The following is a 56,746-nucleotide window of genomic DNA, read 5'->3' on the forward strand; positions in this document are numbered from 1 at the left end:
GGCCGGGTTCAGCCCGGAGCTGGTGGCCTCGGTCGACGACGATCGCATCGTCACCACCGAGCCGCTGGCGGGCACCCGCGCCTTCGGGCTCGGTGTCGAGGCCGACGACGCGGCCCGCGCGGACCTGCTCGCCGATCCGAAGGAGATCGTGGAGCACGCGATCTCGGTGCAGACCTCGTTCGCCGAGATCACCGAGGTGGCCGCGCCCGGCACGCCCGCTGTGTCCGACTTCATGGCGGTGCGCGAGCGCGGCAGCGTGCAGCACCTGGCCTCGACCGTGCGCGGCACCCTCGCCGCCGACCGGACCAGCTGGGACGCGCTCGAGGTGCTGTTCCCCTCGGTGACCGCCTCCGGCATCCCCAAGCGCGAGGGCGTCGACTCCGTCTTCCGCAACGACCACGACCCGCGCGGCCTGTACTCCGGTGCGGTGGTGTGCGTCTCGCCGACCGGCGCGCTCGAGGCGACCCTGGTACTGCGCGCGATCTATCAGACCGGCGAGGGCGCCTGGCTGCGCGCCGGTGCGGGCATCGTCGGGCAGTCGCGGCCCGAGCGTGAGTTCGAGGAGACCTGCGAGAAGCTCGGCAGCGTCGCGCCCTACGTCGTCAAGGCTTGAGCCTGTCCGCGAATTCTGCCGATCGTCGGGTGCGCGGGACATGGGCATCGGGCCGACGGTGGTGGCCGTCGGCCCGATGCCGGGCGTACCCGTGTTCACGCGAGATCAGTGCGCGGGGTCAGGCGACATCGGCGCGTAGGGCTTTCTTGTCGATCTTGCCGACGGCGGTGATCGGCAGCGAATCCGCCTGGCGCACCAGGTCGGGCAGCTTGTAGGTGGCCAGCCCGCGCTCGGTGAGGAAGGTCTTGATCTCGCCCAGGCTGGGCAGTTCGCCGGTGACGACCAGGACCACGCAGGCCTTCTCGCCGAGCGAGGCGTCCGGCAGGCCGACCGCCGCCGCGTGCCGGATGGCGGGATGGGCGAGCAGGTGCTCCTCCAGCTCGTCGCACGAGATGTTCTCGCCGCCGCGGTTGATCACGTCCTTGATCCGGCCGCTGACCACCAGGTGCCCACTGGGCAGCTGCCGCACCAGGTCACCGCTGCGGTAGTAGCCGTCGGGGGTGAAGGCGCGCGCGTTGTGTTCGGGCGCGCGGTAGTACCCGCGCAGCGTGTACGGGCCGCGGGTGAGCAGTTCGCCCTCCTCGCCGGGCGCGACGTCGTTGCCATTGGCGTCGACGACGCGCAGTTCGTCGGCGGGGGAGAGCGGGCGGCCCTGAGTGGTGTAGACCAGCTCGTCGTTATCGTCGAGGCGGGTGTAGTTGAGCAGGCCCTCGGCCATGCCGAACACCTGTTGGAGACGGCAGTGCAGGGCCGGCTCGACGTCGCGGGCGTTGACCTCGGCCAGACGCGCGCCGCCGACCTGCAACAGCCGCAGCGAGCTCAGGTCGGCGTCCTCCCAGTCGACCGCCGCGCTCCACAATTGGGCCAGCGGCGGGACGACCGCGGTGACGGTGACGCCGTGCTTCTCGATCGCGGCGAAGGCCGCCTCCGGGCTCGGGTCGACAGTGAAGGCGATCGCGCCGCCGGTCGCCACCACGCCGAGGATGCCGGGGCAGGCCAGCGGGAAGTTGTGCGCGGCGGGCAGGGTCGCGAGGTAGACGTCGTCGGCGGTGAGTTCGCAGATCCGGGCGCTGGCGGTCGCGTTGTAGGCGTAGTCGTCGTGGGTGCGGGCAATCAGTTTGGGCAGGCCGGTGGTGCCGCCGGAGACCAGCATCAGCGCGATCTCGGACGGGTCGATCACCGGCAGTGATGCGCCGTCGGCCGCGATCGAATCCAGCGCGGTGAACTCACCCGGATCACCGGCGACGAGGACGTGGCGCAGGCTCGGGACGGCCTGGCGCACGGTGGCGGCGAGCTCGCGGTAGTCGAAATCGCCCAGGGTGTCGGGGATCAGGTAGGCCACGGCGCCGGAAAGCGCGGCCAGGTGCTCGATCTCGGCGCGGCGATGCGCGGGCAGGGTCAGCACGGGGATGATGCCCGCTCGCAGCAGTCCGAACAGGGCGGTGGCGAACTCGGGAATGTTGGGCAGCTGCACGACCACCCGGTCGCCGGGTTCGATGCCGAGCGCGAGCAGGCCGTGCGCCATCCGGTCGGCGGCGGCATCGAGGTCGGCGTAGGTGCGCACGCCCGTGTCGGCGAGGATCGCGGGCCGGTCCGGCTGGGTGCGGGCGGAGTCGCGCAGGAGGTCGCCGAGGGTGCGTCCGGCCCAGTAGCCGTCGGCGCGGTACTGCTGTGCGGCGGCCTCGGGGAAGGGGACGTAGCCCTGGCGATGGTCTGCTGCGGCTGATGTCGACGTCACGTTCTGCCTCGCTGCTCTGGCCGGTGGTCCGGTGGTTCGGCGCCCGCGTCGCAGGCTACCCTTGCATAGGTTAGGCAACCCTATCTCAATGGAGTAGGCTGCCGCCGAGCAGTACCGGAATCCGTCCGGCCACGGACGGCGAGCAAGGAGTGAACCGGCAGATGGATACCGCACCCGCAGGCGTCGTGATCGACCGCGCCGAGATCCGCGCCGCGATCGCCCGCCAGCTCGAGCTCACGCCCGACGATGTCGCCGACGCCACCGACCTCATCCAGCTCGGCCTGGACTCGATCCGCACCATGAAGCTCGCCGGCGGCTGGCGCAAACGCGGCATCGCGGTGAACTTCGCGCTGCTGGCGGCCCATCCGACGGTCGACGCCTGGTACGCCTTACTCAACGGCGCGCATCCGGGCGAACTCGATGCCGCCGCTCCGAATCCGTCCGCGGAGGATGCGTCGCCGGCCGGCTCCGCCGAGGGCTCGGCCGCCGCACCGAGCGCGGTAGCGCGTGGCCCGCTCGTGCGCGACCGCCTCGAATCCACGACGGCGGATGGCGCGCGGCCCGTCGGCGACCCGGTCGGGGCCCCCGACTTCGAGTCGGCGGCAAGCGAATCGGAGATCGTCCCCGACGACGGGACGCCGTTCGCGCTGGCCCCCATGCAGCACGCCTACTGGATCGGCCGGTCCGACGCCCAGGAACTCGGCGGCGTCGCCGCGCACCTCTACGTCGAATTCGACGGCGCGGATGTCGATCCCGAGCGGCTCGCGCGGGCCGTCGACCAGCTGCTGGTGCGCCACCCCATGCTGCGCACCCGGTTCCTGCCCGACGGCACCCAGCAGACCCTCGACCGTCCCGGTCGCCCCGTCTACAGCGTCACCGACCTGCGTGCGTCCTCCGCCGAGGACGCCGAGCGGCGGCTCGGGGACCTGCGGACCGCGCGCACCCATCAGCGGATGGCGGTGCAGGACGGCCAGGTGATCGATATCGCGCTGACCCGCCTGCCCGAGGGCCGCACCCGCCTGCACCTCGATGTCGACATGCTCGCCGCCGACGCGATGAGCTACCGCATCCTCGTCACCGACCTGGCCCGGCTCTACCACGGCGAACAGCTGCCGCCGCAGCACTACACCTTCCGGCAGTACCTGGCCGAGCACCCGGCGGGCACCGGTGACGAGCACGCCCGCGACCGCGCCTGGTGGCAGGATCGTCTGCCCGAGCTGCCCGGCGCGCCGGAACTGCCGCAGTCCCAGCACATTTCCGACCCCAGCCGGACCGTCCGCCTGCACCGCTGGCTGTCGCCGCAGGCCAAGGCCCAGGTGTTCGACGCCGCCCACGCGCGCGGCATCACCCCGGCGATGGCGCTGGCCTCGGTGTTCGCCGAGACCATCGGCGGGTGGTCGGCGCAGCGCCGGTTCCTGCTGAATCTGCCGCTGTTCCACCGTGAGCCGGTGCACCCGCAGGTCGACGGCGTCGTCGGCGACTTCACCTCCTCGGTGCTGCTCGAGGTCGACGTCACCGAGCCGGCCACCGTCGCCGACCGGGCCCGCGCCCTGCAGCAGCGGCTGCACGAGGCGGGCGCGCACTCGGCCTACTCGGGCCTGGAAGTGCTGCGCGATCTGGGCAGGCACCGCGGCGAACCAGTGCTGGCCCCCATCGTCTACACCAGCGCGCTCAACCTGGGCGAACTGTTCGCCGACGCCGTCACCGACACCTTCGGCGAGCCGGTCTGGATCATCTCGCAGGGCCCGCAGGTGCTGCTGGACGCCCAGATCACCGAGGTCCGCGGCGGCCTCCTGCTGAACTGGGACATCCGCGAATCCGCCTTCCCCGTGGGCATGGTCGAGTCCATGTTCGCCCGCTACATCGAGGCCATCGAACGTCTCGGCGGGCAGACCTCCGCGCCTGCCGACGCGCCGGTGAGTGCCGAGTCGGTCGCCGGTGCCACCGAGCCCGTGGCGGACTCCGCGACGCCGGAGGCGGCCGACCCCGGTGGCCGGGGACGGTCTGCCGCCGCGATCGGCGGTGCCGGGTGGCAGGCCGAGGCAGGCGTGCGAATCCCGGTGGAGCAGGCCGCGACTCGGGCCCGCGTGAATGCCACGGCCGGTCCGGTCAGCGGGGGACTGCTGCACACGGGCTTCTTCGCCAACGCCGCCACCAACCCGTCCGCGCCGGCGGTGCTCTGGGAGCCCGCCGGGCAGCTGACCTACGGCGAACTGGCCGCCGACGCGCTGGCGGTCGCCGGTGCGTTGCGCGAAGCCGGTGTGGCGCCGGGTGATTCGGTCGCGGTGCAGCTGCCGAAGGGGCCGGATCAGATCGTCGCGGTGCTCGGTGTGCTGGCGGCCGGCGCGGTGTACGTGCCGATCGGCTTCGATCAGCCCGCCGCCCGGCGCGCGGAGATCCTGCGCACCGCCGACGCGGTCGCGGTGCTGACCGTCGGCGGCGCGCGGATCCCCGACGTGCGAGCGATCGATCTGGCAGAGGCCCGCACGCACGCGGAACCGTTGGCGCGCCCCGTCTTCGGTGATCCGGAGAACATCGCCTACGTGCTGTTCACCTCCGGCTCCACCGGCAAGCCCAAGGGTGTCGAGGTGCCGCATCGCGCCGCGATGAACACCATCGACGACCTCAACGAGCGCTTCGGCCTCGGCGCCGCCGATCGGGCACTGGCCCTCTCGGCGCTGGAGTTCGACCTGTCCGTCTACGACATCTTCGGCCTGCTCGCCGTCGGCGGCGCGGTCGTCGCGGTGGACGACACCCAGCGCGCGGACCCGGTCGCGTGGGTGGACCTGATCGGCCGCCACCGGGTGTCGATGCTCAACTGCGTTCCGAGCCTGCTCGACATGCTGCTCACCGCCGCGGCGGGTGCGGCACTGCCGTCGCTGCGCACGGTGATCCTCGGCGGCGACTGGGTCGACGTGGCCCTGCCCGCGCGCCTGGCCGCGGTGGCGCCGGAGTGCCGGTTCGCCGGTCTCGGCGGCGCCACCGAGACCGCGATCCACTCGACCATCTGCGAGGTCGTCGACGCGCGGGTGCCCGCCGAGTGGAGCGCGGTGCCCTACGGCACCCCGCTGCGCAATGTGCGCTGCCGCGTCGTCGGGCCCGCGGGCAACGACTGCCCCGACTGGGTCACCGGTGAGCTGTGGATCGGTGGCGACGGCGTCGCGGCCGGCTACCGCGCCGATCCGGAACGCACCGCCGACCGGTTCGTCACCCACGAGGGCGTGCGCTGGTACCGCACCGGCGACCTGGCCCGCTACCTGCCCGACGGCGGCCTGGAGTTCCTCGGTCGCGCCGATCACCAGGTCAAGATCCGGGGTTACCGGGTGGAGCTCGGCGAGGTGGAGAGTGCCCTGCGCGCGGTTCCCGGCATCCGGCACGCGGTCGCGGCCGTGGTCGGCGCCGCGGCCCCGAAGCTGGTCGCCGCGGTCGTCGCGACCCCGGACACCGCCCTCGACGTCGATGCCGTGCTGGCGGCGACCGCCGAGCTGGTGCCCGCCTATATGGTTCCGACCCGGCTGGAACTGCTCGCCGAACTCCCGCTCACCTCGAACGCCAAGCCGGACCGCAAGGCGGTGCGCGCGGTGCTCGAGCGCAGCGAGACCGTGGTCGAATTCGTCGCGCCGCGGACCGATCTGGAGCGCGCGCTCGCGTCGGTGGTCGGCGAGGTGCTCGCGACCGAGCGGATCGGCGTGACCGACGACTTCTTCGCCCTCGGCGGCGACTCGGTGCTCGCCACCACCGCCGTGGCCCGCATCCGCGAGTGGCTCGACGCTCCCGACACCGTCGTCGCCGACCTGTTCACCGCGCGCAGTATCGCCGGGCTGGCGGCGCGCATGCTCGAACGGGAAGCCGCGGCGGGCGCCACCGGCAGGCTCGAGGCGGTCGCCGCGATGTACCTCGAGGTCGCCGCGATGACCGACGAGGAAATCCTCGCGCAGTCCTGATGACCAGAGCCGGTGCGAACCACGCACCGGCTCTTGTCGATTCGCGCTTTGCGCAGGTCGCAGTAGACTTTCGCCGGTGAGCAAGTGGACTACCGCGAACCTGCCCGACCAGACCGGCCGCACCATCGTCGTCACCGGAGCCAACAGTGGCTTAGGCGCCGCCACCGCGCGGGCGCTCGCCGGCGCGGGCGCCCAGGTGATCCTGGCGTGCCGAGATACGGGCAAGGCGGAGCGGGTCGCGGCGAGTCTGCCGGGCGAGACCGAGGTCCGCCCGCTCGACCTGGCGAACCTGAACTCGGTGCGGGCCTTCGCCGACTCGATCGAGCGAGTCGACGTGCTCATCAACAACGCGGGCGTGATGGCGCTGCCGCTGCGCCGCACCGCCGACGGCTTCGAGATGCAGTTCGGCACCAACCACCTCGGCCACTTCGCGCTCACCAACCTGCTGCTCGACCGGGTCACCGACCGGGTGGTCACGGTGTCCAGCGGCGCGCATCGCATCGGCCGGATCGATCTCGACGACCCCAACTGGGAGCGCCGCCGCTACGACCGCTGGATGGCCTACGGCCAGTCCAAGCTGGCCAATCTGATGTTCGCCTACGAATTGCAGCGCAGGCTGGCCGGGGAGGGCGCCGCCGTGGTGTCGGTCGCCGCGCACCCCGGCTACGCCGCCACCGAACTCATGTCGCACACCGAGACCATCCAGGACGCGGTCATGTGGCTGGGCAACCGCACCCTGGCGCAGAGCGCCGAGCAGGGCGCGCTGCCGACGCTGTTCGCCGCCACCGCCGACATCGTGCCCGGCGCGTTCTACGGCCCCGACGGCCTGCTCGGCCTGCGCGGTTACCCGGCCCGCTGCGGCAGCAGCGCCGCGTCGAAGGACCGCGCGGTCGCGGCCGAACTGTGGGAGCTCTCCGAGAAGCTCTGCGGCCTGATCTGAGATGCGGTGACCGGCATCACCTTCGGTGATGTCACATCCCGGGTGGCTCCCTCGTCCTCTCTGTAGAACCCCACAGAACGACGAAGGAGCCATCATGGAACCGCGCTTCAACCTCTTCGGTAACCCCGTCGCCGCCGGCTTCGCCAAGCGCCTGACCATGGCGAGCAAGGTGATCGACGATTCGACGCTGGACAAGGTGACCTACGAGCTGGTGAAGCTGCGCGCCTCGCAGATCAACGGCTGTAGCTACTGCACGGACATGCACTTCAAGGACGCCGTGCACGCGGGCGAGTCCGCGACGCGGCTGAACCTGGTCGCCGCCTGGCACGAGGCCACCGTCTTCACCGAGGCCGAGCGGGCCGCGCTCGCGCTGACCGAGGAGGCGACCCGCGTCGCCGACGGCGGCCACGTCTCCGACGACACCTGGGAGCAGGTGCGCAAGCACTTCGACGACGACCAGACCGCCGCGCTGATCGCCGCCATCGCGATGATCAACGCCTGGAACCGGATGAATGCCATCGCCCGCACCCCCGCGGGCGACTACGTCCCCGGTCAGTGGGGCTGAGCGAGCCGGTGCCCGCGCGGCCCCGCCGGTGACGACGTCGCGGTCAGCGGGGCCGCGCGAACCGGTGCCCGTGTTCGGCCGCCCACTGCGCGAACGTGCGCGCCGGGCGGCCGAGCACCTGTTCCACCGTCGGATCGACCGTGTACGACTCCGGGCTCGACTCGGCGTACCAGCCGATCACGTACTCGGCGTCGGCCCGCGAGACGCCGGTGGCCAGCAGCCGGTCGACGGCCTGCTGGTGGGTGATCTCGGCGAACTCGATCGGCCTGCCCGCCGCCGCGGCCAGGATCGCGATCCGCTCGCGGGTCGTGAGCGGCGCGGGTCCGGTCAGGTTGTAGGCGCGGCCGTGATGGCCGTCCTCCAGCAGTGCCGCCGCCGCGACCGCGCCGATATCGGCCTCGTGGACCACCGCGCTCGGGTGGTCGTAGGGCTCGCGGACCACGCCGTCGGCCAGGATCGTCTCCTGCCAGGTGAGCGCGTTCGACATGAACTCCTGCGGCTCCAGCCGCGTCCATTCCACGCCGGACTCGGCGACGGCCCGCTCGACCGGCCCGACGCCGCCGCCCCAGACCACGGTGATGCGGCGCACGCCCGCGTCGACCGCCCGGCCGATCAGCTCCGGTCCGACCTCGGCCAGTCCGGCCGTCGCCGTCACGTGCAGCCGGTCGACGCCGTGCCAGGCGTCGTCGAGGGTCGACGGCACGGTGTGCGTGCCGGTGACCAGTTCCACCTCCGCGCCGAGCAGCGTGCGCGCGGCGGCGGCATCGCGGGTGAGTGCCTTGACCTTCTCTCCGCGACCGACGAGTTCGCGGACCACCTGGCGGCCGGTGTTGCCGGTCGCGCCCGTAACCAGTGTTGTCACAGTCGTTTTCCTTTCCTCGGCTACCGACGCTAAAAGCTCGAGCAAGGTAGAGGTCAAGGGTTTCGGTCTGCGGACCCGCGGGCGCGGCGGTGTGATGGTCCGCACTCCGGGCAACCATGCCCCGGCCGACGACGTTTCACCGGTGGTACAGTCCACGGCATGCAGCGCGCATATTTCTGGTTTAGCGAGCCGGCCCTGGGTGGGCCGGTCTGCGACCCTGCGCGCTGACCTCTTCCACCCCGAGCCGGACACTGACCGGCTCGACGGGTTCGCGAAAGTCCGTGGGTCGGCCTCGAAGAATAGGAAACCCACACATGACCACCGCAGCCGATGTCGACTCGCGGCATTCCGATCTCGATGATCAGCGCACCCTCAGCGTGAGCCCCCTGCGCTCGCCCGCCGAGGTCCGCACCGTCCATCCCATCACCGACCAGCTCGCCGACACCGTGCGCGCCGGCCGCAAGGCCACCGTCGACGTGCTCAACGGCGACGACGACCGCCTCATGGTGATCGTCGGCCCGTGCTCGGTGCACGACCCGGCCGCCGCGCTGGACTACGCCCGCAAGCTGGCCGCCAAGGCCGCCGAGCTGAGCGACCGGCTGCACGTGGTGATGCGGGTGTACTTCGAGAAGCCGCGCACCACGCTGGGCTGGAAGGGACTGATCAACGATCCGCACCTGGACGGTTCGTTCGACGTCAACACCGGCCTCGGCATCGGCCGCAAGGTGCTCGTCGACATCACCGCGCTCGGTCTGCCGGTCGCGTGTGAGTTCCTCGACCCGATCACCCCGCAGTACATCGCGGACCTGGTCTCCTACGGCGCGATCGGCGCCCGCACGGCGGCCAGCCAGGTGCACCGCCAGCTGTCCTCGGCGCTGTCCATGCCGGTCGGCATCAAGAACGGCACCGACGGTGACGTGCAGGTCGCCGTCGACGGCGTGCGCGCCGCCGCGGCCAGTCACGTCTTCCCCGGCACCGACCTCGACGGCCGCTCCGCGCTGATCCGCACCACCGGCAACCCGGACTGCCACGTCATCCTGCGCGGTGGCAGCAACGGCACCAACTACGACGCCGCCTCCGTCGCCGAGGCCAAGCTGCGGCTGGAGAAGTCCTCGCTGGCCCAGCGCGTGGTCGTCGACGCCAGCCACGGCAACAGCAACAAGGACCACAACCGCCAGGTCGACGTCGTCACCGACATCGCCGAGCGGCTCGCCGCCGGCGAGCAGGGCGTGGTCGGCGTCATGCTGGAGTCGTTCCTCGTCGCGGGCCGCCAGGACCTGACCCTCGGCAAGGCCGACGAGCTCACCTACGGCCAGTCCATCACCGACGCGTGCATCGACTGGGACGTCACCGCGGCCCAGCTCGACCGCCTCGCCGCCGCCGTCGAATCCCGGCGCGGCTGAGCCTTTCTCGTCCTGTGGCCCCGGAGAAATCCGGGGCCACAGGACTTTTCGCTACTGGTTCTGCACCGCGAGGCGACCGGCCAGCGCGACGAACGAGGCGCCGAACACCCGTCGCATCCACGTCACCACGACCGGTCGCGCCAGGATGTGCGAGCGCACCGCCGCCGCGGCCGCCCCGTAGACGGCGAAGACCACGAAGGTCGCCAGCATGAACAGCCCGCTCAGTTCGAGCATGCGCGCCAGGGCATTCGGGGCGCCGCTGGGCACGAACTGCGGCAGGAACGCGAAGAAGAAGATCGTCAGCTTCGGGTTCAGCACATTGAGCAGAATCGCCGACCCGATCACCTTCCGCGCCGACGGCGCGGGCCCCGCCTCCGCGTCGGGAACCCCCAGCGCTCCCTTGTCCCGGAAGGTGCTCCACGCCATGTACAGCAGATAGGCGACGCCGAGATACTTCAACGTCTGAAACGCGACCGCACTGGTGTTCAACACGGCCGCCAGCCCGGTGATCGCGGCGATCATGTGCGGCACGATGCCGAGCGTGCACCCGAACGCGGCGACAACACTGGCCCGCACCCCCCGAGCCAACCCGGCAGCCAGCGTGAACAGCACCCCGGTCCCCGGCGTAGCGACGATGACGAGCGTGGTCAGCACGAATTCGATGCTCATCTCCCGCAGGGTAACCGCTCGCCGAACCTCGAGGAAGGCCCATCCCCGGCGAGCGTAGGGTGTGCCGGTGACCGGGCGCCGAGACAACCCACACGACAGCTTGTTTCGTGGCATCATGGGCGAGCCGACCTACGCGGCTTCCGAATTGCGGTCGGTGCTACCCGAACGCCTGTCCGCCTGGCTGAATTGGTCGACGCTGCGCAAAGGGCCCGCCGACTACGTCACCGAAGAGATGCGGGTCCGGTTCGGTGACTTACTGTTCGAGGTCGACAGTCGCGACGGTGCCGCCCTCATCTACGTGGCGATGGAGCATCAGAGCAGCAGCGACGAATTGATGCCGTTCCGGATGCTCGAGTACCTGACACAGATCTGGGCGCGTCATCTGCGCAAGGCCAAACCGCGACCGAGACGGTTGCCCGTCGTCATTCCGCTGGTTGTGCACATCGGCTCACAGGGGGCCCGGTGGAGTCACTCGACACAGTTCGTCGACCTTTTCGAGATACCGGCGGGCGTGGCCGACGTGCTCGGTGACTACCTGCCGCGATTCCGGTTCATGCTCGACGACATCACGGCGGTGGATTCGGCAGAACTGGCCGAGCGCCCGCTCGCACCGGAAGTGCGGCTGATGCTGAATGTGATGAAGTCCGCCCCGAACAATTCCGATCTGGGTCGGGCGCTCGCCGAATGGACCGCCGACCTGGCCGAGGTAGCCGATGGCGTGGACGCCTTTCGGGTCCTGAATATGCTAGTTCGCGACATTATGCTGGTCGGTGAGACCGAAGAGAAGGCGTTGACGCCGCTGTTCGATGGGCTCGGACCGGAAGCGAAGGAGGCGCTCGTGACTGCTGCTGATCGGCTTCGTGCCGAGGGGGAGTTGCGTGGGCGTGCCGAAGGCGAGGCTCGAGGAGAAGTTCGGGGCGTGGTCAAGACGCTGCTGAATCAGCTCCAGCTCAAATTCGGTGTTGTGCCTGCTTCTGTTGTCGACACCGTCCGTGCTGCCGACCCCGAGGATCTGAATCGATGGGCTGGGCAGATTCTGACCGCGAACACGATCGAGGAAACGCTGCGCTGATCGCTGTGGCGGCCGCCGGGACGAGTTCGCGAGCCGGCCGGGTGCGTGCTGGAGGTTTGTTCTGGGTCGGCACACTGGTAGGCGATGAAGCTGCCTGAACTACCTGATCTGCCGGTGCGGCCCGCGCTGGGGGAGATCGTCGAGACGCTGGTCGAGCGGGGGGTGGCGGTGCTGGTCGCGCCGCCGGGGACCGGGAAGACGACCCTGGTGCCGTTGGCGTTGGCGGCGGGGACCGCGGGGAAGGTTGTCGTGGCCGAGCCACGGCGGCTGGCGGCGCGGGCGGCGGCGGCTCGGATGGCGGCCTTGCTCGGGGAGCGGGTGGGGGACAGCGTCGGGTATTCCGTGCGCGGGGATCGGAAGGTCGGGTCGCGGACGCGGATCGAGGTGGTGACCTCGGGGCTGCTGGTGCGGCGGTTGCAGAGTGATCCCGAGTTGGATGGCGTCGGCACCGTCGTGCTCGACGAATGCCACGAGCGGCACCTGGACGCCGACCTGCTGTTGGCCCTGCTGCTCGACGCCCGCTCCGGACTCCGGCCCGACCTGCGGGTCCTCGCTACCTCGGCGACGGTCGCGGCCGGTCGCCTCGCGGTGCTGCTCGGCTCGGGGGAGGCGCCGCCGGGCTCGGCGCCGCCATCGGCGGGTGGTGCGGGCACTGCGCTCGAGGCTGGCCCGATGGTCGGGGGCGGCGCGGTGTCGTCGGCGGTCGTGGCTGATGGCGGTGCGGCGGACCCGGCCGAGTCTCGCGTGGGCCCGCAGGTTCGGCCCGGCGTGCGCTCAGTGGGCGCGGAGGTTCGGCCTGCCGTGGGCTCGATGGGCGCGGAGGTTCGGCCCGGCGTGGGCTCGGCTGATGTGTCCGGCGGTGGCTCGGGGGCGCGGGTGAGCGCTGACGCGAGTGGCGCGGCACCGGTGGTCGACGTTCGGGGTCGGGCGTATCCGGTTGCGGTGGATTATGTTCCGGCGCTGGCTCGGGAGCGGGTGGAGGCGCAGGTCGCGCGGGCGACTCGGCGGGCGCTGGCCGAGACCGAGGGGGATGTGCTGGTGTTCTTGCCCGGCGTCGGTGAGATCACTCGGACCGCGGGGTTGTTGCGGGATCTCGACGGTGTCGACGTGGTGCCGTTGCACGGGCGATTGGGGAGCTCGGTGCAGGATGTCGCGTTGCGGCCGGGGGCGAGGCGGCGCGTCGTATTGTCCACGGCGGTAGCCGAATCCAGTCTCACCGTGCCCGGGGTTCGCGCGGTCGTCGACTCGGGTCTGTCGCGGGTGCCTCGCATCGATCACCGTCGTGGGTTGTCCGGCCTTGCGACCGTGCGGGTTTCGGCCGCCGTCGCCGAGCAGCGCGCGGGGCGGGCCGGGCGTGAGGCGCCTGGTCATGCGTGGCGCTGCTGGCCCGAATACGAGCATCAGACGCTGCCCGCCTATCCCGAGCCGGAGATCCGCACCGCCGAACTCACCCGCCTCGCACTGGAATTGGCATGCTGGGGAACTCCCGACGGCACCGGCCTCACCTGGTGGGACGCCCCGCCCGAAGGTGGCCTCGCCGCCGGCCGTGCGGTCCTGCATGCCCTGGGTGCCCTCGACGACGCGGACCACGTCACCGAACGTGGCCGCGCCATGGCGGCCCTCGGCCTGCACCCCCGCCTCGCCCGCGCCCTCCTCGACGGGGCCGCCGACGTCGGTGCTCGCGCGGCCGCCGAGATGGTGGTTCTGATGGATGACGATGCCCTCGCCTCCGGGGTCGACGCGGCAGCTGCCCTGCGCGCTCTGCGCGCCGAACGACCGCCCCGCTGGACGCGAGAGGTCCAACGCCTGATCCGGCTGATCGATGCGAGCGCGGGCGCGGCGACAGCTGGTGACCAGGGCGCTGGAGCCGCCCGCGGTGGTCCGAACGCCGGGTCGGCTGCTGGGCGGCGTGGCGGAGCGAAGGTTGCGGGCGATGACCGGGGTGGTGTCGTGAGTTCGGCGTCGGCGGATCCGGCGGCGCTCCTCATCGCGTTGGCGCATCCGGAGCGGTTGGCTCGGCGGCGGGCGAACGGGGCGTCGTATCTGATGGCGGGTGGGACGGCGGTGACCTTGCCGCCGGGGTCCGGGCTCGCGGCGGCGGAGTGGCTCGCGGTCGCGGTGGCCGATCGGGATCCGGGGCGGGCCGAGGGGCGGATTCGGCTGGCGGCCATCGCCGATGAGGATCTCGCGCGGGCGGCCGCGCCGGGGTTGGTGACGCGCGCCGACGAAGTGCGCTGGGAGTCCGGTGATGTCGTCGCCCGGCGGGTGGAACGGCTCGGGGCGATCGTCCTGTCGGAAAAGGCCCTGCGCGAACCGGATTCGCGATTGCTGGCAGAAGCGGTGCGCGAGGGGTTGCGTTCGGAGGGGCTCGACCTGCTGCGCTGGGACGAGGACGCCCGTGGTCTGCGCCAGCGCCTCGACTTCCTGCACCGCACCCTCGGCGCACCCTGGCCCGCCGTCGACGACGACACCCTGCTCGCCGACCTCGATGCGTGGCTCGGCCCCGAGCTCGGCACGGCCCGCCGTCGCTCCGACCTGGCTCGTATCGACGCCGGCACCGCGCTGCGCCGACTGCTGCCCTGGCCGGCGGCCGCCCGCCTCGACGAGCTCGCCCCGGAACGCCTGGAGGTGCCGTCGGGCAGCCGCATCCGCCTCGACTACAGCGCCGACCCGCCGGTGCTGGCGGTGAAGGTCCAGGAGATCTTCGGCTGGACCGAGCCGCCCACCCTCGCCGGCGGCCGTGTCACGATCGTGCTGCACCTGCTGTCGCCCGCCCAGCGTCCCGTCGCCGTCACCGCCGACCTCCCGTCCTTCTGGCAGAACGGCTGGCCGCAGGTCCGCGCCGACCTCCGCGGCCGCTACCCCAAACACGCCTGGCCCGAGGACCCCACCACCGTCACAGCCCACCGAGGCACCGCCCGCAACGCCAACCGCTGATCCCGACGACCGGACGCTCGCACGGGGCACAGGCAATAGGCACGCCCAGCGTCCGCTCAAAGGTGAGAGATCGAGCCCGGCCCGGGACCATCCGACAGCGTTCCGAATCGGTCACTCCTGACGGCGAGAGTGCTTCGGCCGGGGCGGATCGCGTCGTGGCCCGGTCTGCGCACGCGCCCGCAGGACCTCGGCGACGCGTGCGGCGCTGACGCGGTCACGCGGTGACTCGGTGACTCGGTGACTCGGTGAAGCGGTGGCGCCGTGGGGCGGTGGCGCGGTGGCGCGGTGAGGCGGTCACGCGGTGGCGCGGTGACGCCGTGGGGCGTGGCGCGGTGACGCGGTGACGCCATGGGGGTGGCGCGGAGGCGCGGTGGACGCTCTACGGCGATACCGCCCGTGCGGCCAGGAGGTCGCCGGAAGTGGTGATTTCGCAGCGGAATCCGGCTGCGGCGAAGCGCGTGGTGAGTTGGTCGGGGGTAGGTTTCGGGCTGGTAGGCGGATCGGTAGGGCTGCCGTAGCCGTAGCAGAGCCACAGTCGCCCGGTGGGGGACAGGCACTCTCGGATCATCGACCAGGCCGCCGTCGCGGGGCCGGTCCAGAAGAGGTTGACGTTCACCGCGAACACGAGGTCGAAACGCCGGTCCCCGTCGAGCTGGGCCAGCACCGTGCTCGTCGACGCCGGGCCGATCGCCCCCTCGACCAGCCGAACCCGGCCGTCCGCGATCTCGGCGGCGCAGCGTTCCTGGGCCCGGCCGATCGCGGTGGCCGACCGATCGAGACCGACGATCCGCCCGCTCCGCAAGCGGTCCGCGATCCGCGGCAGCGAAGCGCCGGTCCCCGGCCCGAACTCGAGCACACGGTCGTCCGCCCGCACACCCATGAGGTCGGCGAACCACTCGAACCGCGCGTCGTCAGACATCGGAACTCCTCGGAGTGCCCATGCCTCCATGTTGACACGCCGCCTCGGCAATCGATTCTGGTCACCGTGGGGTCGGCCCGGACCGGCGGCTCAGCGCGGCGCGATCTCGGCAGGCCAGCCTTCGGCGAAGACGCCGGGGTCGGTGGCGAGGCGCGCCGCGTGCCATTCGTCGACGCGAGTGCCGCGCTGCATCCCGCCCTGCCGGGCCAGGCCCTCGTAATGGAACCCGACCCGGCGGACCGCGGCGGCCGAGGGATGATTGCCGACCATGGCGCGCCAGGTGACGCGGTCGAGGGCGAGGCCGTCGGGGGCGAAGGCGAAGTCGCAGGCCAGGGTGATGGCGCGGGTCATCAGGCCCTTGCCGCGGTGGTCCGCGGTGAGCCAGAAGCCGATCTCGCAGACGCCGGGGCCCCGGGCGTGCAGGCCGAGCATGCCTTCGACGGAGCCGTCCGGGGCGGTGCGCAGCGCCCAGACCGGCGTGTTGCTCGCCCAGCCGGGGGCGACGACCGTGTCGAGGAATTCCTCGGCGTCGGAGCGGGCGTAGGGAACGGGGATCGTCGTCCAGTGGCCTACCTCGGGGTCCTGGCAGCACTCGACGATGCGGTCGATGTCGGCACCGGTGGGGCGGGTGAGCCAGAGGGTGCCGTCGGTGAGCGTGTGCTCGTACATCGTGTCATCGTGACAGGTCGGCGCCCGGTTTCTCAGCTGGTTTTCGCCGTCCGTAGGATCTGCGGCGATGGTTTCCCCGCTTCTCGCCGACCTGTTCGAATCGCATCGAGCGCATCTGCTTTCGGTGGCCTATCGGCTCACCGGCAGCGTCGGCGACGCCGAGGACGCCGTGCAGGAGAGCTGGCTGCGGATGGCCGGTGTGCACCAGTCCGAGATCGAGGACCTGCGGGCCTGGCTCACGACCGTGGTCAGCCGGATCTGCCTGGATCACCTGCGCAGCGCGGCGGTGCGCCGGGAAACCTATGTGGGGCAGTGGCTGCCCGAGCCGATCGTCACCACGGCGAGCAGCACCCCGGATCCGCTGGACGTGGTGGTCCGGCATCAGGACAGCCGGCTGGCGGCGCTGGTGGTACTCGACGCGCTGACTCCGCAGCAGCGGGTCGCGCTGGTCTTGCACGACAGCCTGGACGTGCCGTTCGACGAGATCGCCGACATCCTCGGGGTATCGGCCGACGCCGCACGGCAATTGGCGGTGCGCGCCCGTAGGGCGGCGGCGAAGGCGCCGCAACCGGTCGCCGACGAGGTGCACGACGCGGCGGTGCGACGCTTCCTGGCGGCACTGGCCACCGGCGACGTCGAGGCGGTAGCGGCCACCCTGCATCCGGCCGCGACCTTCGTCGCCGATGCCGGCGGCACCACCAGGACGGCGCTCAATGTCGTTGCGGGAGCGGAGAAGATCGCGCGCCTCGCGCTCGGCCTGTGGCGCAAGCAGCAGGAGGAACCGGGTCTGGAGCTGGGCTTCGCCACGGTGAACGGGCAATCGGGCCTCGTGTTCACCGATCCGAACTCGCCGTTCGGTCGCCCCGTGCGGGTGCTCGGCTTCGCGGTGCGCGAGGGAAAAGTCTGGGCTGCCTACGATTTCGCCAATGTGGCGAAGCTGTCGGGCGCGCGGTCGCGTTGACCCCGCGTCGGACCGGACCCGCGCGATCCGGTCCGACGCGCCGAGTGTCTACGGGTAGGTGGACCCCCACTGATGGTCGCCGGTGGACGAACCGAGGTTCATGTCCCCGGTCGAGGAACCCATGTTGTTGTCCGGGGTCGCCGAGCCGGTGAAGTAGTCGACGATGGGGCTGCCCATCAGGTGATCGTGGATGAACCGCAGAGCCGAACCGGCAACCTCCGACGCAGCCGGGTCGACAATGAAATCGAGCAAGGGTGAGGCCATAAGGAGCCCCTTTCGATATGCCACCACGCTGTGGTGTGTGAGGTAGAACACGGCGAGGCTAGCTCAGCCTGGGTGATCGCACAATAGTGCAGGTCAACCCCGCAAAACGTTTGTGAAACATGCGTGTTCGCTATCGGTCGGCAACGGTGCCGAAAAGTGGGATACGCTGCGGAGATGTCGTCTGCGCCGCCCACTGTCTCCCGTTTGCGCCCGTTCGGATCGACCATCTTCGCCGAGATGACCGAACTGGCCCTCCGCCATGACGCGGTGAATTTGGGGCAGGGATTTCCGGATACCGACGGACCCGCGGGCATGCTCGAGGTCGCCAGGGCCGCCATCGCCGACGGGCTCAACCAGTACCCGCCGGGCCGCGGCATGCCGGTGCTGCGCCAGGCGATCGCCGACGACCGCGCCCGCCGCTACGGCACCGCCTACGACCCGGCTACCGAGGTACTGGTGACCGTCGGCGCCACCGAGGCGATCAGCGCCGCCGTGCTCGGCCTGGTCGAACCGGGGCAGGAGGTGGCGCTGATCGAGCCGTACTACGACTCCTACGCCGCCTCGGTCGCGCTGGCCGGTGCGCAGCGGCGCACCGCGCGCCTGGTCGCCGACGGTGATCGTTTCGTCCTCGACCTGGACAGCCTGCGCGCCGCGATCACCCCGAAAACCCGCATGCTGGTGATCAATTCACCGCACAACCCCACCGGAGCGGTGCTCGACCGCGCCGACCTCACCGCCATCGCGGAGCTGGCGCGCGAGCACGATCTGCTGGTGCTGGCCGACGAGGTGTACGAGCACCTGGTCTACGACGGCGTCGAGCACATCAGCATCTCCACGCTGCCGGGCATGCGCGAGCGCACGATCGTGGTGTCGAGCGCGGCGAAGACGTTCAATGTCACCGGCTGGAAGATCGGCTGGGTGTGCGCGCCGGCGCCGCTGCTCGACGGTGTGCTCGCGGCCAAGCAGTTCCTCACCTTCGTCGGCGGTGGACCGTTCCAGCCCGCGGTCGCGCACGCGATCAACGCCGAGATCGACTGGGTGCACGCCCTGCGCGACAGCCTGTCCGACAAGCGGCTTCGGCTCTCGGCCGCGTTGCGTGACACCGGGTTCGGCGTCGCGGCCAGTTCCGGCGGGTATTTCGTGTGTGCGGACATACGCCCGCTCGGCGCCGAGGACGGGATGGCGTTCTGCCGGGAACTGCCGGCCCGGCTCGGCGTCGCCGCGGTGCCGGTGAGTGTGTTCGCCGACCACGCCGACGACTGGAAACACCTGGTGCGCTTCACCTTCAGCAAGCGCGACGAGACCATCGACGAAGGCGTGCGCCGCCTGCGCGCGGGCATGGCGGTGCGCTGAGGGCGCGCTCAGTCGCGAGCGTGCCGGGCCAGCGGCGCGTGCCACTGGTAGTGGCGGGCCAGCAGGCGGAAGCCGATGGCGCCGACGGCGGCGAGCAGCCCGGTCCACGACCGGTACAGGTCGAAGTGCAGCAGGGTGGCCGTGGCGGCCGCGCCGAACAGGGCCGGGATCGCGTAGAGGTCCTGGTCGGGGCGCAGCACGCTGGGCACCTCGCCGCTGAGCACGTCGCGCAGGACACCGCCGCCGATGGCCGTCGTCATGCCGAGCAGCGCGGCGGTGGGCGCGCCCACCCCGGCCGAGTACGCGATGACCGTGCCGGTGACGCAGAACAGGCCGAGTCCGATCGCGTCGGCGATCTCGAGCGGCCCCTTGGTGAGCCGGCGCGAGGGCGCGATGAAGTACAGGACCAGCGCCGTCAGCAGCGACGCCGACAGGTAGGTCAGGTCGGTGAACGCGCCCGGCGGCGTGCGCCCGATGAGCAGGTCGCGCACGATGCCGCCGCCCAGCGCGGTGGCGGTGGCCAGGATCGCCATGCCGAACAGGTCGAGCCGCTTGCGCACGGCCACCAGCGCGCCCGATGCCGCGAACGAGACGACGCCCATCAGCTCGCCGCTGTGATGCACGGCGGTCAGCGCCGAATCCAGCTCCGTCGCCGACGGCCCGGCCGCGACCATCGCCACCAGCACCCCAACACTCACCACTCGCTCCTTCTCGCCTGCGCCACACAGCAGCGTGACACGGCGGGGTGCGGCGAGGGCGACCCGGCCACACGTGTCGCGTGCCCGTGGTCGCGCCGGCGAGCTCCGACAGCGCGTCGGGTCGTGCGGGGGTCAGGCCGGGGTCGGGCGGGCGCGGTCGGTGGCGAGCATGATCGCGATGCCGCCGAGCGCGGTGCCCATGAGGTACCGCTGGGTGCGCAGCCAGAGCGGGCGGGCGGTGAGGAACCCGGCCAGCCCGGCCGCGCCGAGCACGATCAGCGCGTTGACGGTGAGCGCGACGGTGATCTGGATCGCACCGAGCGACAGGCTCTGCAACCACAGCGCCCCGCGCTCGGGATCGACGAACTGCGGGATCAGCGCCATGTACATGATCGCGATCTTGGGATTGAGCAGATTGGTGACCAATCCCATGGTGAACAGTCGCCGGGCCGGGTCGACGGGCAGGTCGACCGGCGCGAAGACCGACACCCCACCCGGCCGCACCGCCTGCCAGGCCAGCCACAGCAGATAGCAGGCCCCGGCGAGCTTGAGCCCCAGGTAGAGCCCCGGAACCACCGCGAACACCGCCGTGATCCCGGCCGCCGCGGCCAGCAGATACACCCCGAACCCCGCCGCGACACCGGCCAGCGAGATCAACCCGGCGCGCCGGCCCTGCGCCACCGTCCGTGATACGAGATACATCATGTTCGGCCCCGGCGTGAGGACCATGCCGAGCGCCGCCGCACCAACCCCGAGTACCGCCGTAGTCTGAAGCACGCCCTGAGTCTGACCTGGTCAGCCGGGCCTTGTCGCGGTCCAGTCGACACCTGCTGGACCGCTCACCCACCGCTTCGCCCCAGGTCGTGTCGGCTCGGGTCCGTACAATCGACAAAGGCCGCCGAAGCGATCCGCCCGCGGCGGCGCCAACGTCAAACATCCAGGCCGAACGCACCCCGCACAGGGCGAGCTCGACGAGCCCGTTCGGGGCCGCCCCTCGGTTCAACGCTCGAAGCGCAGGCGCCGCAGGCGCGAGTCTCGAGCGTTGAACCGAGGGGTCACGAGGCCCCGAACCCGCGGCCCCGGCCGCCGAGGAGCACAGTGACCGACGGTCCGCTGATCGTGCAGAGCGACAAGACCCTGCTGCTCGAGGTCGACCACGAGCTGGCAGGCAACGCGCGGCAGGCCATCGCGCCGTTCGCGGAGCTCGAGCGCGCGCCCGAACACGTGCACACCTACCGGATCACGCCGCTGGCGTTGTGGAACGCCCGCGCGGCCGGTCACGACGCCGAGCAGGTCGTCGACGCGCTGGTGAACTTCTCGCGCTACGCGGTGCCGCAGCCGCTGCTGGTCGACATCGTCGACACGATGGGCCGCTACGGCAGGCTGCAGCTGGTCAAGCATCCGGCGCACGGGCTGTGCCTGGTGAGCCTGGACCGCGCGGTGCTCGAGGAAGTGCTGCGGCACAAGAAGATCGCGCCCATGCTCGGGGCCAGGATCGACGACGACACGGTGATCGTGCACCCCTCCGAGCGCGGTCACATCAAGCAGATGCTGCTCAAGATCGGCTGGCCCGCCGAGGATCTGGCCGGTTACGTCGACGGCGAGGCGCACGACATCGGCCTGGACTACACCGCGGGCAAGTGGCACCTGCGCGACTATCAGGAGATGGCCGCCGATTCGTTCTGGGCGGGCGGCTCCGGCGTGGTCGTGCTGCCGTGTGGCGCGGGCAAGACGATGGTCGGCGCGGCAGCCATGGCCAAGGCCAAGGCCACCACGTTGATCCTGGTCACCAATACCGTCGCGGGCAGGCAGTGGCGGCGTGAGCTACTGGCGCGCACCACGCTCACCGAGGACGAGATCGGCGAGTACTCCGGCGAGCGCAAGGAGATCCGCCCGGTCACCATCGCGACGTACCAGGTGATCACCCGCAAGACCAAGGGCGAGTACAAGCACCTGGAGCTGTTCGACAGCCGGGACTGGGGCCTGGTGATCTACGACGAGGTGCACCTGCTGCCCGCGCCGGTGTTCCGGATGACCGCCGACCTGCAATCGCGGCGCAGGCTCGGCCTGACGGCCACGCTGGTGCGTGAGGACGGCCGCGAGGGCGACGTCTTCTCGCTGATCGGTCCCAAGCGCTACGACGCGCCGTGGAAGGACATCGAGGCGCAGGGCTGGATCGCCCCCGCCGACTGTGTCGAGGTGCGGGTGACGCTCACCGACGCCGAACGGATGGCCTACGCCACCGCCGAGCCGGAAGAGCGCTACAAGCTGTGCTCCACCGCGCGCACCAAGATCCCGGTGGTGGAGTCCATCCTGGCCAAGTACAAGGACGCGCCGACGCTGGTGATCGGCGCGTACCTGGACCAGCTCGAGGAACTGGGCGTGGACCTGAACGCGCCGGTCATCACCGGCGCCACCAAGAACAAGGAGCGCGAGGCGCTCTTCGACGCGTTCCGGTCCGGCGAGGTGCCGGTGCTGGTGGTCAGCAAGGTCGCGAACTTCTCCATCGATCTGCCGGAAGCCTCGGTGGCGGTGCAGGTTTCGGGCACGTTCGGCTCGCGACAGGAGGAGGCGCAGCGCCTCGGCCGGCTGCTGCGGCCGAAACAGGATGGGGGACAGGCGCATTTCTATTCGGTGGTCGCCCGCGACACTCTCGACGCGGAGTACGCGGCCCATCGGCAGCGCTTCCTCGCCGAGCAGGGCTACGCCTACCGCATCACCGACGCCGACGATCTGCTCGGACCGCCCATCGGCGACGGCGCGTAGCGACGATCGCCCGGTCGGAACGCGGTACCGTGCGGTGAAGTCCTCGGCAGATAAGTGGAGGCAACTCCTCCGCAACTTGTGCTAGGAAGGAACCGTGCGCCGCTTCGAATTCGTGGTCGACCGTGAGCACGCTCACGCGGTCAACGAGACGTTCACCGGGTTACGCAGGTTGCGGGTGGTCGCCCTGCTGGTCGCCGGGCTCGCCGTCGCGGCCACGGCCGCCCTGCTGTGGAGCGGGCAGGCCTGGGGGTTTCTGCTCGCCGTCGTGTGCGTGCTGGTCGCGGCGATCGCGCTGTGGGTCGCGCTGTGGACCCCGCACCGCTCCAGTATCGAAAAGCTCTACCAGGACGGCGCATTGGTGCCGGCCGTGGTCACCGAGGCCGAGGACTCCGGCATCGTGCTGCTCGCCCTCGTCGACATCGCCGAGCCCGCCGCGCCGACGCGCAGCTGGGCGCTGATCACGCGCAAGGTGCGCGCGCTGCCCGGACACCTGCCCGAACCGGGGGAGCGCGTGCCCGCCGTGGCGGTGCGCACCGATCGCGCGCCGCGCCAGGTCGGCGAACGATGGCAGCTGGTCACGGCCATGCCGATCGCCTGGGGAACGCGTGATCGCCTGGTGATCGAGCGGGCCCGCGACGCCATCACCGAACGGGAATGGCGGTTGCTCGCCGAGAATCTGGCGCTGGCCGCGCGGGTGAAGCGGACCGCGACCAAACGGCTGCTGCTCGACCCGCAGCAGCTACCCGGCGACCTGGGCTGAGCGCGGGCTCGCACCGACCGCGCGTATTAGGACCTGCGCGGCGTGCCTGCGACGATGGAGGGTGTCCGCGGGATCCGAGCCGGAGCAGGCGAAAGGTGTCAGTCGAGGATGCGATGGTCGGCCGGAGTGTGCGCGGTGCTCGCCCTGCTGGCGCTGGGTGTGCGCCCGGTCGATGCCGACCCTGGCCTGATCGGCGCGCCGGGACTCGGTGATCCCTACTACCCGCTCGACGGCAACGGCGGCTACGACGTCGCTCACTACGACGTGGCGGTCGACTACGACCCGGCCACCTATGTCCTGCGCGGCACCGCGACCGTCGACGCCCGCGCGACTCAGCCGCTGGCCCAGTTCGATCTGGACTACCGCGGCCCCGAGGTGCTGATGGTGACGATCAACGGGCAGCCCGCGGGCTTCACCCACGACGGCGACCAGGAACTGGTCGTCACGCCGCTGCTGCCGCTGCCGCCCGGCCTGCCCATGCGCGTCGTCGTCGACTACGCCGGCCCGGTCGCCGACACCCAGGGCGAGGGCTGGACCTACGCGCCCAGCGGCGGCGCGTTCGCCGTCGGCCAGCCGCACAGCGCCGGCACCTGGTACCCGCTCAACGACACCCCGCTGGACAAGGCGACCTTCACGCTGCACGCCACGGTGCCCGCCGAGTGGGAGGTGATGTCGACCGGCGAGCGCACCCGGCACGAGGTCGTCGACGGCCGCCTGCACACCACCTGGGAGACGCGGCAACCCGTCATCGGCTACCTGACCACGATCGCCGTCGACCACTTCACCTTCCTCGAACAGCGCACCGCCGACGGCACGCCGGTGCTCAGCGCCTTCGCGCCGGAATCGGAGGGCAATCGCGACGACGAGCAGCGCCTGCCGGAGATCCTCGCCTTCCTCGAAAACCTCTACGGGCCCTACCCGTTCGACGTCGCCGGTGGCATCTACGTCGACGCCGTGATCCCGTTCTCGCTGGAAACCCAGACCCGGCCCACCTACGCGCCGTGGACCGACCTGAACACCGTCGTGCACGAACTGGCGCACCAGTGGTGGGGCGACACGATGTCGGTGCGGCAGTGGTCCGACATCTGTCTGAACGAGTGCTTCGCCAGCTACACCGCCGACTACCTGTGGCCGGAGCGGATCGACCACGCCGACGTCGACACCAAGTACCGCGAGAAGATCGCGAAATACCGTGATGATCCGGAGTTCTGGGAGGTCGCGCTCGCGAGTCCGGGCGCGGGCAACGAGTTCACCTCGGTCTACTATCGCGGCCCGCTGTTCCTGCACGCGCTGCGCAGACTGCTCGGCGAGGACGTGTTCTTCACCGCCATCCGCGATTTCGTGAACGCGCACCGCGACGGCAACGCCTCGATGCCGGAGTTCCGGGAGTTCCTGCAGAGCCGGACCTCGCTGCCGCTCGGTGAGTTCCTGGCCGAATGGCTGGACACGACCACGCCGCCGCGCGAGTCGTTCCTGTACCCGGGCACACTGGGCCGGTAGTCAGTCCTCGTCCAGGCGGGCTCGCGCGCGATCGGTCAGCCGCTGCATGCGCTCGAATTGGCTGCGCGCCGAAGTGAGTTCGCCCCTGGCCCGATGGTCGGCGGTCCGGGCGAAATGGCGCTGCTGCTCGGCGTGCTCGAGTTCGGCGCGCAGTTCGTCGATGCGGGCCTCGATCTCGTCGAGCGCGGCTTTCGCCCGCGCGGCGGCGGCTTCGGCCTCGTCGCGCGCGGAGCGAGCCGTGGCCAGCGCGGCCTCGGCGTCGTCGAGTTCCTGCCGCGCCTCGGCGCGGCGGGCGGCCTCGGCCTCCGCAGGCGACTTCCCGGTGCGCCGGGTCGCGCGTGTGGCCGGTGCGGCGGCCTTGCCGCCGGTGATCGCGACCAGCCCGGCCGGGCCGAAGCCGTCGTAGGTGACGGTGGCGGGCAGCACGCCGGCGCGGACCTGGTCGGCGACGCCGGGATCGGCCAGCGCGGCGGTCAGGGTCTGGCCGACCTCGCGCAGCACCTGCTCGCCGGCCGGGCGGTCGTGCTCGGCGGCCAGTTCGCCCGCCCGCTTGGTCATGGCGTTGACCACCTGCTGGCGCTGGGCGCCGAGGGCGCGCAGTTTGTCGCCGGAGAGCTGGCGCTGGGCCGAGCGCAGGGCGTCGCCGAGGTCGAGCAGGGCGGTGATCTCCTGCGGCGCGTGCCGGGCCAGCAGGTTGACCGTCCACGCCGCGACCGTCGGTTTGCGCAGCGCGGTGATGGCCTTGGCCAGCTCGCGGTCGCCGTCGGCACGGGCCTGGGCGGCCCGTTCGGTGCGGGTCGGCACGAAGTCGCCGGGGTCGAGGCCGTACAGCTCGCCTGCGACATCGTCGAGGGTCATCTTTGTGATGGTAGCCAGGGTTCGACGGGGCCGAGCGCGGGCGCGGCGGGCTTGGGTATCGTCACCGGCGGTCATGTTCGCCTGAACCGTTCGGTGAGTGAGGTTTTCAGTGTTGTTCCCAGGAAAGCGACTGCTGGCGCGGGTCGTGCTCGCCCCCGTGGCGACGGTCGCACTGGTCGGGGCGGTCGCCGCCTGTTCGTCGGACAGCGACTCGGCGGGCAGCTCGCTCGCCACGGGCTCGTGCGTCGAGGTCACCGACAACGCGGCCGACGCGATGGTCGGCAAGCTCGGTGACTGCTCGGCGACGACGTCGAACTACCGGATCGTGCAGGTCGGCACGGCCCCGCTGACCTGCGATGTCGCCGATGCCACCTTCAACGGCACGGTGGGCGACACCAAGACCGGTCTCTGCCTGGCCCCCAACTTCGCCCAGGGCAACTGCTACGCCGACGCGGGCAAGCGCCCCGCCGAAACCGTGGCCTGCACCGCCCCAGAGGCCACGTTCAAGGTCGTCAAGCGCATCGACGGCGTGGCCGACGAGCTCCAGTGCGGTGCCGACGCCACCCAGTTCCGCACGGTCTCCGACCCCAAGGCCACCTTCTGCATGGCCAAGCCCTGATATTGGAGCGCTGGCGCGCGCGACGGCCGACTGTGTCGGCCTGCCCCTCCTCGGGGTCGGGGCGTGTGTGATCGGGGCGGCCGTTTCCTGCGGTGTCAGTCGAGGAGGGCGACCGAGGCTATTCGGTGCAAAGTGAAGTGGCGGGTCGCGCCGGTGACGGGGTCGACGGCGTCCAGTTGGCCGTTGCCGACGCGGAGGGGCTCGACCACGCGCTGGCTGGCGACGCCCTGGGCGTCGACGTAACCGATGTTCACCGGGCGGCCGACCCTGGCGGCCAGCTGGAGCAGGGCCAGGGTCGCCGCGGTGCCGGTGCGGGTGCCGTCGGCGCGCACCGACTGTCCCGTGCGGGCGCCCGCGGCGCGTTCGCCCGCGCGGAGTTCGGTGACCAGCAGGGCGAGCTGTTCGTCGCTCGGCGGGTTCGGGCGGTAGGGCTTGCGGGCCAGCGGGCGGACCGCGATGCGGGCGCCGCGCGGGCGCAGGTCGACGATCGCGCCCGCGGAATCCTCACCGGCCGGGGCGAAACCGGCCGCGCGCAGCTGTTCGAGCAGCTCACCCAGCGGAGCCAGGGCGATGGCGACGGTCGGCGCGATCGCGCGCAGGGCCAGCGTGTCGGCCACCGGCGCGGCCAGGACCTGGGCGAGCAGCGCGGGATCGTCGCTGCGCAGGAACGACTGCGCCATGCCCGCCCGCAGCTGGCCGTGGCGGCGGGCGACGTCGTCGATGAGGTAGGTCAGCGACTGGGGGACCGGCGTGCGTGAGTGGTTGGCGAACAGCGCGTGCAGTTCGGCGGCGGTCATCCCCGCGTCGAGCGCGCGGCGCACCGAGGCGTCACCGACCCGGTAGACCGTGGCCGCGCCCGCCGACTCCACATCCGCGACGAGCGCGATCCGGCCGCGTAACTCGGGCACCAGGGGACCGGGCGCGATCACCGTCAGGTCGGCCTGCACGAGGACGTGATCGACCGGCTCCGGCAGCGCCGCGGCCATCTCCGCCTCGGCGTCGGCGACGCTGGTGTCCGCGCCGTGCAGCAGGGCCCTGGCGGCGGAATCGAGCGCGCCGCGGCCGAGCAGGCCGAGGGTGGCGGCCTCGGCCAGCGTCGCGGTCACCGCGTCGAGCCGGAAGTGCCTGCGCCTGCGCGGCATCCGCCAGGCCAGCAGCTTGCCGATATCGGTGGCGGTCAGCGCGGTGCCGCTGGGGTACTCGGCGAGCAGGCCGAGGACGGCGTGCCGGTCGCGCACCGCGTGCGGGATGCGCAGCTCCGCCGAGAGCGCGGCGATCGGCTTATCGGCGGCGTCGCGCAGGCCGATCATCCACGGCATCCGGTCCAGGTCCAGCCAGGCCTGCGCGAGCAGCACCCAGCGGGTCGCCGGCGGTGCGTCCAGCCAGGCGTCGGCCGCGGGGGTCGGGGCCCAGAAGTCGTCGGTGGAGTCGACTTCCGGCACCGGCTCCGGCAGTCCCTTCTCCACGAGCTTCGCGGCCGCCAGCAGTTCCAGCAGCAGCCCGGTGCGCTGCTCGTCGATGCCGGTCTGCTTGGCGAGGCGGCGCAACTCGCGCACGCCGAGACCACCGGCGCGCAGCGCGGGGGCGGGCAGGCGGCCCAGCGCGTCGAGCAGGTCGGCGCAATCGCGCAGCAGCTCACCGACTTCGCCCGCGCCGACCGCGTTCACCTCGGCGGGCGCGTGCTTGGTCAGCGTCGGCTTGGGCGGGGCGAGGGCGTGCGGGTCGGTGACCGGGTCGCCGCGCAGTACCTGGCCGACCGTCACCGGCAGCTCGACCGTCTCGTCGTCGATCCGGTGCAGCAGCCGGGCCGCCAGCAGCCGCGGTACCGGACGATCGGGGTCAGCGCCGGGTGCGGCGTCCCTGGTGCGGCCACGCGGCCCGGTGGTGGCCAGTTTCTCGAGCAGCGCCCGCTCGGCCGGGCCCGCCGCGGCGAGCGCGGCGGTGACTTCGGGCTCGGTCAGCGCGTCGGGCAGCGCCGTCGTCGCGCCGAGCGGCCAGGGGAGGGCTTCGGCGGCGCTCGGGGCCAGGTGCAGGCCGTCGTCGGTCTGCCAGACCAGCGCGCGGTCGAGCAGGCGGGTCAGCGCGGTGGTGAAAGCGGTCTTGGTGACCCGGTCCTTGAGCTGCGCGTGCAGGGTGGTCCGGGTGAGCGGGGTGACCTCGGTGCCGATCGTGCGGGCGTCCTCGTTGGCCGTGAGCGCTTCGATGATCGCGAACTCGAGGGTGTCGAGATCGTCGGCGGCGCGCAGCACCGAGGCCCGCTGCTGGGCACGCACCGCGAGCACCGACATCGACGCGGGCAGCGGTACCGCCAGATCGGGCCGCAACTGCAGCAGTTTCACCAGTTGGGAGTCGGTGCGCGCACCGAGCCAATCGGCGAGGGAGTCCGTCGCGATCATCCGATCCAGCCTACAGTTCTCGGCCGCCTCGCTCGGGACTGACCGAAGGCTGTGACGAAGGAGTGCCCGGAGGGAGGAAAGATCGCGGAAACAGGCCGAGAACCTGCGGCGCCAGCCGCGATTGAGCACCGTGGTGGGTATGCCAGAATGACCCCGTGGTGAACAAATCGAAGAAACCCTACGTCGACAACGGCTGGCCGCAGGTGGCCGACGGCGAACACGCCGTGACCGAACTGTCGTCGACCCGCGCCGGTAACCTCTCGCCCTTCGGTGAGGACACCGAGTTTCCCGTCCCGGCATCGAAGCTGCCGTACATCCACCCGCAGACGGTGATCAACCGGGTGTAGGTAGGACGGGAAAGACAAGAGCCCGCATCCCTAGGGATGCGGGCTCTAGTTGTCTGCGCGGGCGATCAGGAGGGCAGCAGGCCCTTGTTCGCCTCGAAGAAGTCGATCACGGCCGGGTCGAGCTGAGTGCCCTTGGCGGCGTTGAAGAAATCGAGCGCCTGCTGGGGCACGGCGACACCCTGCTGCTGCACGACGGAGAGGGCGCGATCGACGGCCTGGAAGACTTCCTGGCTCGGATCCTGCACCTGCGGAACGGTCACCTGCGGGGCCCAGCTCGGCGAGGAGGGCGCGATCCGCTCGGTCGGGCCGCTGCTCAGACCCAGCTGAGACGAGCAGGAGGGCCAAGCGCCCCAACCCTGAGAAGCGAGAACCTTTTCGGCGACCGCGATCTGCTGTTCGCGGGTGGCCTGGTTGGCCGTGGCGGCGTACTCGCCACCACCGTGCGCGTTCCAGGTGGAGGGCGAGAACTGCAGCCCACCCTGGTAGCCGTTGCCGGTGTTGATGCCCCAGTTGCCGCCGGCTTCACACTGCGCGAGGCGATCCCAGTCGGAGTCGGGGGCCGCGCTGGCGTTTCCGGCGAAAGCTGCACTGGCGGTGCCGATGATCGCGCCGGTGACGGCGACCTTGGCGACAGTGCGGCCGGTGGAAGTCGGCTTGCGGTGGCGTCCACTCATATCGGGTTTCTTCCTCTCGTGCGCACCTGCATGTGGCCCGGACTGAGAGGTCTCCCGGTCCGCCCTCACTCCTGATTCCAATCGGGGTCCGGTACCCGCGGGGTGAGGTTCGGTGCGGCGGGCCGGTGGTTCCGGGGGTTGCCCCGGCTGAGAGAAACGGTACGACGGACAGCGGGGAAAGTCACTATTTGGTAACCGGCGTGTACGGGTGGGTCTCGGGGTGGTCTCAGGGTGATCCCCGAGGCGTCCGCGCAGGTAGTCGCGGTGTCTGGTGTGCGCGACGGTTGCACGCTCAGTTCGTGACCTACTCGTTATGTGATGAGGATCACACTACTGTCTGGGTATCGATTCGCGCGGGTAACCAGTTGACGCGTCAACGCGCGCGTCGGCCCGACCACAGCGCGAACACCAGGCCGAGCAGGAAGCCGACCGGCGCGAGCATCGCCAGCAGGTACAGCCACAGCCCCGGAGACGAGTCCGACACGATCGGCGTCACGAAGATGGCGACCACGGCCAGGATCCCGATACCGAACAGCGCGACGGCCAGTCGCAGCAGTCGATCGCTGGGCCGGCGGGGGTCGCGCTCCGGCGGAGTGGCGGCGGGCGGAGGTGTGTTGGTCACCGGTGCACCGTAAAACTGATGTGCTCGCGTTATAGCAACCGGGGTAGACTCTGAGCACATCGCGTCCTGCCTTGTTGTGGGGCGCGTTCTTTTCGCGACAAGCAGATGTAACCCGAGCCACAAGGGTCCGGGTATCGAATGATGAACGGGTGAGCGCAGTGCCGACCGGCCGGGTGAAGTGGTACGACGTCGAAAAGGGCTTCGGCTTCCTTTCCCAAGACGAGGGCGAGGACGTCTACGTCCGTTCCTCCGCGCTGCCCGATGGCGTCGAAGGTCTCAAGCCCGGCCAGCGCGTCGAATTCGGCATGGCCGCGGGTCGGCGTGGCCCGCAGGCACTGAGCCTGAAGCTGCTCGAGGCGCCGCCGACCGTGCGCGGCAACCAGTCTCAGCAGCCTGCCCGCAAGGACGCGGGCCCGCGCAAGTCGCCCGACGAGCTGCACGGCCTCGTCGAGGACATGATCACGCTGCTCGAGACCAAGGTGCAGCCGGATCTGCGGCGCGGCAAGTACCCGGATCGCAAGCTGTCCCAGCGGATCTCCGAGGTCGTGCGGGCCGTCGCCCGCGAACTCGACCACTGATCCGATCCTCGGTCCCGGGCACCACGGTGTCCGGGACCGAGTCGTGTCAGGCCTCGGGGGTGCTGATCGACCAGGCGGCGTGCGGGATGTAGGTCTCGCGGCCGGTCACGGTGTCGCGGGCCAGGATCGGGAGCTGGACCTCGATGCCGGCCAGGCGCAGGTCGGGTTCGGGCTTGGTATCGATGGTGAGCGCGCGGGCGCCCGAGGGGAAGTCGGCGAAGCTCAGCACCCGGTCGACCTGCTCGCCGGAAGGTCGCTGGTAGATCAGCTGGACCAGCCACGGCGACTCGGCGATCTTGTCCGGGAGCGACAGCTGCACCGGGCGGCCCGCCGTCGTCGTCAGCTCGGTGGTCTCGCCGTAACGGCAGTCCTGCATGGTGACCGTGCAGTACAGGAACGGGTCGACGGTGACGGTGGTGCCGCGCGCGAACGCGGTGATCTGCGGGTCGCGCTCGGGCGCCTTCGACACGCCGTAGGCCACCAGACCCGCGGTCACCGCGGCGACGGCGAAGAGTCCGACCGCGACCAGAACGACGATCGTGCGGACGTTGAGCTTGCTCACCGGATGGGGTCTCCTGTCCCTCGCGGAACCGCACCGGGGTCTGCCCGGTACGGATGGGTGTTGGGCACTTCCTGCTCGGCGTGCTGCGGACGATTGCCGCCCAGGCCGGGCAGCAGCGAATGTCCGGTGTAGCTGACGAACGTCTGGATCAGGCCGATCACCAGGATCACGCTGATCACCGCGAAACCCTTCCAGAATTCGATCGGCAACAGCACACCGGCCGCGCCGCCGATCACCCAGCTCAGTTGCAGCACCGTCTCCGATCGGCCGAAACCGGACGCGATCGACTCCGGCGGCAGGTCGTCCTGGATGGCCGCGTCCAGCGACACCTTCGCCAGCGCGCTCGCCGCCGAGGCGATCAGCGCCGCGAACGCCGCGCCGAACAGGTTGCCGGTGAACATCGCGAACAGTGCCACCGCGGCGCACGCGCCGGTGCAGCCGAGCACCACCAGCGACGGCCTGCCGAGGGTCAGCCGGGCGCCGGTCGCGTTGCCGCCGAAGTTGCCGATGCCTGCCGCGGCGCCGACCACCGCGAGCATGGCCGCCTGCTCGGTCGGGCTGCCGCCCGAGCCCTTGGCGACGAAGGCGATGTAGAAGGTCAGGAAGCCGGTGAGCACGCGGATGGAGCTGTTGCCCCACAGCCCGGTGACCACGGCCCGGCCCAGCGGCTGCCGGCGTTTCCGGGCGGGCACCGAGGACTCCGTGCCTGGCTCGAGCACCTCGGTGTGCGCGTCGGGGCCGTGATAGCTCAGCGTCGCGGGCACCTCGCCCTCGGTCACCTCCACCCACGACGGAATCCGCAAGCTCAGATACGCCCCGGCCACCGCGATGCCGGTCGCCAGGACCAGCGCGCCGGTCGAGCCGGCGATCATCGCGGCGAGCGCGGCCACCGCGCCGGCGCCGATGGTGCCGCCGACCAGGCCGAACACCGTCAGCCGGGAGTTGGTGCGCACCAGGTCGATATCCGGTGGGAGCACCCTCGGCGTGACCGCGCTCTTGAGGACCGCGAAGGATTTCGAGCCGACCATCATGCACAGCGCCAGCGGATACAGCCCCCACGTGTCGATCTCGAAGATCAGCAGCAGGGCGAAGACCGCGCGCAGCCCGAACGTCGTCGCCAGCGCCAGCCTGCGGCCGCGCTGCAAACGGTCCAGCAGCGGGCCGATCAGCGGCGCGATCACCGCGAACGGGGCGATGGTGATCAGCAGGTACAGCGCCACCTTGGTCTTGGACTCGGCGGTCGCGCTGGCGAAGAACAGGGTGTTGGCCAGTGAGACGGCGATCGCGGCGTCGAGCGCGAAGTTGGCCATCGTGGCGTAGGTGAGCGCGGTCAGACCCGATTGATCGGCGCCGTCGGCCTTGGCCGCGCGCTGGAAGGTGGCGAATCCGCGTTCGGTGAGTTCGCGGCTGCGCATGGCGGCGACCCGGGTGACGGTCAGCTTGCGCGGAACCCGCTGCTTGATCTCGTCGTCGACGGGCTCCTCGGCGCGGGGGAGCGGGCGGGTGCCCGGCGGGCCGAGATCCTTCTCCGGCGGCGTCGGCCTGGCGCGTTCGCGGGGCGTCGGCGCGCCGCGTAAGGGTGTGGTCGGGGCGGCATCGGGCTCGGACCGTCCGCGCCGGAACGGGTTCTTCGACCGGATCGTCGGCGGGTCGGGCGAGTCGGGTCGGGGGAAGACCTTCCGCGGCGCGGTCGGCCTGCGCGGCTGCTCGTCGTAACCCGGCCCGCCCGCGCGCGGCGGGTACTGCCCGAAGCCGGGATGCCTGCCCGCGGGGTTACCGTCCCGGCGACCACGGTCGGGACCGGAGGGATCGCGGGGAGTAGTCACAGTCCAATTCTGGCCCACGCGGCGTTTCCGCGTTCACTCGCGGCGCGGCAGTGTTGGCCACAGCGCGCTATTCGGGGACGAATCGCACCTCGAACAGGCGCGGCCAGTACTTGCCGGTGAGCAGGAACCGGTCGGTCCCGGGCAGGTGGGCGATGCCGTTGAGGACATCGGTACCCGCGCGCTCGGCGGCGGTGAGCAGTCCGCTCGCCTCGATCACCGCGAGCACCCGGCCGGTCTCCGGGTCGATCCGCAGGATCTCGTCGGAGGGGTAGTTGTTGGCGTACACCGTGCCGTCGGGGGCGCAGTCGAGTTCGTTCGGCTGGGGGGACGGGTAGCCGGTGAGCGTCACCGAGCCGGTCTTCGCGAAGGTCACCGGGTCGCGGAAGGTGAGCGTGGGCGTGCCGTCGCTCATCACCAGGCGCTGGGGTTGCGCGCACACGCCCCACCCCTCGCCCTCGTATTCGACTCGGCCGGTCTCGGCCAGGGTGACCGGGTCGCGGGCGATGGCGATGTGGTCCTGCCAGGTGATCTGCCAGACGATCCCGCCCGCCCTGGTCATGCCCTCGCCGAACAGGTTCCCCGGCAGGTCGACGCGCGCGGTCTCGACGCCGGTGGCCTGATCGGCGGCCCGCGCGCTCGACACGCCCCACATGCCGGTGCTTTCGTAGCGAACCCCGTCGACCACCTCCAGGCCCTGGGTGAAGGCCCGCGGATCGTGCGGTGACGAGCCGATCACCTCGACGCGCAGGCGGGGCGGCGCGGGCTCTTCCCGGCCCCCACAGGCCCCCACGCCGAGCAGGCTGACCAGCACTGCGACGGCCAACGAACTCCGATTGCACTTCATACGGCAAAATGTATGCCGTGAGCGCAGTATCTGTTTCGGAGTCCGGCGTGCGTCCTGTTCTGGCCGATGCGGCCGAAGTCGCACGTCGTGCGCTCGTCGAGTTGGAACCCGACGGGGTAGGAGTCCATCTGGGGGTGAGTGCCGAGGACGAGACGGCAGCCACCCACCGGTTCGAGGCGACCCTGCCCGGTTACCGGGGCTGGCAGTGGGCCGTGGTGGTCGCCGCGCCGCCGGAGGCCACATATGCCACGGTCAGCGAGTCGGCGCTGCTGCCGGGGCCCGACGCCCTGATCGCCCCCGACTTCGTCCCGTGGGAGCAGCGGGTCCGGCCCGGCGACCTCGGCCCCGGCGATCTGCTCGCCCCGCCCGCCGACGATCCCCGGCTCGTCCCCGGCTACATCGCGACCGGTGATCCCGTGGTCGACGAGGTCTGTCACGAGGTCGGCCTCGGCCGCACCCAGGTGCTCAGCCTCGAGGGCCGGATCGAGGCCGCCGAGCGCTGGTATACCGAGTTCGGCCCCGACACCGAGATGGCCAAGGCCGCCCCGTCCACCTGCGGCCTGTGCGGTTTCTTCCTGCCGCTGGCCGGCGCCCTGCGCGAATCCTTCGGCGTCTGTGGCAACGCGATGGGCGCGGACGGCCACGTCGTCCACATCGAATACGGCTGTGGCGCCCACTCCGACGTGGTCGCCCCCTCGGGCAACGGTTCGCCGCGGTACGAGGCGTTCGACGACCACGCCGTGGAACTCGTCGAGATCGTGCGCGCGAACGGCACCGCCGCTGCCGAGGCATCCGCCGCCGCAGTGACCGAGCAGCAGGAGACCGCCGAGGCCGAAGCCGCCGACGCGGCCGCCGCCACCCGCGCAGCACTCGCCGAAGGCGCGCGACCGGAATCGGCCGACGAGGTCGTCGCCGCCGAGCCGGCCCCCGTGGCCGAGCCCGCTTCGGCCGCCGGGACTGTGGCCGAGCCCGCCCAGGCTGCCGACGCGGCCGCCACCGCGCCTCGAGCACTCGCCGAAGGTGCGCGGCAGGAGTCGGCCCCCGATGCCGAGACGGCTTCGGTCGTCGAGCCTGCTACCGAGGCGCCCTCGAGCGCGGAGGACGTCGACACCGTCGCTGAGTTGCCGGTCGCTGATCCCGAGGTCACCGCCGAGTCCTCCGCTGCGGCTGTGGCAGACACCGCTGCCGTGGAACCCACGACCGGCGATCAGCGTGCGTCGGCCGCCGCCGACCAGGCCGCTGTCGCGGATCAGGCTGCCGCGGATCAGGGTGCTGCCGCCGAGTCGGCTGCTCGGGATGCGGCGGAAGACACCGCGTCGGTAGCGGCCGCTGAATCGGAGGTGGCCGAATCTGTTTCGCAGGCCGACACTGATGCGGCCGCCGACGGTGCGCGGGCCGACGCTGCCGAGGAGGCTGCCGTCGCCGGTGCCGCAGTGGCGAGTCCGTCCGCGACGGAAACCGCGTCGGACGCGGCGGGTGCCGAGGTCGTCGACGCGGCGCAGGGCGACTCCGCCGATGAGCACGGATCGTCGGTGGCGCGCTGAACGGATCGGCGGATCCCTTCGGCACCGCGGAGCTGCGTGCCGGAGTGCTCGCCGCCTGGCGGGATTCGCCCACCCGGTTGCGGGAGGACAGTGCGAGTGAGGCGGATCTGGTGGCCGCGGGCTACCGGGATCGGGTGCTCACCGAGCTGGCCCAGAACGCGGCCGACGCGGCGGCGAAGGCGGGTGTTCCCGGCGAGTTGAGTGTCCGGGTGCTCGACGGGCGCCTGCACGTCGCGAATACCGGCGTGCCGCTCAGTGTTTCCGGTGTGCACGCGCTGACGGCGTTGCGCGCCTCGGGCAAGGCCGAGGCCGAGCAGGTCGGGCGGTTCGGCGTCGGCTTCACGGCGGTGCGCTCCGTGGGCGACGAGATCGAGGTGCGGTCGACCACCGGCTCGATCCGGTTCTCCCGGACCGCGACCCGGAACGCGCTGCACGACATCGGGATCGAGATCCCCGAGGAGCTGCCGACGATCGAGCCGCCGGTGCTGCGCCTGGCCTGGCCCGTGCCGACCACCCCGGTCGCCGGCGCCGATACCGAGGTCGTCGTACACCTGCGCGACGACATCGACGCGGACGCCCTCCTCGCCGCCCTGCGCGCGGAGGCGACCGACCTGCTGCTGGAACTGCCCGCCCTGCACCGCATCCGGATCGGCGCCGACGAATTCACCAGCACCGTCACCGATCTCGGTGCCGACGGCCGCACCGAACTCGCCATCACCCAGCCGGAGGGCGCCACCCGGCGCTGGTGGCAGTACCGCACCCCCAGGGCCCGCTGGCTGCTCCCGCTGCGCGACGGCCGCCCCGTGGCCGCCGCGCCCGATGTCCTGCGCGCCCCCACCCGCTCCGACGAGGAGCTGTCCCTGCCCGCGATCCTGGTGGCCGACATCGCGATGCAGCCCGATCGCCGTCGCCTCCTGCCCGGCGCCCGCCTGTCCGAACTGGCCTCCGGCTACGCCGATTTCGCCCGCGCCCTCCCGCCCCGCGACCGCCTCGTCCTGGTCCCGGCCCCCGGTTTCGCCCGCAGTGAGGCCGACGGCCTCCTGCGCGAAGCCGTCACCGCCGAACTCCGCACCAACCCGTGGCTCCCCGTCTGCGCCGCCCACATCGACGACCCGGTCGAACTCGCCACCGAGCCCGACCTGCCAGAAGCCGTCACCGCTGACCACGGCCGCTCCGTATCGGTCACGGCCGTCGGCCCCTTGTTCGGCGGGTCGCCCGAGTCTGATTCGGAGACAGCGGGTTTCGCGCCCACCGGATCGGCCGAGTCCGATCCGAGCGCCGCGAGCTCTGCGGCCGACACTCCGGACTGGCCCGGGCGGGACGAGGTCGCGCTGGATGCGACCGGGTCCGCGTCCGCCGACGCCCTCGCGTTCGGATCGGCGACGGCGACCGTGGGCTTCCGCCCCGACGCGACCGCGGACCGGGTGTGTATCCCGACCCGCGCGAGCGTATTCCCTGATCTCACGCCCGAATTGGCGGTTTTACTCGCCGATGTCACCGGCCCCCTGCTGATCCCGGAACTGTCCGGCCGCGCTCAGCAGGAGAAGCTGTCGGTCCTCGATGTGCACCGCCTCGGCCCCGCCTCCCTGGCCGACCTGTCGAGCGGCCTCGATCGCGAACCGCACTGGTGGCAGCGGTTCTACGCCGCCCTCGAACCGTTCGTGGTCGATACCAGGACCGCCGAGGAATTCGGCGCGCTCGCGGTGCCGCTGGCCGACGGCAGGCTGGTCACCGGCCCGCGCACCGTCGTCCTCGACGATCAGCTCACCGTGGCCGTTCCGGTGCACTGGGCCCGCCTGGTGCACCCCGACGCCACCCACGCGCTGCTGGCCCGCCTCGGCGCCCGCAGCGCCACCGCGGAGGACCTGCTCACCGACCCGGGCCTGCGCGACCTGCTCGAGCAGGACCCGGCCGACCCCGACACCGTCGACGCGGTCCTGCGACTGGCCCCCTTCGCGACCCCGGAACTGCTCCCGTCGTGGCTCGGCCTGCTCGAATTGCCCGGCGACACCGGCGAACCGCGTCCCGCCGACGAACTGCTGCTGCCCGGCGCACCGCTGGCCGCCGTCCTGGTCGACGACTCGCCGTTCGGCACCGTCGCCGACGACACGGTCGCCGAGTACGGCGCCGAGGCCCTGCGCGCGATCGGCGTCGGCTGGGACTTCGCGGTGGTCAGCGACCCCGACCCGGTCGGCCCCGATCACGACCTCGACGACGAACACGCCTGGTGGGACGGTCTTTCCGAGGATCCGCGCGAGCTGGCCGCCGTCCGCGATCTGGATCTGGTCGACGAGAACCGCTGGCCCGCCGCCCTGCGGCAGCTGCTGGCGGAGCCGCGCACCCGCGCCCTGCTCGCCGACCGCGACGGTTACACCGCCTGGTGGCTGCATCGGCACGCGCACGTCGGTGATATCGCGCTCGGCCGCCTGCGGCACCCCGACGACGACGAATTCGCGGGCCTGCTCCCGGCTTTCGAGGTCGACGGCATCGCGGGCACCGACCTGGACGTGCTGCGCCCGCTGCTGGTCCGCCCGGACGTGATGTCGGCCGAACTGGCCGAGGAACTTCTCGATGCCCTCGCCGACCCGTCGAAAACCCCGGCACCCGAGGTCATCGCGCACACCCACGCCCGGCTGGCCGCCGCCGTGGAGACCGGTGCGCTCGATCCGCGCGAACTGGATCTGCCCGATCAGGTGCGCGCGCTGTCCGGCGCGGTCGTCGACGCGAGCACCGTCCTGGTCCTGGACCAGCCCTGCTTCGGTCTGGTCGTCCCGCCGGAGCGGTTGGTGGCCGGTGATATCGACAGCGCCGAGGGACTGGCGACCCTGCTGGACCTGCCGCTGGTCTCGGAGGAGGTCAGCGCCGAGGTGCTCGGCACCGGCAGACGGACCACCTGGGCCGCGGACGCGCTGGGGGTGGTGCTGCGTCAGCTGTGGTCACCGCGGGATACCTCGGGCGCGCTGGTCCTGCACGAGACGCTCGAGGTGCATCTGCGCGGTGCGCTGACGGGCACGGTACGGGTGCCGTGGTGGCACACCGAGGACGCGGTGCACGTGCAGGTGCCGCGGGGCTAGCGCGCGTGCGCGGCCACCATCGCGGCGAGCAGGTCGAGCTGAGTCTGCACGGCCTCGCTGTCGTCGTCGACGAGCCAGCGCAGCACGACACCGTCGATGACGCTGAGGATGAATCGGCTCAGCTCGGTGACGGGAGTGGTCCAGGTGGTCTCGGTCGCTTCCCGGAAGTGGTCCATGACGTCGGCGACGGTGGTGTCGTTGAACGCGTACTGCTCACGCGCGATCGCGATCTTGGCCGGCGTCGACTCGCCCTCGCGCAGGGCGTAGGTGGTGGTCTCGTAGGTGAGCAGCTGGCGCTCCGGAGTGGCTTCGATGTTGCGCCACATCAGTTCCAAACCGGAACGCACCAATTTCTGAAGCGCTTCTTTTCCGGTTCCGGCATCGGCCCACAGCGAATCATCGGCATCGACGGAATCGCGCAATTCCATGGACAACGCTTTGACCAGCTCGGTCATCAGTGCGTCCTTGTTTTCGAAACAGTAATGCACCACACCGAGTGAGACGCCCGCGGCTTGTGCGACATCGCGCGTGGTCACGCCCGCGACGCCTTTTTTCTCGGCGAGACCGATCGCAGCCTCGATCAGGTGGGCTCGTCGTTCTTCGACGCTCAATCGGGAGGACACGTGTGCGAGTTAAGCGCCCGCGTGGCAAACAGTCAATTCGCCGGTCCGCGAGAAAATCCTGGACATCTGACCAGTTGATGTGGTTGTCTCCGAATCGGAAGTTGCGAAGGAGTCGCCTGATGTCCGTGTCCCGCCGTACCGTCCTGGCCGCCTCGGCCCTGGGTGTGGCCGCCGTGCCCGTCGTCTCGGCGCTCACCGGTGCCGCGACGCCCGCCGCCCGCGCGAATCCGAAACCGGGCGGGTTCGAATTCGGGCTCGGTATCGCCGATCTCACCGGACCGGCCGCGGAATGCGGCATGATGGGCTACTCGCAACTCGATCAGGCGACGGCCGGAATTCATCTGCGCCCCCGCGCCCGCGCGTTCGTGATAGGCGCGGACGGAAATCGCGTCGCCTACGTCGCGGTGGAGAACGGGGCGGTGTTCGGCTCGGTGCATCGCGGTGTGCTGCTCGCGCTCGCGCAGCGATTCGGCGATCGCTATACCGAGCGAAATGTCGTGCTCACCTCGACCCACACCCATGCCAGTTGTGGCGGTTCCGCGCACGACTACGCCTATACGCTGGCGACCCTGGGATTTCAGCAGCAGGTCTACGAGGCCGAGGTGAACGGCATCGTCGAGGCGATCGTCGCCGCCGACGCCGATTTCGGGCCCGGCGCCATCGCGCTGGGTCGGTCCACTCTGCGCGACGCCAGCGTGAACCGGTCCCGCGTCGCCTTCGAGCGCAATCCCGAGGCCGACCGCGCGGTGTTCCCCGACGCCATCGACCCGGCCGTGACCACGCTGGTCTTCACCAGGGCGGGCCGTGAGGTCGGCGCGCTGACCTGGTTCGCGACCCACAACACCTCGATGACCAACGCCAACCGGCTGATCAGCTCGGACAACAAGGGCTACGCCAGCTTCGCCGCCGAGCACATCGAGCACGGCGTGCGCCATCTCGACGGCCCACCGGCCTACATCGCGGCGTTCGCGCAGACCAACGCCGGTGACATGTCACCCAACCTGAATCTGCGGCCCGGCGACGGGCCGACCACCGACGAGTTCGACAACACCAGAATCCTCGGCGAGCGCCAGTACGACGCGTACAAAGCGGCTGCCGCGCAGGCGGTGCCGATGTCGGGGCCGGTCGGATCGATGCTGTGCTACATCGACCTGGCCGACATCGCCGTGGACGGCCGGTTCACCCCGGACGGCGCGCCGCGGCGCACTTCGCCTGCCGCCGCCGGTGTTTCGCTGATCGCGGGCAGCGTCGAGGACGGGCCCGGCCTGCCGGGCGGGCCGATTCCCGAGGGTGTGCGCAATCCGATGGTGGATTTCCTCGGCGGGATCGACCATCCGCACCCGGCCTGGCTGGCGGACGCCCAGGCGCCCAAGGCGATCGCGGTGCCACTGGGGCTGCTGCCGCCGGTGCCGTGGGTGCCGAACGTGGTGCCGATCCAGCTGATCCGGATCGGCGGGCTCTATCTGGCCGCCGCAGGCGCGGAATTCACCATCGTCGCCGGGTTGCGGGTGCGGCGCGCGGTGGCGGCGGTGCTCGGCGTCGAGCCCGAACACGTGCTGCTGCAGGGCTACGCGAACTCCTACCACGAGTACGTGACCACGCCGGAGGAGTACGACGCGCAGCAGTACGAGGGCGCCTCGACGCTGTTCGGCCGCTACACGCTGTGCGCGTATCAGCAGGAGTTCGCCCGGCTGGCCGCCGCGTTCGTCGCGGGCGGGGCGATCGGGCGTGGTCCGGCGCCGCGCGATGTGTCGGCGCTCCAGCCGAATTTCGCCGCCGTGCCCGGCCCGGACACGACGCCGCAGGGGCGAGGCTTCGGCGATGTCCTCGTGCAGCCGCCGGCGACGTGCGCGCGCGGCGAGCGGGTGGCGGTCGAATTCGTCTCGGCGCACCCGAAGCACAATCCGCGTCGCGGGGACACCTTCCTCGAGGTGCAGCGTCGCACCGGCGCGGGCGACTGGGAGCGGGTGGCCAACGAGGGCGAGTGGGACGTGCGGTTCCACTGGCGCAAGGAGGGCGAGGCGGTCTCGATCGCCAGGTTCACCTGGGACGTGCCCGCGACGGCCGCCGGCGTGCACCGGTTCGTGCATTTCGCCGACGCGCTGGGCGCCGACGGTGCGCTGCGTCCGGTCACCGGGACCAGCGCCGAATTCGAGGTGACCGGCTAGTCGGTCGACAGACCCACCTGCGCGCCCTTGTCGCCACGGCGGGCCGAGCGGAGCTGGGCCAGGTAGATCGAGACGCCGAGCACGCCGACCGCCAAGCCCATCAGGCACACCGACCGGGCCTCCGACCAGGCCGGATTCAGCCACACCAGCGCGGTCGCGACGATCCAGGCGACGAATCCGACCACCACCACCGGACGCGGATCGACCAGGCTTCGAGGCAGTTCGGGGACCGCGGAGCTGACGTGACCGTTATCCATACCCAAACAGTAGCCGCGTGAAACACATCAGGTGGCGCGGACGTACCGTAGAGTTCTGCACTGTGACAACGCCATCGGACGTCCGTGCCCTGGCCGGTGACCTCTCACTGGCCGTCGTACGGCTCACGCGACATCTGCGCGGCCGCCGTGCCGACGCGCAGATCTCGCTCACCCAGCTGTCGGCTCTGGCGACGCTGGCGCGTGATGGTGCCATGACACCCGGGGCGCTCGCGGGCAAGGAGCGGGTGCAGCCGCCGTCGATGACGCGCGTCATCGCCTCGCTGTCGGACCTGGATCTGGTGCAGCGTCGTCCGCATCCGACCGACGGCAGGCAGATCATCGTCTCGCTGTCCCCGGCCGGGCGCGCGCTGGTGGCCGACGAGACCAGTGCCCGTGAGGCCTGGATGACCGATCAGCTCTCGCGCCTGCAACCGGAGCAGATCGAGATCCTGGACCGGGCGGTCGAGATCATGAACCAGATCGTCGCCGAATCGGAGTGATCAGCGCGTCTGGTCGGAGTCGACGACCTCGTGCCCGAGCGGGAACAGCGACAGCGGCACCAGCTTGAGATTCGCCCAGGCGAAGGGCAGGCCGATGATGGTCACCGCCAGCGCGATGCTGGTCGCGATGTGACCGATCGCCAGCCACCAGCCCGCGAAGACGAACCAGATGATGTTGCCGATCAGTGAGCCGGCGCCCGCGCTCGGTTTGTCGACCACGCTGCGGCCGAACGGCCACAGCACGTAGCCGGCGATCCGCAGCGACGCGATGCCGAACGGGATGGTGATGATCAGGATGAAGCAGATCAGCGCCGCGAGCAGGTAGCCGAGGGCCATCCAGAAACCGCACAGCACCACCCACAGGATGTTCAAGATCAACTGTACGAGCTTCATGTATCCATCATGCCAGGATTGTCCCGTGGCCGAAGTGATCGACATCGACGACCCCGCCGACCCTCGCGTCGACGACTTCCGTGACCTGTCCTCCGCCGACCGCAGGCCCGACCTGCCGGGGCGCAAGGGCCTGGTGATCGCGGAGGGCGTCGTGGTCGTGCAGCGGATGCTCGACTCCCGGTTCACCCCGAGCGCGCTGCTCGGCGTCGGGAAGCGCTACGAGGCGCTGGCCGAGGACCTGGCCGATCGGAACATCCCGTACTACCGGGCCGATGCCGAGGTGATGGCCGAGGTGGTCGGCTTCCATCTCAACCGGGGCGTGCTCGCGGTGGCACCGCGGCCCGCCGAGCTGTCGGTCGAGCAGGTGCTCGACGGCGCCCGCACGGTGGCGGTGCTCGAGGGCGTCAACGATCACGAGAACCTGGGGTCGATGTTCCGCAACGCGGCCGGGCTCGGCGCGGACGCGGTGCTCTTCGGTGACCGCTGCGCCGATCCGCTCTACCGGCGCGCGGTCCGCGTCTCGATGGGCCACGTGCTGCGGGTGCCGTTCGCGCAGCTGCCGCAGTGGCCGGGCGGGTTGGAGCTGTTGCGTGAGCGCGGCTTCCAGATCATCGCGCTGACGCCGAATCCGGCGGCGGTGAACCTGGCGACGGCGATGACGGGGGAGCGGGTCGCGCTGCTGCTCGGCGCGGAGGGACCGGGCTTGACCGAAGAAGCCATGCGCGCCACCGATATTCGCGCGAGAATTCCGATGTCGCCCGGGACCGATTCGCTCAATGTGGCGACCGCGGCGGCGATGGCCTTCTACGAGCGGGTGCGAACATCGTGAAGCAGGAACCGGACGGTCCGTACCGCGCGCAACCGGATTCGGTGCCGTGGGCCGCGGGCGTCACGGTGGTGGTGCTGGTCGCGGCGCTCGGCGCCGTGGCGGTGTACGCGTTCGGCGCCGCGCTGGCGACGGTCCACTGGCTGCTCGCCGTGGCGGTGAACGTGGTGGCCGCGGTCGGGGTGGCGCCGACGGCGTGGCGCTGGCGGTTCACCCCGGTCGTGCGGTGGGTGCTGGCCGGGGCGGCGATCGGGGTGGTGCTCGGCTGGCTGACGCTGCTCGTCGACCAGCTCAGCTGAGCGGTCTCACAGCACCCGGTCGGTCCGGTGCAGCCAGCCGAACAGGCCCCGCTTGCGCCGGGTGGCCGCGCCGGGGCTGTCCGCCTGCACCAGCGATGGTGGCTGCGGTGCCTGCCCCTTCGGGTACAGCGTGAAGCCGCAGACCGCCAGGTCGCCGGGGACCAGGCCGCCGGGCGCGGCCTGCGTGCGATAGCGGAACCCGAGCCATTCGTCGTTGGCGGCATCGGCGAAGGCAGGCGGGTCGAACGGCAGTGACTGCGGTTCGGGACGGTCGCCGGGCTGCCACGGCACCGGATGGTCACCGGCCCAGAACGGCCGCTCCCACACCATCGGCAAGCCCTCGTTCTCCAGGATGTCGACCCGGGTGGAACTGAACGAGCGCCGGAACTCGCCGCGCTCCCAGTGCGCGAACGCGCCCCAGCGCAGCGTGGCGTCGAACGAGACCAGATAGGTGTGCTCCGAGGCCAGCGGCCGCACCAGCAGATCCGGCAGCTTCGTCGGCCGCACCAGCGCCGCCTCGGCCGTGCACACGACTGTCAGCCCCGGATAGCACCCGATGTACACCTCGTTCCGATCCGGCGCGGCGCATCCGTTGAGCGTCCCGATCATGATCGGCCGAACATCGTGCTCGGCGTACAACTGCCCGGCCAAGGCGGCAGCGGCCGCCGGATCGGGCTCGGGCCGCCCACGCAGCACGGCCGCCGGATCCGGGGTGTCGACATACCAGAGCGTGGAAGCGGACAGCACCGACAACCACCTCCCACCTAGACCGAATCACCAGCTCCAGCAAGAACATGGGTAACTCACCGGGAACGGGCTACCGCGACCCCACCGACGACCGCCGATGGCCAACCCACCCCGACGCCGCACCTAGGTCCGGCCGACATCCCGGCGAGGCGGGACGACTCAGTGCCCGGAGCTGCGCACGCCCAGGAGTACGTCTTCCCAGGACGGCATCGGCGCCTTGCCGCGCTTGGCCCGTGCGGGCTTGGCGGCGGGCTTCTCCGGTGCCGGCTCCGGCGCGGGCTGCTCCTTCTCCTGCTGCGCGACCGGCTGACTCGGCGGCGTCGCCGGGACCGGCGCAGCGGGTGCCGGCGCGGCCGGAATCGCCGCGGCGCCACCACCGGCGGCGACCGCGCGCTGCTCGTAGTACTCGTCCAGCGTCGGCTGGGCGGGCCGGGCCGTCGGCCGCGCGGTCGGGGCGACCTGCTCGCGCGGGCGCGGCTCGACCGGGGTCGGCGGTTCCACGACCGGCGGCGCCTTCTCCACCGGGGTGGGCAGGATGGTGGCCAGCCCACGCAGTGCGCGCCCGAAATCGGGATCGATCAGGTCGTTGGCGGGGTCGTCGAGCGGGGAGACCGAGCCGCCGTGCGCGTCCGGCTGGTAGCGCCAGTGCGCGGCGATCTCGGAGTGACCGTGGCGCCACTGCAATTGGGCGACCCAGAATCCCTTTTCGTCTTTCCAGGCGTCCCATTCGGCCTGTTCGATGGTGTGGCCGCGTTCGGCGAAGGCCGCGGTGACGATCTCGTGCAGCGTTTCCAGCGCGGGACCGTCCGGGCGCACCGGATGCGCTTTCTGCGCCAGTTCCGCGGCGCGGGCACGCTCCAGCAACACCGGGTAGGCGAAACGTTCGACTTTGGTGGCCGGCATCCCGGACTCCGCCGTGACCTGCTCGACGGACGCTCCGGCTCGAATACGGGCCTGGATATCGCGAGGACGCATAGACGCTTCCGTTTCGATCTCGATCTGGCCGAATCGTGCGAGGTCGCCGCGCGCCGCCGCGCGGAGCTTGTCGTCGGCGGGCAACCGGAACTTGGTGCCGGACTCGGTGTCGCTGCACACGATGTGCGTGGAGTCGGGCGTCACCCCGATCACTCGAAGTTCACGCACCGTTACCTCCCTATCGCGTCGGCTACGACACCGCCCACTTTCCTAGACAGTAGTGCACATTACTTGCCCACGGCAGCAGACACGCACGACCGAAATCGCGCACCGAGACCCCAGGTCCCGCTAATCTGATCGGCTCACCACACGAATCCTGGTCGTGTGCAGGCAGTTTGGTGATAGATCAACATCAAATACCGGCCCGCGGCGGTGTGACCGAATGCAAATGTTGCGAACCTGCCCAGGCCCAATGCAAAGGGCCGGTGCGCGATGAACCGGAAAATGGTTCACCGGGCACCGGCCCTGATTGCGGTCTTATCTCAGAGCTGACCGACGACCCAGTCGATCGAGCGGGTCAGCTGCGAAACGTCTTCCGGATCGATCGCCGGGAACATGCCGACGCGGAGCTGGTTACGGCCCAGCTTTCGGTACGGCTCGGTGTCGACGATGCCGTTGGCCCGCAGGATCTTCGCGACCTGGGCGGCGTCGACCGCGTCGTCGAAGTCGATGGTGCCCACGACCTGCGAGCGGTGCGCCGGATCGGTGACGTACGGGGTGGCGAAGGAGCTCGACTCGGCCCACGAGTACAGGCGCGAGGACGAGTCGAGGGTGCGCTTGACGGTCCAGTCCAGGCCGCCGTTGGCGTTCATCCACTCGATCTGGTCGGCGAACAGCAGCAGAGTGGCCAGCGCCGGGGTGTTGTAGGTCTGGTCCTTGGTGGAGTTGTCGATGGCGATCGGCAGCGACAGGAACTCCGGGGTCCAGCGGCCCGAGGCCTTGATCTCCTCGACGCGGGCCAGCGCGGCGGGGCTCATGATCGCGATCCACAGGCCACCGTCGGCGGCGAAGCACTTCTGCGGGGCGAAGTAGTACACGTCGGAGTCGGCGATGTTCACCGGCAGGCCGCCCGCGCCGGAGGTGGCGTCGATGGCGATCAGGGCGTTCTCCGAGCCGGCCGGACGCGAGACCGGGATGGACACACCGGTCGAGGTCTCGTTGTGGGCCCAGCCGATGAGGTCGACCGAGGGGTCCGAGACGGGCTCGGGCGCGCTGCCCGGCTCCGACGAGACGACGATCGGGTCACCGATGAACGGGTTGCCCTTGGCGACCGAGGCGAACTTCGAGGAGAACTCGCCGTTGGTCAGGTGCAGCGAGCGCTCGCGGATCAGGCCGAAGGCGGCGGCGTCCCAGAACGCGGTGGTGCCACCGTTGCCGAGCACCACTTCGTAGCCCTCGGGCAGGGAGAACAGCTCACGCAGGCCGTTGCGCACCCGCGCCACGACGTCCTTGACCGGCTTCTGGCGATGCGAGGTGCCGAACACCGAGGCGCCGACAGTCACCAGGGACTGCAGCTGCTCCGGGCGGACCTTGGACGGGCCGCAGCCGAACCGTCCGTCGGCGGGCTTGAGGTCGGCGGGAATGGTCGGGAACGCACTGGTCATGGGGGCGAGTTTAGTGGTCCGCCGATGGTCCGACGCGCACGGGGGCGGGGCTGTGAGGCGGCCCACTCGGGGGCGCGGGCACGGCGTGGCGGGCACCCGGCGTGCTGGGCGGGTGCCCAGCTCGACCCGGTGGACCGTCGGGCCCGGCAGGTGCCCGGAACGCCCCGACCGCGGGCCCCGCGCGGCCGTCACGTCGACCCGGATCGGCGCGTGCGGGGAATTTGCCCTTGTGCGTAGGGCATTCGCATTACGCTTCTGCTATGAGCCTCGCCGTGGCCGACTCGGGTCGGACCCTGCTCGACCGGTTTGTGTGGGCGTTCGGGAGACGGCCGGGATTGCTGGCCGAGAGCTCCCGGCGAGAACTGCTGATGAGGGGGTTACCCGCCACGGCCACCGTGCTGTCGGTGCGATCCCGGCGTGGGGAGGGCGGATACCGGTTCTCGGTGCGGGTACAGGTGCCCGACGAGCTGGTCTACGACGCGCGGGTGCGGCAGCGGGTGCGTAGCCAGGATCTGGAATGGATGCAGCCCGGCGACGTCGTCGGCTGCCGCGTCGACCCGGGCGATCGGGAACGCGTGGTGTTGTTCGTCCCCGAGGTGCCGCGGTCGGGACGCAGCGCGGCCGCCAAGATCCTGGCCAACGGGCGCCGCGCGGAGGCGACGGTCCTGGCGGTCGCGCCGATCGCGGCCGACTACACCGGCCGCGACGATCCGGTGCTGCGCCTGGACCTGGAGTTGCGGGCCTGGGACGAGCCGTCGCCGTGGCGGGTGCGGCTGATCCAGCCGGTGCCGCTGGCCGCGGTCGGGCAGATCGAACTCGGCACCCGCCTCGACGCCGCCTTCTTCACCGTCGATCGCGGCGCCTCCGTCGCCATCGACTTCACCAGCCTGACCTGAATGCCCGCGGCCTGGGCCAGCTGAGCGGCGGTCCACCCGGACCGCGTGTCGGCTACCGGTGGACGACGCCGTGACTACAGGTGAACGAAGGTGAACCCGGCCGCGCGCAAGGCCGGAATCGCGACGGCCATCCCGGCTGCCGTGCCCGACTTCGGCCGGTGCATGTGGGCGAGCACGATGCCACCGGGCGTGGCCGCACTCATCGCCCGCTGTACTTGGGCTGCCGAGGCGGTGGCGCCGAAGTCGGCGTTGACGGTGAACCCGAGCGGGGTCTCGCCCAGCTCGGCGACGATGGCGACCGCGACGTCGTCGTAGTGGGCGGTGCCCGCGCGGAAGAATCGCGGCGCCCGTCCGGTCAGCTCGAGCAGGCGTTCGTGATTGGCCCACACCTCGTGCACCGCTTCGTCCGCCGACGCCGTGCCCGCGATGTTGTAGGCGGCCCGCCCGGTCACCGACAGCGGCTTGTGCGCGACGCCGTGACTGGCCAGCTCGAACAGCGGGTTCGCGGCGAGCCGCTGCACGCGACCGGGATCGGCGTCGATCCAGCGCTTGTTGAGGAACAGCGTCGCCGGAATCCGCTCGGCGATCAGCAGATCCAGCAGCGCCTGGTCGACCTCGCTGTTGCCCGGCCCGCCGCACGCGTCGAAGGTGAGCGCCAGCTGCTTGCCACTCGCCGGGAATCCGGTGGTGATGCCGGGCAGATCGACACCCCACGCGTGTGGCCGAGCGCCGGCGTGCCGGGCGGCGACCGCGGCGGGTGAGACGGCGGTCGGCGCGACGACGGTCGAGATCGGCCGCGCGGTCGGCGGCGCGGCCACGGATGGCCCGGCTGCCACCTCGGGCGCGGCCGAATCACCCTGCGCGGCGGCACAGCCGGTCAGCACACCCGCCGCCAACGCGGCCCCCGCGCCGAAAAGCTCACGCCGGGAAAACCCCTCGTTCCGCACCGCCCACCCTTATCGATCAGGTCGGCTGAACATTACCGCCGCCGAGCGCTCCACCAGCCGGAACAGGCCGTCGACCGGCTGTGTTCCGCGAAACACATCCTGTCGGCGCCGGATGTCGTGGAGACGAACGACCGGTAGATCGACAACGACCGGGCGTCGGCGGCCGGGGTGGCCGTCGACGCCCGGTCGGGCGATGCGGGGTGGGTCAGCTGGCGATGGTGGACCAGCCGGCGACCTCTTCGGGGGTGCGGGGGCCGGGGCCGGTGTAGATGGCGGCGGGGCGAACGAGCTTGCCCAGCTGCTTCTGCTCCAGGATGTGCGCGCACCAGCCCGCGGTCCGGCCGCAGGTGAACATGGCGGGCATCATGTGCGCGGGGACCTCGGCGAAGTCCAGGATCACCGCGGCCCAGAACTCGACATTGGTCTCGATGGCCCGATCCGGGCGACGCTCCCGCAGTTCGGCCAGCGCGGCCTGCTCCAGCGCGGCGGCGACCTCGAAGCGCGGGGCGTCGAGACGCTTGGCGGTGGCGCGCAGCACGCGGGCGCGCGGGTCCTCGGCCCGGTAGACGCGGTGGCCGAAGCCCATCAGCTTCTCTTTGCGGTCGAGGATGCCCTTGACCAGCGCGCGGGCGTCGCCGCTCTGCTCGACGGCCTCGATCATCGGGAGCACGCGGGCGGGGGCGCCGCCGTGCAGCGGGCCGGACATGGCGCCGATCGCGCCCGACAGCGACGCCGCCACGTCGGCGCCGGTGGAGGCGATGACGCGGGCGGTGAAGGTGGAGGCGTTCATGCCGTGCTCGGCGGCCGAGACCCAGTAGGCGTCGATCGCCTCGGTGTGGCGCGGGTCCGGGTCACCCTTCCAGCGGGTCATGAACCGCTCGGTGACGGTGGTGCACTCGTCGATCTTGCGCTGCGGAACGGCGGGCTGATAGATGCCGCGGGCGGACTGCGCCACGTAGGACAGCGCCATCACCGAGGCGCGGGCCAGGTTCTCGCGGGCGGTCTCGTCGTCGATGTCGAGCAGCGGCTCGTAGCCCCAGATCGGGGCGAGCATGGCCAGACCGGCCTGCACGTCGACGCGCACGTCACCGGTGTGCACCGGCAGCGGGAAGGGCTCGGCGGGCGGGAGGCCGCGGCCGAACTGGCCGTCGACCAGCAGGGCCCACACATCACCGAAGGTGACGCGGTTGGTGACCAGGTCCTCGATGTCGACGCCGCGATAACGTAGCGCGCCACCATCCTTGTCCGGCTCGGCGATGTCGGTGGTGAAGGCCACCACGCCTTCCAATCCGCTGACGAAATCCTGTGGTACCGAGCTGGTAGTCATGGTGACTCTCCTTGCAGGGGCATGCCGATCTTTCTGAACCATAGCCCTGGGGATACCGGGTAGTAACGTCGCCCCTGGCCAGACCTGGACCCCTTCCCGGCCCGCGTCCCGGCGTACCGTCTGTCCTCATGGTTGACCACGAACCCGCGACCGCGGCCGACCTCGCCGCCATGCGCGTCGACTACGGCGACCCGCTGTCGGTGCCGGAGGAGACCGACCTCGACGAGACCTGGGTGGCCGGCGGCTGGGAACCGTTGCTGCGCCGCTGGATCGAGCAGGCGCGCGGTCTCGGCATCGCCGAATCCAACGCGATGGTGCTGGCGACGGTGTCGCTGTCGGGCCCGGCCCCGCGCCCGGTCGCGCGCACCGTCCTGTGCAAGGGACTCGCGCCCGAGGGCGTCACCTTCTACACGAATTACGACTCGGCCAAGGGCAACCAGCTCGCCGCCGACCCGTACGCCGCGGCGACCTTCGTCTGGCCCGCGCTGGCCCGGCAGGTCCATCTGCGCGGGATCACCGAGCGGGTGCCCGCCGAGGTGACCGAGGCCTACTGGCAGACCCGCCCGCGCGACTCGCGGCTGGGCGCGTGGGCGTCGCGGCAGTCGCGGCCCGCGGCCTCGCGCGCGGAGGTGGATCGGTCGTTGGCCGAGGCCACGGCCCGCTTCGCCGACGTCGACGACATTCCGGTCCCGCCGTTCTGGGGCGGGTACCTGCTGCGGCCCGACGAGGTGGAGTTCTGGCAGGGCAGACGGGGTCGGCTGCACAACCGGATCGTCGTGCGGATCGGCGACGCAGGCACAACCGTGGAACGTTTGCAGCCCTAACGAGCGGTGGGGTATCTCACCGAGCGCATCCGTTCTGCGATCGCCCGGCGATGGCTAATCTGCGGCGAGTGAAGCTGCTCGCCGACACCGAACCCCTGCGTCATCCCGACTATCGCAGGCTTTGGACCACCAACATCGTCACCGTCATCGGTGCGCAGCTCTCGGTGGTCGCGGTTCCGCAGCAGATCTTCCAGATCACCGGCAGCTCGGGGTACGTCGGCTTGGCCGGCCTGTTCGGCCTGGTCCCGCTGGTCGTGTTCGGGCTCTGGGGCGGCGCGCTGGCCGATGTGATGGACCGGCGCAACCTGCTGATCATCACCACGGCGGGCACCGGTGTGACGGCGGTGGCGTTCTGGGCGCAGGCCGCGCTCGGGACGAACAACGTGTGGCTGGTGCTGGGCCTGTTCGCCGCCCAGCAGGCGTTCTTCGCGGTCAACCAGCCCACCCGCAGCGCGGCCATCGCCCGGCTGCTGCCGCCCGAGCAGATCGCCGCGGCCAGCTCGCTGAGCATGACCGTGCAGAACGTCGGCATGATCGCCGGACCGGTGCTGGCGGGTCTGCTCATCCCGGTGCTCGGCCTGTCGACGCTGTATCTGATCGATGCGATCGCGCTGCTCGCGACGGTGTGGGCGGTGTGGAAACTGCCCGCCTTCCCGCCCACCGGCGATCAGCGCCGGGCCGGGCTGCGCGCCGTCATCGACGGTTTCCGCTATCTGACCAAGCAGCGCATCCTGCTCGCGTCGTTCGTCGTCGACATCATCGCCATGGTGTTCGGCATGCCGCGCGCGCTGTTCCCGCAGATCGCGCACGAGACCTTCCACGACCCGGTCGAGGGCGGTGTCGCGCTGGGTCTGCTGTTCGCGGCCATCTCGGCGGGCGCGGTGCTGGGCGGGGTGTTCTCCGGCTGGGTGCCGCGCATCCGCAGGCAGGGCCTGGCGGTGATCGTCTGCATCGTGATCTGGGGCGTGGCGATGATCGGGTTCGGCTTGGCGGTGGGGCTGGCCGGGCACCTGTTCGGGCTGGGGGTGTGGCTGTGGATCGCGGTGGCCTTCCTGGCCCTGGGCGGCGCGGTCGACATGGTCTCGGCGGCGCTGCGCACGGCGATGTTGCTCAACGTCTCCACCGACGAGATGCGCGGCCGTCTGCAGGGCGTGTTCATCGTGGTTGTCGCAGGTGGGCCGCGGATCGGTGATGTTGCCCACGGTTTCGCCGCGGCGAGCCTGGGTACCGCTGTAGCTGCCGCGGGTGGCGGTGTTCTGGTCGTCATCGGGGTGGTGCTCGCCGCACTGGCCTTCCCCGCCTTCGTCCGTTACCGGGTGACCCGCGCGCACACCGATTCACTGGTCAATTGAGTTGTGCGAGAAGGGATTACATGACTATCGCCGATTCGCCCGCGCGGGGGCCCGCCGCCGTGCGCGGCAGCACCGCGCGAGGTCGGCGAACAGGGGATCGGCGCAGGTCGGCAGCTGTGCGCCGACCTCACCGCCGATCGGCCCCGGTGTGAGAACGGCGCAGGACAACCCTGATTGCTTGTCTCGACCGAACAACAGCTAGCGTTAGCGCAAGTGCACCGCGTGCCGACCGCATCGGTGCCTACGGTTCTAGCCTGAGAGGGATCCTTCCGTGCCCGCTGAGAACATCACCAACGTCGCCGATGACGCCAAGGCGGTACTGCAGTACCCCGGTGGCGAGTTCCCGATTTCGGTCACCAAGGCCGCAGAGGGCAACGACGGACTCGACTTGGGCAAGCTGCTGGCCAGCACCGGCTACGTCACCTACGACCCCGGTTTCATGAACACCGCGTCGACCAAGTCGGCCATCACCTACATCGACGGTGAAGCGGGCATCCTGCGCTACCGCGGCTACCCGATCGACCAGCTGGCCGGCCGCTCGACCTTCATCGAGGTCAGCTACCTGCTCATCTACGGCGAGCTGCCGACCCAGGCCCAGCTCGACGACTTCACCGATCGCATCCGCCGCCACACGCTGCTGCACGAGGATCTGAAGCGGTTCTTCGACGGGTTCCCGCGCAACGCGCACCCGATGCCGGTGCTGTCGTCGGCGGTGAACGCGCTCTCGGCGTACTACCAGGACTCGCTGGACCCGCGCGACCCCGAGCAGGTCGAGCTGTCCACCATCCGCCTGCTGGCCAAGCTGCCCACCATCGCGGCCTACTCGTACAAGAAGTCGGTCGGCCAGCCGTTCCTCTACCCGGACAACTCGCTGAGCCTGGTCGAGAACTTCCTGCGGATGACCTTCGGCTTCCCGGCCGAGCCCTACGAGGTCGACCCCGAGATCGCCGCCGCGCTCGACATGCTGCTGATCCTGCACGCCGACCACGAGCAGAACTGCTCCACCTCGACCGTGCGCCTCGTCGGCTCCTCCGACGCCAACCTGTTCACCTCGGTGTCCGGTGGCATCAACGCGCTGTGGGGCCCGCTGCACGGCGGCGCCAACCAGGCCGTGCTCGAGATGCTCGACGAGATCAAGGCCAACGGCGGCGACGTCAAGGAATTCATCCGCAAGGTCAAGAACAAGGAAGACGGCGTGAAGCTCATGGGCTTCGGGCACCGCGTCTACCGCAACTACGACCCGCGCGCCACCCTGGTCAAGCAGGCCGCCGACAAGATCCTGTCGAAGATCGGCGGCGACGACCAGCTGCTCGACATCGCCAAGCAGCTCGAAGAGGCCGCCCTCACCGACGACTACTTCGTCTCGCGGCGCCTGTACCCGAACGTCGACTTCTACACCGGCGTCATCTACCGGGCGATGGGCTTCCCGACCCGCATGTTCACCGTGCTCTTCGCCATGGGCCGCCTGCCCGGCTGGATCGCCCACTGGCGTGAGATGCACTCCGAGCCGCTCAAGATCGGCCGCCCGCGCCAGATCTACACCGGTTACGGTGAGCGTGACTACCGCGACATCGCTGGCCGTTAGTCCGAACTGAAACTATCGAAGGGGATAGCCGAATGACCAAGCCGGAGATCGAATTCCAGGAGGGCCCAGCGCCCACCGAGCTCGTGATCAAGGACCTCGTCGAGGGCGAAGGCAAGGAAGCGGTGCCCGGCGGCACCGTCGAGGTGCACTACGTCGGCGTCGAGTTCGACAGCGGCGAGCAGTTCGACTCTTCGTGGGACCGTGGCGAGTCCATCACCTTCCCGCTGCGCGGCCTGATCCAGGGCTGGCAGGAAGGTATCCCTGGCATGAAGGTCGGCGGCCGTCGCCAGCTGACCATCCCGCCGGAGCTCGCCTACGGCCCCGCCGGCGCGGGCCACCACCTCTCCGGCAAGACCCTGGTCTTCGTGATCGACCTGCTCAACGCGAACTGACCAGCCGAACAACACACTGAGGCCGGGTTCCCGACAGGAACCCGGCCTCAGTTGTCTGTGTGAGGAGTGCTCAGCGGGTGAGGTCGGCCATCGGTATTTCGCCGACGACGACGTGACTGAGCGCGACGATGCCGCGATGGATCTGGTGCAATCGGTATTCCCGGGCATGTGCGTCGAGGCGGAACTCGAGTACCTCCTCGATCCCGAACTTGGTGTCCAGCACGACCACGAGATAGAGGGGTATCCCGACCCGCGCGTACTGGGCCTTCTTGTCCAGCAGGTCCTCGGCGGCGGTCGACGGCGACGACACCTCGACCACGATCAACGCGTCGGCGGCTTCGGGTTTCGCTCCCGGCCTGTCCAGGCAGCGGTAGATCACCACGTCAGGGCGGCGAAAGGTGAACTTCGGGACGCGCCACAGCACCACGTCGATGTCGGTGTCGACCCGGATGCACGGCTCGGTACTGGGCAGCCGCTCCACAGCGTCGGCCAGGCGCCGAGCGATGCGATGGTGTTCCGGAGTAGGCGATTCACACACGATGACATGCCCGTGGACCACTTCGATCTCACGCGCCGCGGCCTCCGGCAGCCGGAGGTACTCCTCTTCGGTCATCAGATGAGGGAGCGAATCCGTCGGCTGGATCGTCATGCCGGTGAGCATACCGCCAGGCCGCGAGCGGACTTGTGGTCTGGAAGAAGGCCGATGCCGACGACGCGGGTCGCGATGTCGCTACTCCCGGACGACCTCGACCGGGTCGGTGAGGGCGAGGGCGAGGGCGGAGTTCTGGGTGGTGCTGCGGGCGGGGAGGGCCTCGATGGCCTTGCCGGTCTGGGTGTTGAGGTTGCCGACGATGTTCTGCAGGGCGCCGACGCCGGTGGTCATCTGTTCGATCGCGGAGGTGATCTGGGCGCCGCCCTGTTCGGCGAGAGTGGGCAGGCCCTTGGCGAGTTCGGCGCCCTGGGTGAGCTGGGTGCGGGCGCTGTCGAGCCGGGTGACAACGGTGCGCAGCAGGGTGCCGAGGTCGGTGTTCGGGTCGACGGCGGCGCCGGTCAGATCGGCCAGGCCGGTCAGCTGGGCGCCCGCCTGACTCGAGATGCCGCGCAGCGCTTCGAGCTTGGTGATGATGTCGGCCAGCTGGGGATCGGTGGCGAACGGCAGGGCGCGCAGCAGCGGCAGGACCTGGTCCAGGCCGGTGCTCAGCGCGGTGGCGCTACGCTCCACGCCGGCGATGGTGACGCCGGTGGCGCCGAGCGCGTCGGCCAGCTGGTTCGCCTGCTTGGTCGCGCCGTCCACGGTCTGGTTCAGCAGCTCGATGGCCGAGGTGAGTTCTCCCGCGCCCTGTTTCGCGAAGTCGAGGAACCCGAGCATCTCGCTGGCGCCGCCGCTGAACTGGGCGGCGCCGTCGGCGGCCGCGGTGACGCCGGCGTTGAGCAGCTGCGCGGTGAACTGCACCGAGGTCATCTGATTGCGGGCCTGGGAGACCGCGGCCAGCGCGGCGTCGACGCCGGAGGCGCCGATCCGGTGGGTCACGGCGGCGACGGCGCCGTTGACGACGTTCTCGTCCGCGCCGTCGTGGGCGGTGACGGTGACCTTGGCGCGCTTGGGTTCCGGCGTGGCCAGCGTCGCCATCGACGCGGTGAGATCGGCGGGCAGGGTGATCACCGCGGCGTAGTCGGCCGCGTCGAGCTCACCCGGCTTGGCCACCGTCCACTCGTAGCCGCCGGCGTCCTGGACCGCCTTGGCCACGCGCTCCCCGGTCGGCCCGGTATCGGCGTTGACGAGCGCGAACCCCGTGGGGGAGTCGGCGGTGCCCGCGCACGCGGCGATACCACCACCCGCCAGCGCGACAGCAGCGACGAGACAGACCATCCTGGTGCGTTTTCCGATCACGCCGCCGACGGTATCGAGCGAGTTCGCGCCGGGTCGTGGGAGATGTCTGAGAGTTCGGTGAGGATGGCACGACGGGGATAGCTGACGGTGTGCCGGAACCTGTTCTCGGGCGGGCGATTCCCGCTCATCGGGACGCCAAACGATGTCGTGATATGGCGTGCATCACAGTGCCTTCCATTGTTTCTCCGGGTCCGATACAAATCTCGAGTCAATCGAGATCGAGATTTCATCGATTCGTCCGGGGGGTTCGGGGATTCGCCGGGGGCATCGGGAGGGAGACATCGAACATGTTCCACCGCACCATCACCCGGGCGGGCCGTCGCGCATTCGTGGCCGCGCTGCCGCTGGCCGTCGCCACGTCGCTGGTCACCGCGGGTGTCGCGGCCGCTGACGTCGACACCGAGCGTCAGGCGCAGATCGCCACCGGCCTGGCCAGCGCCGGTGCCGCCGACGGCGTGGACTTCCGCACCACCGTCTCGCCGGACCTGCGCACCATCTCCGCGAGCGTCGACAACGGCCGCTTCGTGATCACCCCCGACGCCGTCACCGTGGTCTCGGCCACC

At 70.9% G+C, this 56,746-nt stretch carries 50 protein-coding genes and 3 pseudogenes (2 of these 53 running past the window's edge); 28 read left to right on the forward strand and 25 right to left on the reverse strand.

Going from position 1 to position 56,746, the window contains the following annotated elements:
* Positions 1-613 carry the final stretch of a salicylate synthase gene (locus tag Q7X29_RS05705; RefSeq protein WP_374104843.1) on the forward strand. The gene continues 674 nt to the left of window position 1, outside the view, so the window shows 613 of its 1,287 coding nt (coding positions 675-1,287); the start codon falls outside the window, past its left edge; it ends in the stop codon at positions 611-613.
* Positions 614-731: 118 nt separating this feature from the next.
* Here the strand turns inward: Q7X29_RS05705 and Q7X29_RS05710 are convergent, their stop codons facing one another.
* Positions 732-2,351, reverse strand: coding sequence for a (2,3-dihydroxybenzoyl)adenylate synthase (locus Q7X29_RS05710; protein WP_316573456.1), 1,620 nt, complete (start codon positions 2,349-2,351; stop codon positions 732-734).
* A 161-nt stretch (positions 2,352-2,512) separates the two neighbouring features.
* Here Q7X29_RS05710 and Q7X29_RS05715 point away from each other — a divergent pair.
* The 4 genes and pseudogenes from Q7X29_RS05715 to Q7X29_RS05730 all read left to right on the forward strand — a co-directional run.
* Positions 2,513-2,749 (forward strand): annotated as a pseudogene (locus Q7X29_RS05715) (phosphopantetheine-binding protein); the annotation flags it as partial.
* Positions 2,750-2,932: 183 nt separating this feature from the next.
* Positions 2,933-6,295, forward strand: a pseudogene (locus tag Q7X29_RS05720) (non-ribosomal peptide synthetase); the annotation flags it as partial.
* A gap of 76 nt (positions 6,296-6,371) precedes the next feature.
* Positions 6,372-7,235, forward strand: coding sequence for an oxidoreductase (locus tag Q7X29_RS05725; RefSeq protein ID WP_316573457.1), 864 nt, complete (start codon positions 6,372-6,374; stop codon positions 7,233-7,235).
* 94 nt (positions 7,236-7,329) lie between these two features.
* Positions 7,330-7,800: a carboxymuconolactone decarboxylase family protein gene (locus Q7X29_RS05730; protein ID WP_316573458.1), complete on the forward strand. Its 471-nt coding sequence runs from the start codon at positions 7,330-7,332 to the stop codon at positions 7,798-7,800.
* Between the two features lie 43 nt (positions 7,801-7,843).
* Here the strand turns inward: Q7X29_RS05730 and Q7X29_RS05735 are convergent, their stop codons facing one another.
* Positions 7,844-8,662, reverse strand: a complete 819-nt coding sequence (locus tag Q7X29_RS05735; RefSeq protein ID WP_316573459.1) for an NmrA family NAD(P)-binding protein — start codon at positions 8,660-8,662, stop codon at positions 7,844-7,846.
* Positions 8,663-8,976: 314 nt separating this feature from the next.
* Between Q7X29_RS05735 and Q7X29_RS05740 the strand changes: the two genes are divergently transcribed.
* Positions 8,977-10,065 (forward strand): 3-deoxy-7-phosphoheptulonate synthase, encoded by a 1,089-nt coding sequence (locus tag Q7X29_RS05740; protein WP_316573460.1) that lies wholly within the window; start codon positions 8,977-8,979, stop codon positions 10,063-10,065.
* 51 nt (positions 10,066-10,116) lie between these two features.
* Here Q7X29_RS05740 and Q7X29_RS05745 read toward each other — a convergent pair whose 3' ends face one another.
* Positions 10,117-10,734 (reverse strand): LysE family translocator, encoded by a 618-nt coding sequence (locus tag Q7X29_RS05745; RefSeq protein ID WP_316573461.1) that lies wholly within the window; start codon positions 10,732-10,734, stop codon positions 10,117-10,119.
* 67 nt (positions 10,735-10,801) lie between these two features.
* On the opposite strand from Q7X29_RS05745, the gene Q7X29_RS05750 reads away from it, so the two are divergent.
* Both Q7X29_RS05750 and hrpB read left to right on the forward strand, forming a co-directional pair.
* Positions 10,802-11,806, forward strand: a complete 1,005-nt coding sequence (locus tag Q7X29_RS05750; RefSeq protein WP_316573462.1) for an Rpn family recombination-promoting nuclease/putative transposase — start codon at positions 10,802-10,804, stop codon at positions 11,804-11,806.
* An 84-nt stretch (positions 11,807-11,890) separates the two neighbouring features.
* Positions 11,891-14,743, forward strand: coding sequence for an ATP-dependent helicase HrpB (hrpB, locus tag Q7X29_RS05755; protein WP_316573463.1), 2,853 nt, complete (start codon positions 11,891-11,893; stop codon positions 14,741-14,743).
* A gap of 379 nt (positions 14,744-15,122) precedes the next feature.
* On the opposite strand, the gene Q7X29_RS05760 is transcribed toward hrpB, so the two are convergent.
* Both Q7X29_RS05760 and Q7X29_RS05765 read right to left on the reverse strand, forming a co-directional pair.
* Positions 15,123-15,662 carry a class I SAM-dependent methyltransferase gene (locus tag Q7X29_RS05760; protein WP_218717508.1) on the reverse strand — a complete coding sequence of 180 codons (540 nt, stop codon included), beginning with the start codon at positions 15,660-15,662 and terminating at the stop codon, positions 15,123-15,125.
* Positions 15,663-15,752: 90 nt separating this feature from the next.
* Positions 15,753-16,331 (reverse strand): GNAT family N-acetyltransferase, encoded by a 579-nt coding sequence (locus tag Q7X29_RS05765; RefSeq protein ID WP_218717507.1) that lies wholly within the window; start codon positions 16,329-16,331, stop codon positions 15,753-15,755.
* A 67-nt stretch (positions 16,332-16,398) separates the two neighbouring features.
* On the opposite strand from Q7X29_RS05765, the gene sigJ reads away from it, so the two are divergent.
* Positions 16,399-17,292, forward strand: a complete 894-nt coding sequence (gene sigJ, locus Q7X29_RS05770) for an RNA polymerase sigma factor SigJ (RefSeq protein ID WP_316573464.1) — start codon at positions 16,399-16,401, stop codon at positions 17,290-17,292.
* A gap of 48 nt (positions 17,293-17,340) precedes the next feature.
* Here the strand turns inward: sigJ and Q7X29_RS05775 are convergent, their stop codons facing one another.
* Entirely contained in the window at positions 17,341-17,469 is a 129-nt protein-coding gene (locus Q7X29_RS05775) for a hypothetical protein (protein WP_316573465.1), read from the reverse strand.
* Positions 17,470-17,730: 261 nt separating this feature from the next.
* Between Q7X29_RS05775 and Q7X29_RS05780 the strand changes: the two genes are divergently transcribed.
* Positions 17,731-18,909, forward strand: coding sequence for a pyridoxal phosphate-dependent aminotransferase (locus Q7X29_RS05780; RefSeq protein ID WP_316573466.1), 1,179 nt, complete (start codon positions 17,731-17,733; stop codon positions 18,907-18,909).
* An 8-nt stretch (positions 18,910-18,917) separates the two neighbouring features.
* On the opposite strand, the gene Q7X29_RS05785 is transcribed toward Q7X29_RS05780, so the two are convergent.
* On the reverse strand, positions 18,918-19,583 hold the full coding sequence (locus tag Q7X29_RS05785; protein ID WP_255587448.1) for a trimeric intracellular cation channel family protein: 666 nt from the start codon (positions 19,581-19,583) through the stop codon (positions 18,918-18,920).
* Positions 19,584-19,739: 156 nt separating this feature from the next.
* Positions 19,740-20,336: a LysE family translocator gene (locus Q7X29_RS05790; protein ID WP_255587447.1), complete on the reverse strand. Its 597-nt coding sequence runs from the start codon at positions 20,334-20,336 to the stop codon at positions 19,740-19,742.
* A gap of 369 nt (positions 20,337-20,705) precedes the next feature.
* On the opposite strand from Q7X29_RS05790, the gene Q7X29_RS05795 reads away from it, so the two are divergent.
* The 3 genes from Q7X29_RS05795 to Q7X29_RS05805 all read left to right on the forward strand — a co-directional run bounded on the left by Q7X29_RS05795 (position 20,706) and on the right by Q7X29_RS05805 (position 24,633).
* Positions 20,706-22,373, forward strand: a complete 1,668-nt coding sequence (locus Q7X29_RS05795) for a DNA repair helicase XPB (RefSeq protein WP_316573467.1) — start codon at positions 20,706-20,708, stop codon at positions 22,371-22,373.
* A gap of 94 nt (positions 22,374-22,467) precedes the next feature.
* Complete coding sequence (locus Q7X29_RS05800) at positions 22,468-23,133, forward strand: DUF3239 domain-containing protein (protein ID WP_218717501.1); 666 nt, start codon at positions 22,468-22,470, stop codon at positions 23,131-23,133.
* A gap of 108 nt (positions 23,134-23,241) precedes the next feature.
* Complete coding sequence (locus Q7X29_RS05805) at positions 23,242-24,633, forward strand: M1 family metallopeptidase (RefSeq protein WP_316573468.1); 1,392 nt, start codon at positions 23,242-23,244, stop codon at positions 24,631-24,633.
* Here Q7X29_RS05805 and Q7X29_RS05810 read toward each other — a convergent pair whose 3' ends face one another.
* Positions 24,634-25,491 (reverse strand): hypothetical protein, encoded by an 858-nt coding sequence (locus Q7X29_RS05810; RefSeq protein WP_316573469.1) that lies wholly within the window; start codon positions 25,489-25,491, stop codon positions 24,634-24,636.
* A gap of 109 nt (positions 25,492-25,600) precedes the next feature.
* Here Q7X29_RS05810 and Q7X29_RS05815 point away from each other — a divergent pair, with 109 nt between their 5' ends.
* Positions 25,601-26,110: an LppU/SCO3897 family protein gene (locus tag Q7X29_RS05815; RefSeq protein ID WP_218716885.1), complete on the forward strand. Its 510-nt coding sequence runs from the start codon at positions 25,601-25,603 to the stop codon at positions 26,108-26,110.
* A gap of 95 nt (positions 26,111-26,205) precedes the next feature.
* Here Q7X29_RS05815 and Q7X29_RS05820 read toward each other — a convergent pair whose 3' ends face one another.
* On the reverse strand, positions 26,206-28,506 hold the full coding sequence (locus tag Q7X29_RS05820; protein WP_316573470.1) for a helicase-associated domain-containing protein: 2,301 nt from the start codon (positions 28,504-28,506) through the stop codon (positions 26,206-26,208).
* Between the two features lie 155 nt (positions 28,507-28,661).
* Here Q7X29_RS05820 and Q7X29_RS05825 point away from each other — a divergent pair, with 155 nt between their 5' ends.
* Entirely contained in the window at positions 28,662-28,853 is a 192-nt protein-coding gene (locus tag Q7X29_RS05825) for a hypothetical protein (protein WP_218716887.1), read from the forward strand.
* A 65-nt stretch (positions 28,854-28,918) separates the two neighbouring features.
* Here Q7X29_RS05825 and Q7X29_RS05830 read toward each other — a convergent pair whose 3' ends face one another.
* Together Q7X29_RS05830 and Q7X29_RS05835 are read right to left on the reverse strand one after the other, a co-directional pair.
* A complete protein-coding gene (locus Q7X29_RS05830) occupies positions 28,919-29,527 on the reverse strand; it encodes a resuscitation-promoting factor Rpf1 domain-containing protein (RefSeq protein ID WP_218716888.1) in 609 nt (202 codons plus the stop codon).
* 373 nt (positions 29,528-29,900) lie between these two features.
* Positions 29,901-30,149 carry a hypothetical protein gene (locus Q7X29_RS05835; protein ID WP_218716889.1) on the reverse strand — a complete coding sequence of 83 codons (249 nt, stop codon included), beginning with the start codon at positions 30,147-30,149 and terminating at the stop codon, positions 29,901-29,903.
* 158 nt (positions 30,150-30,307) lie between these two features.
* Between Q7X29_RS05835 and Q7X29_RS05840 the strand changes: the two genes are divergently transcribed.
* Positions 30,308-30,727 carry a cold-shock protein gene (locus Q7X29_RS05840; protein WP_218716916.1) on the forward strand — a complete coding sequence of 140 codons (420 nt, stop codon included), beginning with the start codon at positions 30,308-30,310 and terminating at the stop codon, positions 30,725-30,727.
* 46 nt (positions 30,728-30,773) lie between these two features.
* Here the strand turns inward: Q7X29_RS05840 and Q7X29_RS05845 are convergent, their stop codons facing one another.
* The 3 genes from Q7X29_RS05845 to Q7X29_RS05855 all read right to left on the reverse strand — a co-directional run bounded on the left by Q7X29_RS05845 (position 30,774) and on the right by Q7X29_RS05855 (position 33,959).
* Positions 30,774-31,289, reverse strand: a complete 516-nt coding sequence (locus tag Q7X29_RS05845; protein WP_218716890.1) for a DUF2771 domain-containing protein — start codon at positions 31,287-31,289, stop codon at positions 30,774-30,776.
* Positions 31,286-33,115 carry an MFS transporter gene (locus tag Q7X29_RS05850; protein ID WP_308248384.1) on the reverse strand — a complete coding sequence of 610 codons (1,830 nt, stop codon included), beginning with the start codon at positions 33,113-33,115 and terminating at the stop codon, positions 31,286-31,288. Before Q7X29_RS05850 ends, Q7X29_RS05845 begins: the two co-directional genes overlap by 4 nt.
* A gap of 67 nt (positions 33,116-33,182) precedes the next feature.
* Positions 33,183-33,959, reverse strand: a complete 777-nt coding sequence (locus tag Q7X29_RS05855) for a glutaminyl-peptide cyclotransferase (protein WP_218716891.1) — start codon at positions 33,957-33,959, stop codon at positions 33,183-33,185.
* An 8-nt stretch (positions 33,960-33,967) separates the two neighbouring features.
* On the opposite strand from Q7X29_RS05855, the pseudogene Q7X29_RS05860 reads away from it, so the two are divergent.
* Together Q7X29_RS05860 and Q7X29_RS05865 are read left to right on the forward strand one after the other, a co-directional pair.
* Positions 33,968-34,727: pseudogene (locus Q7X29_RS05860) on the forward strand (DUF3027 domain-containing protein); the annotation flags it as partial.
* Positions 34,728-35,547: 820 nt separating this feature from the next.
* Positions 35,548-38,577, forward strand: a complete 3,030-nt coding sequence (locus tag Q7X29_RS05865; RefSeq protein WP_316573471.1) for a sacsin N-terminal ATP-binding-like domain-containing protein — start codon at positions 35,548-35,550, stop codon at positions 38,575-38,577.
* On the opposite strand, the gene Q7X29_RS05870 is transcribed toward Q7X29_RS05865, so the two are convergent.
* Positions 38,574-39,200, reverse strand: coding sequence for a TetR/AcrR family transcriptional regulator (locus tag Q7X29_RS05870; protein ID WP_218716894.1), 627 nt, complete (start codon positions 39,198-39,200; stop codon positions 38,574-38,576). The two genes, Q7X29_RS05865 and Q7X29_RS05870, sit on opposite strands and share 4 nt — an antisense overlap.
* Positions 39,201-39,319: 119 nt before the next feature.
* Here Q7X29_RS05870 and Q7X29_RS05875 point away from each other — a divergent pair, with 119 nt between their 5' ends.
* Entirely contained in the window at positions 39,320-41,368 is a 2,049-nt protein-coding gene (locus Q7X29_RS05875; protein WP_316573472.1) for a neutral/alkaline ceramidase, read from the forward strand.
* On the opposite strand, the gene Q7X29_RS05880 is transcribed toward Q7X29_RS05875, so the two are convergent.
* On the reverse strand, positions 41,365-41,625 hold the full coding sequence (locus Q7X29_RS05880; RefSeq protein WP_218716896.1) for a DUF2530 domain-containing protein: 261 nt from the start codon (positions 41,623-41,625) through the stop codon (positions 41,365-41,367). The genes Q7X29_RS05875 and Q7X29_RS05880 overlap by 4 nt on opposite strands.
* Before the next feature lie 62 nt (positions 41,626-41,687).
* Here Q7X29_RS05880 and Q7X29_RS05885 point away from each other — a divergent pair, with 62 nt between their 5' ends.
* On the forward strand, positions 41,688-42,125 hold the full coding sequence (locus Q7X29_RS05885; protein ID WP_218716897.1) for a MarR family winged helix-turn-helix transcriptional regulator: 438 nt from the start codon (positions 41,688-41,690) through the stop codon (positions 42,123-42,125).
* Here the strand turns inward: Q7X29_RS05885 and Q7X29_RS05890 are convergent, their stop codons facing one another.
* Positions 42,126-42,518, reverse strand: a complete 393-nt coding sequence (locus Q7X29_RS05890; RefSeq protein ID WP_218716898.1) for a YccF domain-containing protein — start codon at positions 42,516-42,518, stop codon at positions 42,126-42,128. It lies immediately after the preceding gene.
* Between Q7X29_RS05890 and Q7X29_RS05895 the strand changes: the two genes are divergently transcribed.
* The gene (locus tag Q7X29_RS05895) at positions 42,517-43,347 is read left to right on the forward strand and encodes a TrmH family RNA methyltransferase (RefSeq protein WP_255587179.1); all 831 of its coding nucleotides are present in this window, start codon (positions 42,517-42,519) and stop codon (positions 43,345-43,347) included. The two genes, Q7X29_RS05890 and Q7X29_RS05895, sit on opposite strands and share 2 nt — an antisense overlap.
* On the forward strand, positions 43,344-43,643 hold the full coding sequence (locus tag Q7X29_RS05900) for a DUF2537 domain-containing protein (protein ID WP_316573473.1): 300 nt from the start codon (positions 43,344-43,346) through the stop codon (positions 43,641-43,643). Before Q7X29_RS05895 ends, Q7X29_RS05900 begins: the two co-directional genes overlap by 4 nt.
* Before the next feature lie 6 nt (positions 43,644-43,649).
* Here Q7X29_RS05900 and Q7X29_RS05905 read toward each other — a convergent pair whose 3' ends face one another.
* The 3 genes from Q7X29_RS05905 to serC all read right to left on the reverse strand — a co-directional run bounded on the left by Q7X29_RS05905 (position 43,650) and on the right by serC (position 46,969).
* Positions 43,650-44,390: a DUF6928 family protein gene (locus tag Q7X29_RS05905; protein WP_218716901.1), complete on the reverse strand. Its 741-nt coding sequence runs from the start codon at positions 44,388-44,390 to the stop codon at positions 43,650-43,652.
* Positions 44,391-44,549: 159 nt separating this feature from the next.
* Complete coding sequence (sepH, locus tag Q7X29_RS05910) at positions 44,550-45,533, reverse strand: septation protein SepH (RefSeq protein WP_218716902.1); 984 nt, start codon at positions 45,531-45,533, stop codon at positions 44,550-44,552.
* Between the two features lie 314 nt (positions 45,534-45,847).
* Complete coding sequence (gene serC / locus Q7X29_RS05915) at positions 45,848-46,969, reverse strand: phosphoserine transaminase (RefSeq protein WP_218716903.1); 1,122 nt, start codon at positions 46,967-46,969, stop codon at positions 45,848-45,850.
* A 260-nt stretch (positions 46,970-47,229) separates the two neighbouring features.
* Between serC and Q7X29_RS05920 the strand changes: the two genes are divergently transcribed.
* Positions 47,230-47,865: a hypothetical protein gene (locus Q7X29_RS05920; protein WP_316573474.1), complete on the forward strand. Its 636-nt coding sequence runs from the start codon at positions 47,230-47,232 to the stop codon at positions 47,863-47,865.
* Between the two features lie 74 nt (positions 47,866-47,939).
* Here Q7X29_RS05920 and Q7X29_RS05925 read toward each other — a convergent pair whose 3' ends face one another.
* Together Q7X29_RS05925 and Q7X29_RS05930 are read right to left on the reverse strand one after the other, a co-directional pair.
* Entirely contained in the window at positions 47,940-48,812 is an 873-nt protein-coding gene (locus Q7X29_RS05925; protein ID WP_316573475.1) for a polysaccharide deacetylase family protein, read from the reverse strand.
* 205 nt (positions 48,813-49,017) lie between these two features.
* Complete coding sequence (locus Q7X29_RS05930) at positions 49,018-50,139, reverse strand: citrate synthase 2 (protein WP_316573476.1); 1,122 nt, start codon at positions 50,137-50,139, stop codon at positions 49,018-49,020.
* Positions 50,140-50,267: 128 nt separating this feature from the next.
* On the opposite strand from Q7X29_RS05930, the gene pdxH reads away from it, so the two are divergent.
* The 4 genes from pdxH (at position 50,268) to Q7X29_RS05950 (ending at position 54,292) form a co-directional block, all read left to right on the forward strand.
* Positions 50,268-50,963 (forward strand): pyridoxamine 5'-phosphate oxidase, encoded by a 696-nt coding sequence (gene pdxH, locus Q7X29_RS05935; protein WP_218716906.1) that lies wholly within the window; start codon positions 50,268-50,270, stop codon positions 50,961-50,963.
* Between the two features lie 50 nt (positions 50,964-51,013).
* Entirely contained in the window at positions 51,014-52,315 is a 1,302-nt protein-coding gene (locus tag Q7X29_RS05940; RefSeq protein WP_316573477.1) for an MFS transporter, read from the forward strand.
* 271 nt (positions 52,316-52,586) lie between these two features.
* Positions 52,587-53,900, forward strand: a complete 1,314-nt coding sequence (locus Q7X29_RS05945) for a citrate synthase (RefSeq protein WP_218716908.1) — start codon at positions 52,587-52,589, stop codon at positions 53,898-53,900.
* Positions 53,901-53,932: 32 nt separating this feature from the next.
* A complete protein-coding gene (locus tag Q7X29_RS05950; protein ID WP_218716909.1) occupies positions 53,933-54,292 on the forward strand; it encodes an FKBP-type peptidyl-prolyl cis-trans isomerase in 360 nt (119 codons plus the stop codon).
* A 70-nt stretch (positions 54,293-54,362) separates the two neighbouring features.
* On the opposite strand, the gene Q7X29_RS05955 is transcribed toward Q7X29_RS05950, so the two are convergent.
* Complete coding sequence (locus Q7X29_RS05955) at positions 54,363-54,941, reverse strand: Uma2 family endonuclease (protein WP_316573478.1); 579 nt, start codon at positions 54,939-54,941, stop codon at positions 54,363-54,365.
* Positions 54,942-55,022: 81 nt separating this feature from the next.
* Positions 55,023-56,183 (reverse strand): YhgE/Pip domain-containing protein, encoded by a 1,161-nt coding sequence (locus Q7X29_RS05960; protein WP_316573479.1) that lies wholly within the window; start codon positions 56,181-56,183, stop codon positions 55,023-55,025.
* A gap of 287 nt (positions 56,184-56,470) precedes the next feature.
* Between Q7X29_RS05960 and Q7X29_RS05965 the strand changes: the two genes are divergently transcribed.
* Positions 56,471-56,746: the 5' portion of a hypothetical protein gene (locus tag Q7X29_RS05965; protein ID WP_316573480.1), read on the forward strand. 381 nt of this gene lie beyond the right edge of the window; 276 of the gene's 657 nt are visible here — the first part of the coding sequence; its start codon is at positions 56,471-56,473; its stop codon lies off the right edge, out of view.

It is taken from the genome of Nocardia canadensis (genome assembly GCF_032656385.1).
Lineage (GTDB): Bacteria > Actinomycetota > Actinomycetes > Mycobacteriales > Mycobacteriaceae > Nocardia > Nocardia canadensis.

Excerpts from the sequence above, each read along its gene's own strand:
- Q7X29_RS05730 (WP_316573458.1), top strand. The coding sequence starts at position 7,330 with ATGGAACCGCGCTTCAACCTCTTCGGTAACCCCGTCGCCGCCGGCTTC.
- Q7X29_RS05740 (WP_316573460.1), top strand. The coding sequence starts at position 8,977 with ATGACCACCGCAGCCGATGTCGACTCGCGGCATTCCGATCTCGATGAT.
- Q7X29_RS05745 (WP_316573461.1), bottom strand. The coding sequence starts at position 10,734 with ATGAGCATCGAATTCGTGCTGACCACGCTCGTCATCGTCGCTACGCCG.
- hrpB (WP_316573463.1), top strand. The coding sequence starts at position 11,891 with ATGAAGCTGCCTGAACTACCTGATCTGCCGGTGCGGCCCGCGCTGGGG.
- Q7X29_RS05760 (WP_218717508.1), bottom strand. The coding sequence starts at position 15,662 with ATGTCTGACGACGCGCGGTTCGAGTGGTTCGCCGACCTCATGGGTGTG.
- Q7X29_RS05765 (WP_218717507.1), bottom strand. The coding sequence starts at position 16,331 with ATGTACGAGCACACGCTCACCGACGGCACCCTCTGGCTCACCCGCCCC.
- sigJ (WP_316573464.1), top strand. The coding sequence starts at position 16,399 with ATGGTTTCCCCGCTTCTCGCCGACCTGTTCGAATCGCATCGAGCGCAT.
- Q7X29_RS05775 (WP_316573465.1), bottom strand. The coding sequence starts at position 17,469 with ATGGGCAGCCCCATCGTCGACTACTTCACCGGCTCGGCGACCCCGGAC.
- Q7X29_RS05780 (WP_316573466.1), top strand. The coding sequence starts at position 17,731 with ATGTCGTCTGCGCCGCCCACTGTCTCCCGTTTGCGCCCGTTCGGATCG.
- Q7X29_RS05785 (WP_255587448.1), bottom strand. The coding sequence starts at position 19,583 with ATGGTCGCGGCCGGGCCGTCGGCGACGGAGCTGGATTCGGCGCTGACC.
- Q7X29_RS05790 (WP_255587447.1), bottom strand. The coding sequence starts at position 20,336 with ATGGTCCTCACGCCGGGGCCGAACATGATGTATCTCGTATCACGGACG.
- Q7X29_RS05805 (WP_316573468.1), top strand. The coding sequence starts at position 23,242 with ATGCGATGGTCGGCCGGAGTGTGCGCGGTGCTCGCCCTGCTGGCGCTG.
- Q7X29_RS05810 (WP_316573469.1), bottom strand. The coding sequence starts at position 25,491 with ATGACCCTCGACGATGTCGCAGGCGAGCTGTACGGCCTCGACCCCGGC.
- Q7X29_RS05820 (WP_316573470.1), bottom strand. The coding sequence starts at position 28,506 with ATGATCGCGACGGACTCCCTCGCCGATTGGCTCGGTGCGCGCACCGAC.
- Q7X29_RS05830 (WP_218716888.1), bottom strand. The coding sequence starts at position 29,527 with ATGAGTGGACGCCACCGCAAGCCGACTTCCACCGGCCGCACTGTCGCC.
- Q7X29_RS05855 (WP_218716891.1), bottom strand. The coding sequence starts at position 33,959 with ATGAAGTGCAATCGGAGTTCGTTGGCCGTCGCAGTGCTGGTCAGCCTG.
- Q7X29_RS05875 (WP_316573472.1), top strand. The coding sequence starts at position 39,320 with ATGTCCGTGTCCCGCCGTACCGTCCTGGCCGCCTCGGCCCTGGGTGTG.
- Q7X29_RS05880 (WP_218716896.1), bottom strand. The coding sequence starts at position 41,625 with ATGGATAACGGTCACGTCAGCTCCGCGGTCCCCGAACTGCCTCGAAGC.
- Q7X29_RS05895 (WP_255587179.1), top strand. The coding sequence starts at position 42,517 with ATGTATCCATCATGCCAGGATTGTCCCGTGGCCGAAGTGATCGACATC.
- Q7X29_RS05890 (WP_218716898.1), bottom strand. The coding sequence starts at position 42,518 with ATGAAGCTCGTACAGTTGATCTTGAACATCCTGTGGGTGGTGCTGTGC.
- serC (WP_218716903.1), bottom strand. The coding sequence starts at position 46,969 with ATGACCAGTGCGTTCCCGACCATTCCCGCCGACCTCAAGCCCGCCGAC.
- Q7X29_RS05920 (WP_316573474.1), top strand. The coding sequence starts at position 47,230 with ATGAGCCTCGCCGTGGCCGACTCGGGTCGGACCCTGCTCGACCGGTTT.
- Q7X29_RS05930 (WP_316573476.1), bottom strand. The coding sequence starts at position 50,139 with ATGACTACCAGCTCGGTACCACAGGATTTCGTCAGCGGATTGGAAGGC.
- pdxH (WP_218716906.1), top strand. The coding sequence starts at position 50,268 with ATGGTTGACCACGAACCCGCGACCGCGGCCGACCTCGCCGCCATGCGC.
- Q7X29_RS05940 (WP_316573477.1), top strand. The coding sequence starts at position 51,014 with ATGGCTAATCTGCGGCGAGTGAAGCTGCTCGCCGACACCGAACCCCTG.
- Q7X29_RS05950 (WP_218716909.1), top strand. The coding sequence starts at position 53,933 with ATGACCAAGCCGGAGATCGAATTCCAGGAGGGCCCAGCGCCCACCGAG.
- Q7X29_RS05955 (WP_316573478.1), bottom strand. The coding sequence starts at position 54,941 with ATGACGATCCAGCCGACGGATTCGCTCCCTCATCTGATGACCGAAGAG.